The organism is Bacillus cereus group sp. BfR-BA-01408 (assembly GCF_022663305.1).
Taxonomy (GTDB): Bacteria; Bacillota; Bacilli; order Bacillales; family Bacillaceae_G; genus Bacillus_A; species Bacillus_A pacificus.
The window spans coordinates 57672-112428 of record NZ_JAKUFF010000005.1 but is presented as its reverse complement, the minus strand read 5'-3'; the positions used below and the strand labels follow the sequence as shown (position 1 = coordinate 112428).

Genomic DNA, 54757 nt, shown 5'->3' with positions numbered 1-54757 from the left:
GAAAGGACAAGAAGAACGGCTGCCATCCCTGAACTACAGGCATAACCTTGTTCGCCGCATTCTAAGTCTGCGATTGCTTGTTCTAATAGGCCGCGCGTTGGATTTCCAGTTCGTGAATAATCAAATCCAGTAGATTTACCAATTCCTTCGTGACGATAAGCAGTTGAAAAATAAACAGGTGGATTAACAGTTCCTGTTGTAGTTTCACTCCGGTTTCCGATTTGCGCTAATTTTGTTTCGATAGTTGACATGTGAAAATTCCTCCTTTTTAAATTGAACCATTAGTTGAATATAAAATAAAAAAAGCCTTCTAAGAAGAAGGCTTTCGGTTTGAATAGAGTCTTCTTCTCATCTGTCAAATCTTTCACAATTTGCTGGAATTAGCACCTTATTAACAAATGTTAATGGTTGCTGAGGCGTCATAGGGCCAGTCCCTCTACCTCTCTAGATAAGAATGTTCGTATGAAATTTTATTATGTTTTTAACTTTACAACAAAAGATAATTGAATTGCAACTTTATTTTAAATAATTTTTATTTTTCCGCAAGTGTCATTGACTTTTGTATTTGTGCGTGCTAAATTTATAAAAAAATTAACAAACATTGTTAAAAGGGGAACGCATTTCCTTTTAGCTACATAAATAAAATAATAAAGACAAACTCTTATTGAGAGCGGTGGAGGGAAAGGCCCTGTGAAACCCGGCAACCTTCAAACGAAATGTTTGAAACGGTGCTAATACCTGCAAAACGAATGTTTTGCATAATAAGAGGAGGATCGATTATGTCCCCCTCTTCAAAGTGAAGAGGGGGTTTTTATATTGATAGAAATGAGGGAGATTTGTGAAATTACTAGATTTATTATCAAAAGGAATTGTAATAGGTGATGGTGCGGTTGGGACGTTATTACATTCACATGGTTTACAAAGTAGTTTTGAAGAATTGAATATATCTGATCCAGATTTAATTATATCGATTCATAAGCAATATGTAGCGGCTGGGGCAGATGTGATTCAAACAAATACGTACGGAGCAAATGAAGCGAAATTACGTATGTATGGATTAGAAAATCAAGTTACTGAAATTAATAGAGCGGCAGTAAAACTGGCGAAAGCATCTGTTACAGACAGAAATGCAATTTTAGGCACAATTGGTGGTATGAAACATATCGGGGCGGTTACGACAACTGATATGGAGCGAGAATTTATGTTACTGGAACAGGCAAGTGCATTATTAGAAGAACAGGTAGATGGACTGCTATTAGAGACTTTTTATGATGAGTTTGAATTACTTCATGCTGTCCAGGTGTTACGAAAAGAAACAAATATTCCAATTGTAGCGCAATTGGCGTTACATGAGGCGGGTACGACTCAAAATGGAAATGATGTAAATGAAATATTAAAACAGCTTTTAGATTACGGTGCAAATGTTGTTGGATTGAACTGCCAACTAGGGCCACTTCATATGACGGAAGCTTTTAAAATGATATCGATTCCGAAAAATGGTTACTTGTCAGCATATCCAAACGCAGGTCTCCCAAATTATGTAGAGGGACGATACGTATATGAGGGAAGTCCAGCTTATTTTGAAGCGATGACACCGAAATTTATTGAGCAAGGTATTCGGTTATTGGGCGGTTGTTGTGGCACGACTCCAGAACATATTGAAAGTATGAAACGTGCTACTCTAAATGTTATGCCTGTAATAGAAAAGGATACGGTTCAAAGACCGAAAGTAGTTCATACACATGAGAAACGTTCAAAAGCTCATGTCACTTTAGCAGAGAAAGCAAAAAAACAAACGACAGTAGTAGTGGAATTAGATCCACCAAAAACGTTAGATACGCAGCGGTTTTTTGAAGGCGCAAGAGCATTGAAAAGAGCTGGAGCAGATGCTATTACTCTAGCAGATAATTCATTAGCATCGCCCCGTATCTCGAATATGGCAATGGGAGCATTATTAACGAAGCATGATATTCCGGTATTGACGCACTTAACATGTAGAGACCATAACGTCATCGGACTACAATCTCATTTACTAGGATTATCAGCGTTAGGCATGGAAGAAGTGTTAGCTTTAACTGGAGATCCAGCGCGCGTTGGTGATTTTCCAGGTGCCACTTCTGTATATGATTTGTCCTCTATCGAGCTCATTAAAATGATTAAAGAAATGAACGATGGGCGTTCCGTTTTAGGGAAATCCATTGGACCGGCAACAAGGTTTTCTGTGGGCGGTGCATTTAACCCGCATGTAAGACATTTAAAAGCAGCGGTTAAGCGAATGGAACGGAAAATAGATGCTGGAGCAGAATATTTCTTAACGCAGCCAATCTATGATATCGCGTTAATTGAAGAAGTGTATGAAGCGACAAAGCATTTAGAACAACCTATTTTTATTGGGATTATGCCATTAATAAGTAAACGGAATGCAGATTTTCTTCATTTTGAGGTGCCAGGTATTACTTTACCTGAAGCAGTAAGAGAGAGAATGGATGGACATGAAACGAAAGAGGCAGCAATTGAGGAAGGGATTCGTATTTCTCAAGAATTGATCGATGCTGCGATGAAATACTTTAACGGCATTTATCTTATTACACCATTTCTAAAATATGAAATTACAGAACATCTTGTTAAATATGTGAGAGAAAAGCAAGAAGTGAAAGAAGGTATTAATTGATGAAATGTATAGAAGAAAAATTACAAAATAACATCTTAATATTAGATGGTGCAATGGGAACGATGATCCAGCAAGAGGATTTAACTGCGGAAGATTTCGGAGGAGAGGAGTACGAAGGGTGTAATGAGTATTTAGTAGAAACAAGACCAGATGTTATTTTAAAGATTCATAAAGCTTATATTGAAGCTGGAGCGGATATTATTGAAACAAATACATTTGGGGCAACCAATATTGTACTAAGTGATTATGAGTTATCTTATTTAGACGAGGAGCTAAATGAGAAGGCAGCGCGTTTAGCGAAGCAAGCAGTCGAAGAAAGCGGGAAGGAAGTATATGTTGCGGGAGCAATGGGACCGACGACGAAAGCGATTAGTGTTACTGGTGGTGTAACGTTTGAAGAATTAATTGAAGCCTATACGCGGCAGGCAAGAGGATTGTTGAAAGGAGAAGTGGATGTATTACTCGTTGAGACGAGTCAAGATATGCGTAACGTGAAGGCTGCTTATATTGGAATTCAAGCGGCTTTTGATGAACTAAATACAATTGTACCTATCATGATTTCGGGAACGATTGAACCGATGGGAACGACTCTAGCTGGGCAAACAATTGAGGCTTTTTACTTATCGGTAGAACATATGAAGCCATTATCTGTTGGATTAAACTGTGCGACTGGTCCGGAGTTTATGAGAGACCATATTCGTTCTCTATCTGATTTATCGGAGTGTTACATTTCTTGTTATCCAAATGCAGGTCTTCCTGATGAAGATGGACATTATCATGAATCTCCATCCTCGCTTGCCGAGAAAGTGAAGCGATTTGCAGAAGAAGGATGGGTTAATATTATCGGTGGTTGTTGTGGTACAACACCAGAACATATAAAAGCAATGAAATCCGCATTAACGTCTCTTAAACCTCGTGAACAGCAAGAGAGAGAGGGACATGGGGTTAGTGGATTAGAGGCACTGCAATATGATGACTCTATGAGACCGTTATTTGTTGGTGAAAGAACAAATGTTATTGGATCACGTAAATTTAAACGATTAGTAGCAGAAGGGAAATTTGAAGAGGCTGCTGAAATCGCTAGAGCGCAAGTGAAGAAAAATGCTCATATTATTGACATTTGTATGGCAGACCCGGACCGCGATGAAATAGAAGATATGGAAAACTTCTTGGCAGAAGTTACGAAAGTGTTAAAAGTACCGATTATGATTGACTCAACAGATGAACATGTGATGGAGCGAGCTCTTACTTATATTCAAGGGAAAGCTGTTATTAATTCAATTAATTTAGAAGATGGAGAAGAGCGATTTATAAAAGTGACGCCGCTTCTTCAGAAATATGGTGCAGCTATTGTTGTAGGGACAATTGATGAAGATGGAATGGCAGTAAGTGCGGAAAGAAAACTAGAAATTGCGAAAAGAAGTTATGAGTTATTGACGACGAAATATGGTATACGCCCATCAGATATTATTTTTGATGCACTTGTATTTCCTGTAGGGACAGGTGATGAAGAGTATATTGGCTCGGCGGCTGCGACGATAGAAGGGATTCGCCTTATTAAAGAAGCATTACCAGAGTGTTTAACGATTTTAGGTGTAAGTAACATATCATTTGGTTTACCACCAGCTGGTCGCGAAGTGTTAAATTCCGTCTTTTTATATCATGCAACGAAAGCAGGGTTAGATTACGCGATTGTAAATACGGAAAAATTAGAGCGCTATGCGTCAATTCCTGATGAAGAAAAACGCCTTGCAGATGCATTGCTTTTTGAAACGACGCAAGAGACGTTAGAAAAATTTACAAACTTCTATCGCGTGGCAAAAAAGAAAGATGTTGTTGTCCAAGAAACATTAACTCTTGATGAAAGGCTCGCAAATTACATTGTAGAAGGTACGAAACAAGGTTTACACGAAGATTTAAGTCTCGCACTTACAGAAGGAAGAAAACCTTTGGATATTATTAATGGCCCACTTATGACAGGAATGGATGAGGTAGGACGATTATTTAATAATAATGAGCTTATCGTTGCTGAAGTATTGCAAAGTGCTGAAAGTATGAAAGCTGCTGTAAGTTATTTAGAGCCACATATGGAATCTAGCGATAGTGCGAAAAAAGGGAAAGTATTATTAGCAACTGTAAAAGGTGATGTGCATGATATTGGGAAAAATCTCGTTGAAATTATTTTAGCAAATAACGGATATGAGATTATTAATTTAGGAATTAATGTTCGCTCGGATCGAATTGTGCAAGAAGTACAAGAAAAGAAGCCTGATATTATAGGTCTTTCTGGTTTATTAGTAAAATCGGCTCAACAAATGGTAACGACTGCTGAAGATTTAAAAGCGGCGGATATTGATATTCCAATTGTTGTAGGCGGGGCAGCGTTAACGAGAAAGTTTACAGATAATCGCATTTCGCCATCTTATAAAGGGCTCGTATGTTATGCAAGTGATGCGATGACGGGGCTGGATATTATTAATAAGCTTCAAAAAGAAGAAGAGCGTGAGAAGATGAAGCAGGATAAAAAAGAACGTCATCTTCATATCGTAACAAAAGAAGAGAAGAAAGTAGAAATTCCAGCAGTAATTGAACCATTACCGAAGGCTGAGGTTATCGTGCCGGATTCAACAAAACGAATTGTATTAAGAGATGTTCCTGTTTCACATCTCGCGCCATTTCTAAATAGACAAATGCTGCTTGGACATCACCTTGGCCTAAAGGGAAGTGTGAAGAAACTTTTGCGAGAGGGAGATAAAAGAGCGCATGAATTAAATGATTTAATAGATGAATTATTGCAGGAAGGACAATCTTGGTTAAAACCGAAAGCAGTGTATCAATTTTTCCCAGCGCAAAGCGACGGACAGAATATTGTAATATATGATCCAGAAGATCATACGCGTGTTATAGAACGTTTCACATTCCCAAGACAAGGAAAAGCACCATATCGTACTTTAGGTGATTATTTACGCCCAGTCGGAGATGAGATGGACTATGTTGCTTTCCTATCTGTTACGGTTGGAGAAGGTGTTCGTGACATTGCTGAAGAGTGGAAGGCGAAAGGTGATTATTTACGCAGTCATGCCATTCAATCGTTAGCGCTCGAACTAGCAGAAGGACTTGCTGAAAAGGCACATATGCTTATTCGTGATCGTTGGGGTATTCCAGATTCACCAGAACTGACAATGGAAGAACGCTTCCGTACGAAATATAGAGGAATACGAGTGTCCTTCGGTTATCCAGCATGTCCAGAACTCGCAGATCAAGAAAAGCTATTTCGCTTAATTCATCCAGAGGAAATAGGTATTTCATTAACGGAAGGATTTATGATGGAGCCAGAAGCGTCTGTAACGGCTATGGTATTTTCTCACCCCGAGGCAAGATATTTTAGTGTATTATAGTCTAGAAGGGGGAGACGTATGAAAAAAATAGTCTTTACAGGTGGCGGTTCGGCAGGGCATGTAACACCTAATTTAGCCATCATTCCACATTTACAAGAACAGAATTGGGATATTTCTTATATTGGTTCTCATCAAGGAATTGAGAAAACGATTATAGAAAAGGAAGGCATTCCGTACTATAGTATTGCGAGCGGAAAGCTACGCCGTTATTTTGATTTGAAAAATATAAAAGATCCATTTCTTGTAATGAAGGGTGTTATGGATGCGTATGTAAGGATTCGAAAACTAAAACCGGATGTGATTTTTTCAAAAGGTGGTTTCGTATCTGTACCAGTCGTAATTGGAGGATGGCTAAATAGAGTCCCTGTTTTATTACATGAATCTGATATGACGCCAGGACTAGCAAACAAAATTGCGCTCCGTTTCGCTTCGAAAATATTTGTTACATTTGAAGAAGCTGCGAAACATTTACCGAAAGAAAAAGTAATTTATACAGGATCTCCTGTACGTGAAGAAGTACTAAAGGGAAATCGGGAAAAAGGTTTAGCATTTTTAGGTTTTTCACGTAAAAAGCCAGTTATTACAATCATGGGAGGAAGTTTGGGCGCAAAAAAAATTAATGAAACGGTTCGAGAAGCGTTACCAGAACTTCTGAAAAAATATCAAATTGTTCACCTTTGCGGAAAAGGTAATCTTGATGAAAGTTTACAAAATAAAGAAGGATATAGACAATTTGAATATGTACATGGAGAACTGCCAGACATATTAGCGATAACAGATTTTGTTATTTCACGTGCGGGCTCTAATGCCATTTTTGAGTTTTTAACATTGCAAAAGCCGATGGTTTTAATTCCACTATCGAAATTTGCAAGTCGTGGAGATCAAATACTAAATGCAGAGTCTTTTGAAAGACAAGGATATGCTTCCGTATTGTATGAAGAAGATGTGACTGTGAAATCTCTTATAAAGCATGTCGAAGAATTAAATCAAAATAATGAAATGTATAAAACAGCTCTAAAAAAATATAATGGAAAAGAAGCAATTCAAACAATCATTCAACATATTTCAGAGGCATGATGAAACAATCATGCCTCTTTTAATAGGGTGAAAGATTCCAAGAAACGGTGTTTTTATGTTACAATAGCAAATGGATTAGTAGGGAAATTCCAATTAATGAAGCGTGAAAATACGAATGGATTAGGAGTGACTGTGTTGGAGCTAAGTCTCTATGAAAATACTGCACTTATTATATGCTTTGTGTTGTACGTTGGTAGTGTTATTGTTTATATTTCAAGGAAGTTTTCGCAAGAAAGAGAGCTTGAAAAATCAGAAATAACAGCTGAACTAGAAATGTTAGCTGATGAAAGTTATAAAAAACAAAAAATAAAAGAAGACCATGAGGCATCCCATCATTTAAACGCAAATAAGTTTTAAAGATGGGGATTTTTTTTGAAGTTATTCTTTATTATGTTTATAGCAAATAACGCTAAAATGGAGTTTCCCCCTTATATAATGAAGGAGTGTATATAAATGAATTTTTATATCGCCTCAGGATTCCAAAATAAACACCTTGTACGTTCTATAGCAAATGAACTGAAACATGCAGGATGGCACCATACATATGATTGGACAAGAAACGAAAGAGCTGTGAATCAAGAGCAATTAAGAGAAATTGGTCAGGCAGAAAAGAATGCTATTAAAGAAGCGGATGTATTTTTACTTATATTAGATGGTGGAAACGGCAGCCACACAGAGTTTGGAATGGCGATTGCGCTAGAGAAAAATATATATGTATATCATGAAGGAAACCTGCTCCAAACAACGTTCTATCATTTGCCAGAAATAAATATTTTTGAAGGAAATGCAGCAGAATTTGCATCTTATGTTATGAATCATGTGAAATAATAGTAACTGTCTACAAGGTTATAAAAGTGATCTTTTGGGTACAGTGATGATAAGAAATGTATATAAAGGAGTACATAATATGAAATTAGAAAATGGATGGGAAACGAGTTTTTTAGAAGTCGTACAAAATAGTGAATTTAAGAAAGAGGCACTTCTTAGCCAATTACTTTTTGCAGATAGTGAAGAAGTTGAAGAGCTTGTAGATGATTATGGTTATGAAGAAATCATTGACCGCGAACATGATGATGAATTAGCTCATATTTTAGGAGAAGAACTTTTTAGTGAGATGGAACGACACGTATTTTTATCTTCACAGCCAGAAGAAAAACTTATTTCATTCGTAAATGGATTAGGTTTTCATGTGTTAGATTGGATCGTTCTTCTTGAAACAGAATTTAGCATTGATAGTGCACACTTTACGTCGGATGCTGTGAAAATGTTAGAAAAGCGTTTCAGACAGTTTCCATACATAGAAGATAAAACAATTTTTGACATGACATTTGGAGAAGCAATGGATGTATTAGAGTCTATTACAGGATTACAACTGAAGGAAAAGATGAACGTATAATGTAAAAAAAGAACGTGAGGCTATCACGTTCTTTTTTTACATTATAATAATTTTATCATCTAGTTTTGTTTGTCCGCTAAGAAGTGCGTTTAAATATTCCACTTTTCTTATACAGGCCTGTATATGTCTTTCAACCTCTTGTAACTCTGCTTGGTGATGCGTTTCAATAGGATGAATTTGTACGTTGAATTTTTCAAATTGACTACTATATGTTATTTCTGCATAGCCGCTCATAATATCGGTTTCGTTATGAAATAAAAATTGCTTCGTTTTGTCACAGAATGATACATTCTGAAAGCCATATACTTTTAATGCTTCAATTACTTTTTTTATCATTTTTGTATTCATTTTTTTAACCCTCTTTACGAAGTTCTACTTATACATTATAACATAAAAAATTACATAGAAAGCGCTTCCAAGTGTATTTTATTATAAACTTTACGTTTCAATCACAAAAATGAAACAAAGAAAAAATAATTGTAAAGAAGGAAGGACTCTTTTATTGTTTCGTCATATATATAGAGAAATAGTGCAATGAAAGGAAATTTTCCGAGGTGGAGATCGTATTTCCAATTTGAGCGCAGTAAAAGAGGTGAAGATCTTGAACTTTGATATTGTAGGACAAAAAGCATATATAAAAGATGGACCGCATCGGAACCGAATTGGAATTGTAAAGAAAAACGAGACAAAATTAGAATCGCAGTTTGCTATTGTAATTGGAGAACAAATCATTGATGTAGAGCTAAAGGATATCGTGTTAGTTGGAGTAGACGTAGGACAATTTCATAAATGGTGCGAACAAAATGGTTATTTGTGAAAAGGACGGGCTGTGAGATAATGAAATATATGTGAGGAAAGAGAATATGTTATTGTATTCTCTTTTTTTATGTGTAAGGAGACGGAGATGAAGTATACAGAACGAGATTTTACATTGGAGTTAAAAGAGCAACTAGAAGAGTTTTTAGTAGAAGTATAAAGCACGGTTTTTATAAAACCTTACAAAAGTGTAATTTTTATAAAGATTCGAAAAGATATATAATTTATTTATAATTATCTATTCTAATATACAGGTGGTGTTTTGCCATGGCTGAAGTAATTGGTAAAGCTTTATACATAGTGTTTGAAACAATATGTTATGCCTTATGTATAAAAGATAAAGAGGAAGATGAAAAGAAATAAAAAGGGACGCTAACAGTTTTGTTAGCGTCCTTTTTATTATGAAGCAATTTCACCAGTTTTTGTATCATCTTGATTGTACGTATCTTGATCTAATTCACCAAGCCATTTACTAGAAATAAGACCTGCTGTCATAGAACCACTTACGTTAAGAGCTGTACGCCCCATATCGATTAATGGTTCAACTGAGATAACAAGAGCGACAATACCGATTGGTAAGTTCATTGTAGATAGTACGATTAACGCTGCGAATGTTGCACCGCCACCAACACCGGCAACACCGAATGAGCTAATCGCAACGACAGCGATTAAAGTTAAAATAAATTGTGGTTGTAATGGATCGATTCCTACAGTTGGAGCGACCATCATTGCAAGCATCGCTGGATAAATACCTGCGCAACCGTTTTGTCCGATAGATACTCCAAATGATGCTGCGAAGTTTGCAATCCCTTCAGAAATACCAAGCTTTTCTTTTTGTGCTTCAATATTTAATGGCATTGCGCCAGCACTAGAGCGAGATGTGAATGCAAATGTTAATACAGGGAACACCTTTTTCAAATATTGAATTGGATTTAAACCAGATAGAGCAATTAATAATAAGTGGATAACGAACATTACGATAAGTGCTACGTAAGACGCTAACACGAAGTTACCAAGTTTTAAAATAGCATTTATGTCGCTACCAGCAACTGTTTTTGCCATAAGAGCTAATACGCCGTATGGAGTAAGACGTAAAATTAATGTTACCATACGCATTACAATTGCATATACAGCATCAAGCATTTTCTTAAATAGCTCTGCTTGTTCTGGATATTTTCGTTTTACACCTATAAAGGCGATGCCGATAAAGGCTGCAAATATTACAACAGAAATTGTTGATGTTGGACGAGCGCCTGTTAAATCAAGAAATGGATTTGTAGGCAATAGTTCTAATAATTTATCTGGAATTGTTGTTTTTTCAATAGAAGTAAATCTTTCTTCAACTAGCTTCAGACGAGCAGATTCTGCATCACCTTGTTGCAGACCAGTTGCAGATACATCAAATCCTGCACTTGCAGCGATACCGACAGCTGCAGCAATTCCTGTAGTAAGAATTAAAATTCCGATAATAAGACCACTAATTTTACCAAGGTTTTTCGTTAACTGTAATTTTGTAAATGCTGAAATAATAGATACTAAAATAAGTGGCATAACGATCATTTGAAGTAACTTCACATAACCGTTACCGATTAAGCCAAACCAAGTATTTGATTCAATAATTACTTTAGAAGTTGGCTCATAAATAAATTGTAATATAAGACCGAAGATAATTCCGACTCCTAAAGCGGTAAATACGCGTTTATTAAAAGATACATGCTTACGTTGCATATAATATAATACGCCAACTAAAATGAGCATGACTGCAACGTTAATTCCGACAAGCAGTGTATTCATGTTGATTCCCCCTAATTCCAATCTGTTATATAGAATATAAGTCAATAAAACCTATAAGTCAACTAGGGAATTCCGGAATTAAAAAAAAGATGGCAAAATGCCATCTTTTAATGTCCAGCGCCAGGCACAAGTAAAAACGTCGTGTAGTATGTAAATCCTATGAAGAAAACAGTTAAATATGCCCCGAATACGTATATATACATACGCTCTGTTAATTTTAAATAGCTTAAAAGTACGAAGAAGCCTGTTTGTCCTAAAAATAGTAGTGCAGTCGAATGCATATCTCCTACGTAAAACATAACCGAGAAAATTCCAGTCCAAAAGCCGAGAACGCGAAACATGCGCTCCATGCCATCTCCCTCCTTTTCTAAAAAAAGTAAACCTCACTTCATTATAGTTTATTTTTCTTACTATTGTAAATATTCGTTCATATAAAAAGAAGCCAATTATAATTGGCTTCTTTTTATATGAGAGATTAAATTGTTAGTTTATAATTACAAGATTTACATCCATCTAGTAAACTATCGTTTCGTGTTAATTCCGTGTTAGGGAATAGGATTTCAAAAATCCCTTTCATCATATCTCCGTGCATATTACAAATTTCAGTTGGGTGATGGACAGCAACTTCTTTAAATGGACAATTGTGTACATCATAGAAAATTTTCGTTCCATCTGCACTTAATTCAAATGCAGGTGATAAGCCAGCTGTCGAAAAGGCTTCTTTTGCAATTTGAATTTTTTGTTCAACTGTTAAGGCATCTTCACTCACATTTAAACGCTGCATATGTTGTTGCATTAATTCGGCCCCGAATTGTTTCCCTGTTTCGTATAGCGCTTTTTCACCAGCAGCACCAAGGCTAAGTAAAGAATTAAACGCGATTCTTGCTAACAATTGATAGTCACGGAATGGGAATTGTAATTGGATAACATCTTCAGATAATACATATAATCTGCTTGGTCGTCCGCCTTTTCCAGTTTTCTTCGTTTCAGATTTCAGCATATGAACATCTTCTAATTTAGATAAATGTAAACGCGCTACGTTTGGATGAATGTCAAACTCATCAGCAATTTCTTGTACAGTTACGTAACTATGTTTTTGAGAAATATATTTATAAATATAATAACGAGTTGGGTCAGCTAAAACACCTGTAATTTTTAAAGCTTGTTCCATGAGGATCTCCACCTTTATCACTTTATCCAAGATAATAACATTATAATACAGATAAACATGGGTATAGGTAATTTTAGACAATAATTCGGAAATTGTTCATAATTTCACAAACATATTTTTCCTTTTTCATCTAGTGAAAATGCAAAAATACCGATTTTTCAGATGGATTTCTTCATGCTATATACATAGTGGGGAGGGAAAAATGATGAATGGAATTGAAAGCTTTGCGAATACGATTTTGAAAGAGGCGTGTAGGGTACAAGCTTCGGATTTACATATTGTGCCCCGGAAGAAGGATGTAGTGATTCAACTGCGCATAGGGAAAGATTTAATGACGAAACAATACATTGAAAAGGAATTTGGAGAAAAACTTGTTTCACACTTTAAATTTTTAGCATCCATGGATATAGGAGAGAGGCGGAAACCACAAAACGGTTCACTATATATACAAATAGATGGACAAGAAGTGTATTTACGCCTTTCCACGCTTCCAACCGTATATCAAGAAAGTCTCGTTATTCGTCTTCATTTACAAGCGTCTATTCAGCCGCTATCTCATCTTTCGTTATTTCCAAGTACAGCGAAGAAACTACTTTCTTTTTTACATTATTCCCATGGATTACTCGTATTTACGGGACCGACTGGTTCAGGAAAGACAACAACAATGTATGCATTACTAGAGGTGATTAGAAAAAAGAAAACACGTCGCATCGTTACACTGGAAGATCCAGTTGAAAAAAGAAATGATGATGTATTACAAATTCAAATAAATGAAAAAGCAGGTATCACATATGAGGCTGGACTAAAGGCTATTTTGCGTCATGATCCAGATGTTATTTTAGTGGGTGAAATTCGTGATGAAGAAACAGCAAAAATCGCTATAAGAGCAAGTTTGACTGGCCATTTAGTAATGACGACACTGCATACGAATGATGCGAAAGGAGCAATACTTCGGTTCATGGATTTTGGTATAACGAGGCAAGAGATTGAACAATCTTTATTGGCTATAGCTGCACAGCGACTTGTTGAATTGAAGTGTCCGTTTTGCAAAAGAAAGTGCTCAACTGTATGTAAATCAATGAGGCAAGTAAGGCAAGCGAGTATTTATGAGTTGTTATATGGATATGAGTTAAAACAAGCGATTAAAGAAGCAAACGGGGAATGTGTCACGTACAAGCATGAGACATTAGAGTCTTCGCTGCGAAAAGGATACGCTTTAGGATTTTTAGAAGAGGATGTTTATGTTTAAGAAAATATGGAGTTTAAGTGATCAAGTAATATTACTGAAACGATTAGGAGAACTATTAGAAAAAGGATACTCTCTTTTGCAGGCATTAGAATTTTTACGGTTTCAATTACCTTTAGAAAAGAAAGTACAATTGCAGCACATGATTGATGGATTAAAAAATGGAAAAAGTCTACACGATTCTTTTCATCAATTAAAGTTTCATCAGGAGATGTTAAGCTATTTATTTTATGCCGAGCAACATGGTGATATTTCTTTTGCGTTGCAACAAGGGAGTGCACTTCTTTATAAAAAGGATAAGTATAGGAAAGATATGATGAAAATAATGCAGTATCCTATGTTTTTGGCGTTCTTTTTAATAATCATGATTTTGATTTTTAACCGCATTTTATTACCACAGGTTGACATGGTATATAGTTCATTTGGTTCTACAGCACCGTTATTCACAGAACAAATATTAAGTACAATTAAGCTACTACCCTATCTTATTTTTAGCACAATTTTTATCGTTATGATTGGCTGTAGTGTATATATATTGTACTTTCAGAAACTCCCGCATATGAAGCGAGTAAAAATTATGCTTCGTATCCCCCTCGTAAAAACATTTCTTATTTTAAAGCATTCGCATTATTTCGCTACTCAATTGAGCGGCTTATTACACGGAGGACTATCAGTACTTGAGGCTCTAACAATAATGATGGAGCAAAAGTATCAGCCGTTCTTTCAGTATGAAGCGGGCCGAGTTAAACACCAATTAATTGCGGGAGAACCGTTGCAATCTATTATTGCTAAAAGCGGATATTATGAGGAAGAACTTTCTTATATTATTACACATGGACAAGCGAACGGTAATTTGGCGATTGAATTAGGTGACTATAGTGATCTAATTATGGAAAAGATTGAGCAAAAAATTAAACGTATGTTAGTGATTATTCAACCGATTTTATTTACGTGTATTGGAGCAATAGTCGTTCTTATGTATTTAGCGATGATTATGCCAATGTTTCAAATGATGAATTCTATATAGGAGGCATTTACATGCAGAATGAGGAAGGGTTTACCCTTTTAGAAATGTTATTAGTTATGGTCGTCATCACTGTATTATTACTATTAATTATTCCGAATGTCGTTACGCAACGTTCATCCGTCGAAGGAAAAGGATGTAAAGCCTATGTGAAATCTATAGAAGCTCAAATACAAGTATATCAACTACAACATAATAAAATTCCCTCGCTAAAAGAGCTGATTGATGGGAAATATATTACAAAGGATGAGTGTCCGAATGGTGAAGCTATTCATATTTCCAATGATGGCACAGTAACAAGTGGGAAACTGTGAAGCAAAAAGGTTTTACACTTTTAGAAATGCTACTCGTTTTATTTGCAATTTCTGTACTAAGTATGGTCACGTATTTTCATGTACATTCATTATATGAAAAACAAAAAATTGAACAATTTTTAAGACAGTTTTCAAATGATATTTTGTATATGCAACAATTAGCGATAAACCGTCAAAAACACTATACATTACGATGGCATAAAGATAGACATATGTATTATATAGGGGAATCGAGTACGGATCTTTCTATCATTAAAAGAGAATATGATAACGATATACAATTGGATTTGAATACTTTTCCAAATCCGATGACATATAATCCGAGTGGAAATATTAATAGAGGTGGCACGATTTTACTTTCGTATCGAAGTTATAAATATGAGATTGTATTCCAGCTTGGAAGAGGGAGATTTACGTATCGTGAAATGTCAAAAAGGGTCAGTGATGGCTGAAATGCTTGTAGCATTAAGTATAGTAATGATGATGGTATCTTTACTACTTCCGCAAACAGTATTGATTATGCAAGAACGAAAAAACATACAAATTCGTTATAAGGCATTTGTATTATTAAAAAAAGAAGCAGCTTTATATATGTATGAGAATGAGGCAAAACAACAGAAAGAAAAAGTCATAAACGGAAATGTATATTACACATATTGGGGAGGAAATGAAGTTTGTGCGATGTGGAAAGATGTGAAAGGAAAAATGATGGAACAATGCTTTTATGCGGGAGAAAAAATGAATTAGAAGTTGGATTTACATTAATAGAAATGATCGTATGTTTTTTTCTGTTATCACTGTTCTTTTTACTCTTACCACGTTTAAACTTTATTGGAATAGAAAACAAGCAATCAAAAGGGTTAAATAATTGGGAATGGGATGTGTTTGTAGGACAAGTACAGTTAGAGTTTCGTGAAGTATCATTTGTGGAAAAAATAGTTCCTGAAAATAGAGAGAGTATGTTGCGCTTCCGTCTTCGCACTGGAGATGAAGTGACGTATGAAAAATTGAATAATCACCTTATAAGAAAAGTGAACATGCGCGGAAGAGAAGTTATATTACAAAATGTTGAAATGGTTTCGTATGAAGTAACACCTCATTTGCTCTTTATCAATGTGAAAGATAGGAGCGGGAAAATATATGAAGGTGTAGCTATAAGGTATAGCGAAATGGGAATACATGTATGATAAAACAAGATGGATTTACGATGCCAGGAACAATCATTTTTCTTATATTATTAACTTCGTTCTTTATATACGAAACGAATATGTTGCTTATAGATAAAAATTTTTATATTGAAATAGAGCAAAAGTTTGTACTGGAGGAAATACTAAATCAATCTATTACAAATATAAAAAAAGACTTACGGCAAAAAGAAAAGGAAGATACTTTTTTCTTTTCATATGAAAAGGGCGAAGCGAGTGGAAATTACGTATTTGAAAACGACGTTATTCTCGTTTCATTGCAGTGCAAAATCAAACAAGAAATTTTCTATAAAGTAAGCTTTCGGTATAGAAAAAAGGATGAGAAAATATTTGATTGGATAGAAGGATAGTATGTAAAATATATGGATAAAAAACCATGATTTCTCATTTGAAAATAGGCTGTTTTTTAAAAGGAAATGGATAAATAAAACAATTAAAAGTTTAAATTTTCTCAAAAAAGAGAAAGGTAGAAAGAATATGATATATTCATGCTATCCAATCATTATTTTTAGGGAGAATAGGGAAATGACAAACAACAATCAAATAGGTGAAAATAAGGAACAAACTATTTTTGATCATAAAGGAAATGCAATTATGACAGAAGATAGGGAAATACAAATTATTTCAAAATTCGAAGAACCTCTTATTGTCGTGTTAGGAAATGTATTAAGTGATGAAGAGTGTGATGAATTAATTGAATTGTCTAAAAATAAATTAGCGCGTTCTAAAGTTGGCTCATCACGTGATGTAAATGATATTCGAACAAGTAGTGGTGCATTTTTAGATGATAATGAACTTACTGCGAAGATTGAAAAACGAATTTCATCTATCATGAATGTTCCTGTTTCGCATGGAGAAGGATTGCACATTTTAAATTATGAAGTGGATCAACAATATAAAGCACACTATGATTATTTTGCGGAACATAGTAGATCAGCTGCTAATAATCGTATTAGTACGCTTGTCATGTACTTAAATGATGTAGAAGAAGGCGGAGAAACTTTCTTTCCGAAATTAAATCTTTCTGTGCACCCTAGAAAGGGAATGGCAGTATACTTTGAGTATTTCTATCAAGATCAATCACTAAATGAGCTTACGTTACACGGAGGGGCACCTGTAACGAAAGGTGAGAAATGGATTGCAACGCAGTGGATGAGAAGAGGTACTTATAGATAAAGCGAGTATGTTACGTTTTGTTCTTCAGTGTATAAGAAGAACAAAACGTTTTTTTATTAAATAAAGTAGCATCTTTCGTTATAATAACAAGTAATACATGACGATTGAGAGGAACGAAAATGAAATCTATATACATAACCGGCTATATGGGAGCTGGGAAAACAACAATTGGAAAAGCATTAAGTAAAGAACTTCATATGGATGTTATAGATACAGATCAAAAAATTGAAGAGAAGCAAGAGAAGGAGATTCGTGATATTTTTTCCGAAGAAGGTGAAATGGCTTTTCGGGAATATGAAAGTGAGATGTTACGTTCACTACCTGTTGAAAATGTAATCATTACAACTGGCGGCGGAATTATTGAGCGAGAGGAAAACCGAAAGTGGATGAAGGAAAATGGAACTGTCGTGTATTTATATTGTGATCCACATGTAATTGCAGAAAGACTTCGTGAAGATACGACACGTCCACTATTTCAGAAGAAAGATATAGATGCATTTGTAATGAAATTCGAATTGCGCCGAGCTTATTATGAAGAGGCCCATATCCATATTGATACGACGAATAAGTCTGTAAAGCAAATTATGGATGAATTAAAAGAAAAGATTAATGAATAAAAAAGTGGACATACTAATCAAGTAGAGGTGATGATAATATGTCTACTAATGATTATGTTCGCTTTGTGACACAGCAGTTTGTGTCGTATATGGATGCTCCAAAAGAAGATCGTAAACAAAAGAAAGAACAACGCCGTGCTGAAAAAGAGCCATTTATGAATAAGTGGTTTGGTGTTATGCCGCTAAGTGCTGCTTTGTTTTATCAAAACGTAAAAAATAAAAGAAAAAAATCAAGTTAAAGATTTCGTAATATGTGTAGCAAAATGAAAATCCCCTAGTAGCATCATACTACTAGGGGATTTTCATTTACTGCATAGACTCTTTTTCTTCTGTAACGGCATGTATTTTATTGTTCACCCAGATAAATCCAATTCCGATACAAATGGAAATGCCCCATCCAACAGCGGTCATAATTGCTCTCATTTCACCGTAGCCATCTACACCGAAAACAGAGATGAAATAAATTTTTAAGAAGCTTTTTAATATGAATTGTAGACCGAAAAAGAGCGTTAAATATTGCAATGCTGGATAGATACGACTATCACGATACAGTTCACGACTTTTATCACGGTCATGGCCTTGCAGTGCAGCAATATCTGCTGCGAAATATAACATAAGTGGTTTTTTTATAAAAATTGTACATATAACGATAATACCGAGTACGATGTGATAATACGCATCGTTCCACAACATTCGTTCAGCTGATCCAGATAATAGATCTACCGTTGTATTAGAAATGAGTGTAATTAAAATAAAGAACCCTGTTACGTTAAACTGTTTTTCTTTTTTAAAGGTATACAGTGTATAAATAATCCCCGGAACAGAGGAAAGTAACATCGCGTAATAAGGATCGATATAAGGTTTTGCAAATTTCCAAATGAGGAATGGGATTACGAGATAAAAGACAAGATCTAATATAGCTTTTTTATTTTGATTCATATACAGCCTCCTTAAGTCATACATATATTTTATAATATAATTTCTGAAAATTGTATAAGGTTTAGTGGAAAAAGAAAAAGAAAAAGTATATGATTAGTAGATTGAAAAAAATACCCCTAGCGTAGTAAGTTTTTTTAGTATATAATAAAGGAAACGCTTTCATTCTTAATTTGTTCACAAAATGGACGGAAAATCACATATTTACTATCGATATGTTGCTTTATAATGAAACTAATTAAATATACATGCATACAATATTGTGAAATAAATAACATAAATAATTTATATAAATGTAAACGTTATCAAAAGAGAGAGGTGGAGGCAATGAGTAAATTTTTCTTCAATCATAATCCAGCAACAGTAGAGGATGGAAGGCTTGTTGAATATGCTGAAATTATTTATGGAGAAGGCGGCCGTTCTGTATTAGAAAATTTAATGGTGAAGGCATCTATCAGATTACGTGATCGTTATCCGAATAAATCTGACGAGCAGATCTCGAACCTAGTAAATAAAGGCATCCATGATATGTTTCAAAAATATGTGAGTGAGTAAGAGTAGCCATTGGCTGCTCTTATTTTTTTGTATAAGGATGGTGTCTCTAGCTGAAAATAAGGGTGTATTTTGAAAGATATAAAAGGAGTGAAACAGATGAGCAACGGAATTGGCCGTTCAAAAGAAAATCTTCCAACTGATGCAAATCATGTGAGTGCAAAGGATCGTGCGTATCAAAAACGCATGGCAAAGCAAAAACAACAAGAGCGTAATGGTGATAGAGGATAATTCAAAAAAGCTCCTTCAAAAATGAAGGGGCTTTTTAAGTTAGAAAATGATTCGCCGTAACATAAAAGAGTCCACCGTTAATAATTTGTACTGTAATGCGGGGTTCATATTGTTCTTGCAGTGCTTGTTTTTCAATTTCATAGCTTTCAGGAAGTTCATCACTTTCTTCATAAAAACGATTTAAAAGGTCCAAATCGTGATTCCAGCGCACTCTTGCTTCTTTCGCCCACGTATGGTCATCTTCTGCAATAATATTTTTTAAAGCATCCTCTATACGTTGTAAACCACTTTGCGGTTTAATAATAGGCGAGAGCGTAAAACAAAAGTCAGGTATTTTCGGTGTAAGTTTAATTTTAGTTAATGTTTCATGAAAGTTTGCAATCATTGTGCCAGAAATAAGATGAATGCCAATCGAGTGAAGAATATCTTTTTTTCGATCACATTGATAGGAAACTTTTATATTTACACCGAGCCACGGATGGAGCGGTGTATGCGTTGCTCCGCTATGCCGTATTTCTTCATATAAACGTATGTAAGAACCTAATTCTTTTGTCGTTTGAAAAATTTGATGAAGGCGTGGGGAACCGTAGTGGATAAGCTCACCATCGTTTTCTTCATTTTCTGGATTTGTAATAAGAGTAAGGCGCATCGGATTCGGTACGCCTCCTGTTTTTTCAAGATAGTGCCAATAAAAAGGGCGATTCATTAATAATTTATCCATTTCAATTGTTAACTGCACATCTAATAAATGAGGAGAACGTTCTAAAATTTCACAGTTATTCGCCTCAAAAAAATTGTATAAGTAATTATGAATTTCATGTTGCTGCATAGCCTTGCACCTCAGCTTCATTTCGTTTCGCAAAGTCGATAATAGATGTTAAGTTTTCCATCTTAATGCGGATTTCTCCTTCGCTTTTTGATTGCGCAAATATTTCTTGAATGTGTGCGTCGATGTTTTTCATATTAATTCTCGTTAAAATTTCATCAAGTTCACCGATCACACGCTCAAATAAATTAATTTTTTCATATAACAGTTTCAAAATATGTTCTTCCACAGTGTGTTTTGTAGCTAAGTTATAAATATGAACATCATTCTTTTGACCAAGGCGGTGAATACGTCCGATTCTTTGTTCAAGGCGCATTGGGTTCCATGGTAAATCGTAATTGATCATATGGCTACAAAATTGTAAGTTAATTCCTTCACCACCAGCTTCCGTTGCGATTAGCACTTGCGCATGATTTTGGAAAAGTTCCTTCATCCAATCTTTCTTTCCCCGTTTAAATCCGCCGCGGAATGGGACAGAAGAAATACCGTGCTGTTGTAAAAACCATTGTAAGTACATTTGTGACGCTCGGTATTCTGTGAAAATGACGACTTTATCGTCAATTTCTTTTATAAGCTCTAGCGCTTTATTTGCTTTTGAGTTAAAAGGAATACGGTTAATTTTGTCCATTAGCACATCAATATGCGGATCTTTTACGTAATTCTCATTTTCCTTCTGTCGTTTTTCTACATGTTTTTTTAATGAATAGTAAACGGCCTCGCGACTACTACACGCTTCCCGTTTTAAAGTTAATGATGAGAAAGCAGATGTGAAGGCGTCTTGTCCTCGCCAATTTTCGATATCATTATATAGAGCTTGCTCTTCTTCATTAAACTCAACAAAAATTGTACGTACATGTCTCTTTGGCCAATCAATCCCGGTATTATGACGCCGATTTCGGACCATTACTTTGTTAATAAGAGCTTTTAAATCTTCATCAGATTCGGCTGAACGATTTTTTGAAGCATAATATTCTTCAAAATTGGATTGATTGCCTAAGTGTCCTGGTTTTAATAAAGAAACGAGGTTGAAAATTTCATCAATCTTATTTTGGACAGGAGTAGCGGTTAATAATAAACAAAATTTCTTTTTTAATCGCTGTGCAAATTCATAGTTTTTTGTTTTATTATTTTTCAGTTTATGTGCTTCATCGATAATAATAAGGTCATATTCTAAGTTCAAAACGATATCACGATGTGGTGAACGTTTTGCAGTATCAATTGATGATACAATCACATCGGCTTGTTCCCACGAGTAGCTTTTCTTTTGAGCTACAGCTGGAATGAAAAACTTTGTATTTAATTCGTATGCCCATTGTGATACGAGAGAGGCTGGAACGAGTATAAGTACTTTTTTCACAAGGCCGCGGACCATATATTCTTTTAAAATAAGTCCAGCTTCAATCGTTTTTCCAAGTCCTACTTCATCTGCTAGAATCGCTTTACCATTCATTTGTTCAATAACATTTTGAGCGACTTCTAATTGATGAGGAAGTGGTGTGAAATGGGATAAATGTTTCGGTGCTTGTAATCCATCAAAAGTAGGAACAAGTAATGATTTTTCTGTTTCATAAGCTAAATGATATAAATCCCAGTTTGTCCAAGGACCATCTTCATCAATTCTATTTAAAAAATTGTTTTGCCACGTTCGATCTATGGAAATATCGACATTCATTACGACTCTCCCACCTTTTATAAACTAAAGTAATTATGAAAAAATCTTTAATATATAAGCCTTGTAAAAAGGCGCTATTACACTTACTGAAAGGTAAACAATAAGTAAAGATAAAGGACTAAATCTTAAAAACTGTATGTAATAAGATTAAGCGTAAAAAATTCTAAATTATTTTTTATGCTAGAATATTGATGAAATATAGCGAATAATGTTAGGATAATGGTGTGAAATGTGTGGAATCTTTCGTATTTTATCCAAGAAAGTGATTTTTTATTTACGCTTTCATAAAAAAATATAATGAGATTCCGTATATCCTATCTTTTCAGAGTGAAAATGTTTAGATAAGGGAAACAACTTTTATTGATTTGTCAGAGCATAAGGGGGAGAGAGCATGATTACATTACAACGTACACCGTTATTTGATGTATACGCGAAGTATGGTGGGAAAACAATCGACTTCGGTGGTTGGGAGTTACCAGTTCAATTTTCAAGCATTAAAGAAGAACATGAAGCTGTACGTACAGCGGCAGGTTTGTTCGATGTGTCTCATATGGGAGAAGTTGAGGTAAAAGGTGTAGATAGTTTAGCATTTTTACAACGTGTTGTTACAAATGACGTATCTACCTTAAAGGTAGGGGGCGCACAATATACAGCTATGTGCTACGAAAATGGTGGTACAGTAGATGATTTATTAATCTACAAACGTGGTGAAGAAGACTATTTATTAGTTATCAACGCATCAAATATCGAGAAAGATTACGAATGGTTAGCTAGCCATGTAATTGGCGATGCGACAGTAGTCAATGTTTCTAGTGAAGTTGCACAGCTTGCAATTCAAGGACCAAAAGCAGAAGGCATTTTACAAAAAGTTGTGTCAGAAGATTTGAAAGAAATTAAGTTCTTTAAATTTAAAAACGATATTCTTGTAGATGGAATTCCAGCACTTGTATCTCGTACAGGTTATACAGGTGAAGATGGATTTGAAATTTACTGTAAGAGTGAAGATGCTGCAAAACTTTGGGAGAAACTTCTTGAAGTTGGAGCAGAAGAGGGCTTAAAACCATGTGGTTTAGGTGCTCGTGATACACTTCGTTTCGAAGCAACATTACCACTTTACGGTCAAGAATTATCAAAAGATATTACACCGGTTGAAGCTGGAATTGGCTTTGCGGTAAAACCAAATAAAGAAGCAGACTTCTTTGGAAAAGCGACTTTAAAAGAGCAAAAAGAAAACGGTGCGCCTCGTAAGTTAGTCGGCATCGAAGTAATCGAACGTGGAATTCCTCGTACGCATTACCCTGTATTTATTGGAGAAGAAAAAATCGGGGAAGTAACGAGTGGTACACAATCTCCAACGTTAAAGAAAAGCATTGGTTTAGCACTAATTGATGTAAAATACGCAGCAGTTGATACAGAAGTAGAAATTGAAATTCGTAATAAACGCGTCAAAGCAGTAGTTGTTCCAACACCATTTTATAAACGTTCAAAGTAACGGGGAGAGGGGTAGATTTCATGTTGCATCGTTATCTTCCAATGACAGAAGAAGACAAAAAAGAAATGTTACAAACGATCGGCGTTCAAACGATCGATGAGTTATTCTCTGATATTCCAGAGAGTGTTCGTTTTAAAGGGGATTTAAAAATTAAAGAAGCAAAATCAGAGTCAGAGCTTTTAAAAGAGTTATCTCAAATGGCTAGTAAAAATGCTAACTTAAAAGAGTACGCTTCTTTCTTAGGAGCAGGCGTATACGACCATTACGCTCCAGTAATCGTAGATCATGTTATCTCTCGCTCAGAATTTTATACAGCTTACACGCCATACCAACCGGAAATTTCACAAGGGGAATTACAAGCAATTTTTGAATTCCAAACAATGATTTGTGAATTAACAGGAATGGATGTAGCAAACTCTTCTATGTACGACGGAGGTACAGCTTTAGCTGAAGCGGCAATGCTAGCAGCTGGCCATACTCGTAAAAAGAAAATTCTTGTATCTAGCGCAGTTCATCCAGAATCAAGAGCTGTACTTGAAACATATGCAAAAGGTCAACACCTTGAAGTTGTTGAAATTAATCATAAAGATGGTGTAACAGATTTAGACGTATTACAAAGTGAAGTAGATGATACAGTTGCTTGTGTAATCGTTCAATATCCAAACTTCTTCGGACAAGTTGAAAAATTAGCTGATATTGAAAAAATCGTTCATCAACAAAAATCATTATTTATCGTTTCTTCAAATCCATTATCATTAGGCGCATTAACACCACCAGGAAAATTTGGTGCTGATATTGTCATCGGTGATGCACAACCATTTGGTATCCCAACGCAGTTTGGTGGACCACACTGTGGTTACTTTGCAACGACGAAAGCATTCATGCGTAAAATTCCAGGACGTCTTGTCGGACAAACTGTAGATTCAGATGGTAAACGTGGATTTGTATTAACGTTACAAGCACGTGAACAGCATATTCGCCGTGACAAAGCGACATCTAACATTTGTTCAAACCAAGCGTTAAATGCATTAGCAGCATCAGTTGCAATGACGGCACTTGGTAAACAAGGTGTGAAAGAAATGGCACGCCAAAACATTTCTAAAGCACAATATGCAAAACGTCAATTTGAAGCGAAAGGCTTCACAGTTACATTTGCTGGACCATTCTTCAATGAGTTCGTTGTAGATTGCAAGCGCCCAGTGAAAGAAGTAAACGATGCATTATTACAAAAGAATATTATCGGCGGTTACGACCTAGGCCGTGATTATAAAGAGCATGAGAACCATATGCTTGTAGCAGTAACTGAGCTTCGTACAAAAGAGGAAATTGACACACTTGTAAACGAAATGGGGGCTATCCAATGAAGAACCAAGACCAAGCACTTATCTTTGAAGTAAGTAAAGAAGGACGCATAGGATATAGCCTACCAAAATTAGATGTAGAAGAAGTGAAACTAGAAGATGTATTTGAGAGCGATTATATTCGAGTAGAAGATGCAGAGCTACCAGAAGTATCTGAACTTGATATTATGCGCCACTATACAGCACTTTCAAACCGTAACCACGGTGTTGATTCTGGTTTCTATCCACTTGGATCTTGTACGATGAAATATAATCCGAAAATTAATGAGAGTGTAGCTCGTTTCGCAGGATTTGCAAATATTCATCCGTTGCAAGATGAAAAGACAGTACAAGGTGCAATGGAATTAATGTACGATTTACAAGAGCATTTAATTGAAATTACAGGTATGGATACTGTTACATTACAACCAGCAGCTGGTGCACACGGAGAATGGACAGGCTTAATGTTAATTCGTGCATACCATGAAGCAAATGGTGACTTTAACCGTACGAAAGTAATTGTTCCTGACTCTGCTCACGGAACGAATCCAGCATCTGCAACTGTAGCTGGTTTTGAAACAATTACGGTAAAATCAAATGAACATGGTCTTGTTGACTTAGAAGACTTAAAACGTGTTGTAAATGAAGAAACAGCAGCACTTATGTTAACAAACCCTAATACATTAGGTTTATTCGAAGAAAATATTTTAGAAATGGCAGAAATCGTCCATAACGCAGGCGGTAAATTATACTATGATGGTGCAAACTTAAATGCAGTATTAAGCCAGGCGCGCCCAGGAGATATGGGATTTGACGTTGTGCATTTAAACCTTCATAAAACATTTACAGGTCCTCACGGCGGCGGTGGCCCAGGTTCTGGTCCAGTAGGTGTGAAAGCTGATTTAATTCCGTACTTACCAAAACCAATTTTAGAGAAAACGGAAGATGGCTATCGCTTTAACTATGATCGTCCAGAGGCAATTGGGCGCGTAAAACCATTCTACGGTAACTTCGGAATTAACGTTCGTGCATACACATACATTCGTTCTATGGGTCCAGATGGCTTGCGTGCAGTAACGGAGTACGCGGTATTAAATGCGAACTATATGATGAGAAGATTAGCACCATTCTATGATCTTCCATTCGATAGACATTGTAAGCATGAGTTTGTATTATCAGGTCGTCGTCAAAAGAAACTTGGTGTACGTACATTAGATATCGCAAAACGTCTGCTTGATTTCGGTTACCATCCACCAACAATTTACTTCCCATTAAATGTGGAAGAATGTATTATGATTGAGCCGACAGAAACAGAATCAAAAGAAACATTAGACGGTTTCATTGATAAGATGATTCAAATCGCTAAAGAAGTAGAAGAAAATCCAGAAGTTGTACAAGAAGCACCTCATACAACAGTCATTAAACGTTTAGACGAAACGATGGCTGCACGTAAACCAGTTTTACGTTATGAAAAGCCAGCTCCTGTACAAGTTTGATTAGAATAACAAAAGAAGAACTCGCTGCGGCGGGTTCTTTTTTGTATGGAGAATTTGTGCAGAAGTGGTGAAGAAAATGTTAAAAATTTATATTTTTTGTTTCATAATGGTGTAAAGAAGCAGTTTTATAGGTGATTTTGTTGAAAAAGTCAGTTTGATAAAAGTATTTATTTTTGTTAGAATTTTATTGAAATTAAGAAGATGTGATGAGGCAAAAATTACTCATTTTTATGTATATGTGAAAAAACGAGCAAGACGGGGGTGAAAGTGTGGGATATCGATGTTATAGAATGGTATACCATTTAGAAAATGGAGAAACAATTAAAGATGTAAAAGAATTTTGCTATCGAGACCAAGGAAAAGTGTTAGAAAGAGTAGCGCATCGTGTAATGGATAATAGAGAAGTGACGGCAATTGATAAGCAAGGAACGATCATTTCAATAGCATGTGAGGACATTGTAAAGGTGGAACTTGATTACATAACAGAAAGTTAACCTTGAGTCATATCGAATTATTCGATAAAATATACTGTTGAATGGTGAAGTGAGAAGAGAGGAGTTTATCATGGGTAGTACAAGACACTTTTATATGTTTATCTTAGCGTTTGTTCTTGTTGTGGCATTAACGATTTATTTAATTGTTGATAGCACTTGGTACAACACAGTTCATCCGGCGTTCCTTCTGTTTATGTATGTAGGAATTGCGGTAGTGAGTTTCGGAATGAGAGATGAGATGTTAGATCGCTTTGAAAAGTGATACATATACGAAAGACCAACAGGAAAATGTTGGTCTTTTTTTCTTGCCAAAAATAGGATGGTGTGTATATACTGTATATATAAGGTATATACAGTATATACACACTGGAGGAAAACATGAATATTATTATTTCGAATTCTTCCCAAGACCCTATTTATGTACAAATAAGAAAACAATTAAGCCAGCTTATTTTAAATGGTGGTTTAAAGGGTGGAGACCAATTACCGTCTATTCGTAGCTTAGCGAAGGAATTACAAATTAGTGTAATTACAACGAAGCGTGCGTACGAGGAGCTTGAGAAAGAAGGATATATAGAAACTGTTGCTGGGAAGGGGACTTATGTTTCACGTAAAAATAATGAACTATTAAAAGAACAGCGGCTTCGCCTATTGGAAAGTAAAGCGGAAGAGATTGTGAATGAAAGTAAAGCGTTACAGCTTTCACTTGAAGATTTACAGCAGATGATAGCGTGTTTATATGAGGGGGAATAAAGGGTGTTAGAGCTAAAAAATGTTTGTAAAAGTTATGAAGATTTTGCAGTGAAAAATATAAGTTTTACATTACCACGCGGATATATTATGGGATTTGTCGGACCGAATGGGGCCGGGAAAAGTACGACGATTAAAATGATTATGAATTTAATTAGAAAAAATAGCGGCGATATAAAAATTTTTGGCAAGGACAATAAGAAAGCCGAAAAGGAAATAAAACAAAATATCGGCTTTGTATATGATGAAAATCATTATTACGAAGATTTAACGTGTGAACAAATGAAGCGTATTATTGCACCGTTATATAAAAAGTGGGATGAAGAGCAGTATCAATCGTATATGCATAGATTGCAAGTTCCGAAGTATAAAAAAATTAAAGAACTATCAAAAGGGATGAAAATGAAATTTGCGATTGCCATCGCGCTCTCGCACCACGCAGAATTTATCATCATGGATGAACCAACAGCAGGATTAGATCCAGTTGTTCGAAGTGAATTACTTGATATGTTGCAAGAAATTGTAATGGAAGATGAAGTATCCGTATTATTCTCAACGCACATTACAACAGATTTAGAGCGCATTGCAGATTATATTACGTTTATCAACGATGGAAAAATTATATTTACTGGTGAAAAAGAAGACTTAATGGAGAACTACGTAATCGTAAAAGGAAGTAATGATTTATTAGATCGAGAAGGAAAAGAACTATTTGTTGGATTACGAAAAAATAAATTTGGTTTTGAAGGTTTAGCGAAGGATAAACAAGCAATTATTGACTGGTTTGGAAATGAGGTTGTACTAGAAAAGCCTACATTAGATGATATTATCGTTTACACCGCGAAAGGGAGAAGTGCTTATGCGTCAGCTCGTATATAAAGATTTGTTCTTTTTTCGGGTAACTTGGTTAGTAAATCTTGTTGTCCCCCTTGTATTATTTATGTTAGATCCAGGTGGTGAATTGTTATTTTCGATGAGTTGTCTATTTATAACTCTTTCTTCTGTTATGACACTAATCTTTATGGATGAAAGAAATAAAAGTGACATTGTGATAAATAGTTTACCGGTAAGTCGAAAGGATATCATTATTGCTAGATATATTTCCTGTGCAATATTCATTGTAGGCAGCATATTCTCTACGATGTTAGTTGTTTTTCTTATAAGAGGCATTGTAGTTATTGGTGATATCGGTGCATATCATCCTAATCTATACATTGAAATTCCATGGTATGAAGTCATAAATGGAGCTGTTTACGCTGTATTTTTTGTTGTGACATTTTTTCCAAGTTATTATGTTACAAAGTCAAAGATAGCACGAAGTATAGTATCAGGAGTATCAATGGCAGTTGGTGGGATTGCTTGGATATTTATAGGGGATGGACTGAATGAAACAACGTCATCATTCAGTAATTGGATTATGAATCTTTCGAACATTTTCTTGCTTATAGTTTGGGCGGTTATATTAGTTAGTGTGTATATCGCCTCTATGTTTCTTACAATTAAAATTTACGGAGCACGTGATTTATAGAGAGGGGAATTTAGATGCAGCAATTGATTTTGAAGGAGTTTTTCTTACAGAAGAAGATGTTTCCTTTTTATTTTTTTATACCTATTTTATCCGTTTTTAAAAATTCCGTAGAACCAATGGGGATTGCAATCGGATTATTTATAACATGTAGTACGATTATATATATTTCTTTTTATTATGACGAGAAAAGTAAAGCAGAAAAAGTATTAGTGAGTTTGCCTATAACGAGACAAGAGATAGTTATAGCTAAATATATTTCAAGCACAGTATTTATTATGGGTGGTTTGAGTGTAACTTTTATAGTCATAATATTAAAAAATATTTTGTTGGACGGGGATATAGTTATGCCTGGATATGCAGTGTTTTCAGCAATAGTAGCAACTTTGATTTATTGTGTAGTAACGATACCTGCTAATTACATTGGAGGATATAAAGCTATTACTGTCTTGAATTTAATTATGCTTTTTCCTTTAATGGGTATGATTGGTCTTATGTGCAATGTTTTTGGTGATAAAATAATTATGTTAAAAGTACTTCAATCTGAAGATGCTACGCTAGCAATGGGTGTTCTTGGAACCGGAGTGTTAGTAAGCATATTCATATCAATGATTCTCTCAATGAAGATGTTTCAGGAGGTAGAGTTATAGAAGGGGCATTTTCATATTAGGAGGTGTAATACATGATAAAGCAATTAGTTTTAAAAGATATGATGATGCAAAGAAAGTTAGGGTTTGTTTATCTTATATGTTTCTTGTTCCTACTCATTGTTGATTTTCGCAGTGATAGTTTTTTGATGACATTTAGCATGTTTGTACCTGCTCTTGGCATAATACTCTCAATGAGTTATGAGGGGAAAAATAAAAGTGAAACGATAGTAAATAGTTTACCGTTTGAGCGTAAAGATATTGTAATAGGGAAATACATATTTGTAAGTGTTTTAGTTGCTCTAGGTGGATGGTTCTCACTAGTGGTTGGTTTCATACAGTTACAAAATGAACATATGACTGGATTTATGCTGTGGGGACAAATTCTCGGTGGTATAACAGGTGGGGTTGTTTGTAGCATAATTGTACTTCCGATTGAATTCTCAGTAGGATATAGCAGTGCCAAACAAATTGCTCCGTTCGCCGGACTTGTATTGGGGTATTTAAGTGGACTGATTGTCAGTAACGTCTGGTTAGATGTAGAGAACGCTTGGAGCACGAGTCTAGTCGTAAATATTTGTTTTATAGCAGGGCTCATTCTTTTGTATGTTATGTCCATGTTTTTCTCAATTCATTTGTACAATGAACGTGATCTGTGAGAGGAGGAAAATAGCGTTGAAACAACTAATTTTAAAAGATTTTATCATTCAATGGAAGTTTTTAATTTGGTACATACTGTATCCTGTTTTCTTTTATATGGCCTTAACAGATACGGAAAATCTGTTCATAATTATGTCCGTAATTATTACAATTGGAGCAACAGTAAAAACATTTGAAGCAGATAGTAAAAATGAGAGTGAAGTCATAGTAAATAGTTTACCAATATTAAAAAAACAAATTGTGTATGCGAAATATATAGTAGCAATTATTATTCTTTTTATAAGCGTAACGGTCGGTTGTTTTACGATGGGAATGAAGAATGGGGTTAACCTATTTGAATTTATTGAAACGACAATGGTTGCTAGTATTAGCTTTATTTTAGTGTATTTAAGTTTTGTTCTACCAATATCCTTTTGGTTAGGGTATAAGAAAACTATTTTTATTACGATAGTAATATTCATGGCACCGATAGTTGTTTTAGAAGCTTTGTTTCAAATCAACTTGGAACAAATTCAACTATATAATAACGTGTTATTCATTAGTTCCATATGCATGTTCATAGTATCTATCTTCGTTTCAGTGAAATTGTATGAGAAGAAAGAATTTTAAAAGGTGCCCTATAAAAGGCACCTTCTTCAATAACGACAATAGGAAAGTAAAAGTTTATAAACAGAGAGATTACTCGGTACAACATCTTTCGGAGTATGTAATATAAAGCTGAAAACGATAACGAGAATGAGAAAGAGGAAAAATAAAAATAGGATCTGCTTATGTACGGAATTTTGCATATTATTCACTCCTTTTTTAGGTAGTATGTCCAAAAGAAAGGAGTGTATGAAACATTTTAGGAGGGGAGAATGATGAACAAAAGAAAATGGTTATATAGAATAGGGGTATTTTTCGTTTCAATCGGTCTCATATTAGCAAATGTTTATTCAGATATACCACCGTTATTTCCTAGTTTGCATAAAGGGGTTGGTATAAGTATTGTCATAGTTGGTCTATTTTGTCTTATCACATCAAACTTCTACAGAAAGTCTGAATGAATATAAAAAAGGACAGTTACTCTTTTTCAGAAGAACTGTCCTTTTTAAATAACTTATTCCATAGCTTGGCGATACTCCATATAATGACAAGTGCAATGGAGGCAATAATGGACCAAACGATTGATATTATTTCAAGTGTCATGTTAGGAAGGAATGTGAGAATGGATACTATTTTATGAAACAATGATTCTATTATGTGAAAACTGATTTGTAATAGAACGACGATACTAAGCGTGATCCATGCTAACAGTTGCTTCCCTTTTTCTTTCCACATGACATTCACCTCACGTTAGCTTAATAGTTTTAAGCCAACAGCGCCGCATAGAATGCAGCTTAAGAAAGCAAGACGACGCCAATCCGCTGATTCGCGGAAAATAAGGATGCCTAGAAGTGCACTTCCGGCAGTTCCGATTCCAGTCCAAATCGCGTAAGCAGTTCCCATCGGTAATGTGTTCATCGCTAGGGATAAGAAGAAGAAGCTTACGCCGAAGTTAGCGATTAAAATAACTTTTGGTGCCCAGCCTTTCTTTTCAGTGGCTACTTTCATAAAGAGTACACCAATAATTTCACAAATACCAGCTAGAATTAAAAATACCCAAGCCATTTTATGCGGCCTCCTTCGCTTCTTTTTCTTCTGTTACTCGTTTTAAACCAATTACGCCGAAGAAGATTAAACCAATTAATAATACTTTTACGATAGAGAATGGCTCTCCGAAAACGAAAATTTCTGTAAGAACGATTCCACCAGCTCCAATTCCAGTGAAGACTGCGTATACAGTACCAACAGGTAAATCTTTATAAGCTCTAAATAATAAGATGAAACTGATTGTAATTAATAACGCAACACCAGCCCATTCAAGTGGAGCCTCCGCGTGTTTTAATCCAATTACCCAAAAGATTTCAATAATACCAGCTAAGATTACATAAATCCATGCCATATGTCATTTCTCCTTCCTACCAGTCGTTAGGTAAAGGGCTTAAAAACGACGCATTGCAAAGGAGCAATCCGTCAGTTTGAAAGTCCACGCCAAAATACTTTCCAAGAAGCGTCTAAACGTGTCTCAAAACGATTTAAACCTGCGTATAGTAGTTCAACCATAAGACCGTCAAGTAAGCATAGAAAAGCCTCTAAGGCGTCTTTTACTTCAATGTTATGCAACTCATCTTGTTCGCTTGCTCTTTTAAATACAGGGAATAAAAGTTTTCCGACGTTTTCAATGTGTACATTTGCTTTATTAATAATTTGTTCGCGAAATGCATCAGGCGGAAAATAAGAAGTGCGTAACCAAAACATTGATTCTTCACTTTCACCAAATCGTTTTGCATAGCCCTTTAGTAGCTGTAAGAGCAATTCTTCAGTAGACGAATTGGAAAACTTTTCGATATCGCCTGTGAAGCTCTGTAAATCTTTTTGAAGAGCGGATTCTAAGCATGTAAAATACAGCTCTTCTTTTCCTTTAAAGTGTGCGTAAATTGATGGTTTTTTAATCCCGACTTCTTGAGCAATATTTGCTAATGAAGTTCCTTCGTAGCCGTAGCGTGCGAAATGAGAAAGTGCTACAGCTTTAATGCGGTTTGCTGTCATTTTCATCCCCTACCTACCGTTCGTTAGGTTCATTATATGCAAGTAAAAATATAAAGTCAATAGGTGAAGAGCTGAAAAAGAGCGCTATAGGTAACGCTCTTATTAGACAGTATCTCGTTCAATTAAATGGAATGAAAGCTCTTTTGCGTTCCCGATAATTTGCTCGCTTTGGATTTGTTTATGGAATAAAGAAAACGCATGTGAGCCCATTTCGAGACCGGGATGTTCAATTGTTGAAATTTCTAACGCCTTTGAAATTTCATGATTATCAAATCCGAGGATAGCAAGGTCTTCGGGTATTCGAAGACCTTGCTTGCGAGCCTCTGTTAATAAACCAGCTGCAACTTGATCGTTCGCTGTAAAAATAGCAGTTGGACGATTTTTCATGTTTAAAATACGATGGAGTATTTGTGCACCGTCTTGCATTGTATAGCATTGATAAAAAATCCATTCGGGATGTAACGTTTTGCCTTCGTTACGAAGTGTATCAGCAAACGCTTTTTCACGTTCCATGGAATTTACACTTGTTTTTCTTGCTAAACAAATCCCGATTTTTTCATGTCCTTTATTGAGTAAATAGGCGGTGCCGAGACGGAAACCTTCATAATGATCCACGTAGACAGATGAAATAAGGGGGTGCTTCATTTTTTCGCATGAAATAATAGGAGCAAATTTTGCGAAAGGTTCAATTTGTTCCCATGAACTCGTTCGAGAGCAAATAATCATCCCGTCGAATTGTTTCATTTTCATCATTTCAAGAACACGAATTTCTTCGATACTATCGTAATTCGTTTGACATAAATTAATGTGATATCCAGCTGCTAACGCTTCGTTGCCGATACCTTCAATAATGGTACTGAAGTATGGAAGGTTAATGAAAGGGAGCATAACACCGATTGTATATGTTTTTCCCTTTATTAAATGAATAGCATTTATATTTTTCGCATAGTTCAATTCTTCAACAGCATCTAGAACACGCTTACGTTTTTCTTCTTTTACGTAAGGGTGATTATTTAGGACGCGGGAAACAGTTGATACGGATACACCAGCGGTTTTTGCAATTTGTTTTATATTGGCCATATGTATCACCTCTCTCCTTATTATAAAGGGAAAATAATAAGAATGAAAAAATCTTGACCTGAAAAGCTTTTCACAAACTATGTTATAAATAGGACTTCTGTTATTCGCGTAACCTTTTTATTCGGGCGTGAGAATGATAGGGGTCTTTTTTGCGTTTATAAAAGAAGTTTTGTCAAAATGTGTGAGAATAACGTGGAAAGTTTTCAAATGAAAAACTAGCTGAATCATTCAGCTAGTTTTTGTATGTTATTATTTCTTTTTAATTTTTCCAGTCCACGTTTTGAATCCACCTTGTAATTGGTAGAAATCTTTGTAGCCTTGTTTCTTTAAGTATTGAGCCGCACGACCAGTACGGAATCCGCTTTGGCAGTATAAGTAAACTGGTTGATCTTTACGAAGTTCTTTATGACGAAGGCGAATTTGTGATAACGGAATGTTACGTGCGCCTAAAATATGCCCTGCAGTATATTCGTCTGCTTCGCGAATATCGATAAGCTGTGCTTTACGGTAGCCAGCGCGAAACTCTTCTTCTGAAAGTGTTGTAATTAATTTCTTCTGATAGAAATACATCCATACAGTGTAACCGATGAACGCTACGATTACGGCTAATAAAATAATCCAAGTTGTTGACACGATTCTATCGCTCCCTTTTTTCTTATCCTACTTTCAATATTATAATGCCCATATGTATTTATGCAACAGATTCATTTGTATATAAGAAGAAATTTCGTATTCTTTCACAAATTTTGTCGAATTTGGTAGACTAGAGAATGTGAAAAATAATTGGTTATATGAGGTGCAGGATGGGAAAAGAAAAATGGTGTTATATTAACTCTGGTCAATGTTCACCGGCATTTAATATGGCGTTAGATGAATGTTTATTAAATTGGCAAAGTGAAAAGAAAATGCCACCAACTATTCGCTTTTATGAATGGGAAGTACCAACATTAACAGTCGGGTATTTCCAGCGCGTTGAAAAAGATATTAATATGGATGTAGTTAACGAAAAGAAATATGGATTCGTTCGTCGTCAAACAGGCGGCAGGGGGGTACTACATGATAAAGAATTAACGTACAGTGTTATTGTGTCTGAAGATCATCCAAATATGCCAAAAACAGTTACAGAAGCGTATCGTGTTATTTCGCAAGGTTTATTAGATGGTTTTAAAGCATTAGGGTTAGAAGCGTATTATGCAGTTCCAAAAACAGAAGCAGATCGTGAAAATTTGAAAAATCCACGCTCAGGCGTATGTTTTGATGCACCGTCTTGGTATGAAATTGTAGTAGAAGGAAGAAAAATCGCAGGTAGTGCGCAAACACGTCAAAAAGGTGTTATTTTACAGCACGGGTCGATTCCATTAGAAATAGATTTAGATGAGTTGTATGATCTGTTTTTATTCCCGAATGAACGTGTGAAAGAACGCATGAAGAGTATGTTCTCTTCTAAAGCGGTAGCAATTAATGAATTAACAGACCGTACGTTTACAATCGAGCAGTTAATTAAAGCGTTTGAGGTTGGGTTTGAAAAAGGATTAGATGTAGAGCTTGTTCCGTATGAATTAACAGAAGAACAATTACATGAAGTGCAAACGTTAGCAAAAGAAAAGTATGAAAGTAAAGAATGGAATTATAAAAAATAAGAGGTGGCAATTGCCGCCTCTTATTTTTTTATAGTAAATTAAGTACTTTTTCTACTTTGATTCCTTTATCTTGTAAAGAACGAAGGCGATTGACAACGTCCATAATTTCTTTGTCAAATGTAACGCTAATACCTTGGCTTTGTAGTTCTTCTTTTAAGCCTTCAATAGAATCATCTATGTCGATGCCAAGCTCGTAATCTTGACAAACTTCAATTGTCTTTTTCACGAGTTTCACATAATTTTCTTGTAGTTTTGAATTTGTTTCAGTCAAAGCAGGTTGCTTCGGTTTTGCAGGCGCGACCGGTGCTGTCTCTTGCTTTGTAACCGGAGTTGGTACTTCTCGTTTCACAGGTGCTGGAGTAGATAATTCTACAGCTGCTTCTACACTTACTGGCTTCGGTGTCGGTGCCGGAGTAGGCTTAGGTGTTGGTGCTGTAGCAGGTGTTTCCACACGTGTAACAGTCTTTGGAGCAGGTGTAACTGCTTTTGGAGCTTCTACAATTACTTCTTTTTTCGGAGTAGCTTCTACAACTGTTTCTTCTTGTTCAGCAGCCTCTTTATTTTCTTTACTCCACATAACGCGTTCTATTTCTAGAGAAACATTATTTTTGTTCATCGCTGTTAATGTAACTTTACCAACTTCAGCGTTTCCAGTGAAATCAACAATTTTATAAATAACACTCTTGTTCCAATCCACGTTTCCGCTCAAAAATAATTCTTCGTTACATTTCGGCGTTAAGCCCTCGATTTTAATTTCTGCGTTTACACCGTTTTCACTATATACCATAATTAGCGAAGCACTTACATCTTCGTCTGCTAACATTAGTTCACGTACCATTTTGCCGGTGCGTACTTGCGTTTTCTTCTTAACTGACATCTAATTTCTCCTCTCAAAAATTCAGTAATAATAAAAAAATCGTATAACGAAAAATAATTGCTCACGAAGATTTATGATACCGATAATAAAAGCATCACGTCAACAATTAACTTTAATTATTTTGCATTTTTCTTATTTTCTTTATGAAATTTTTCAATTTGTAAAATTAGACAGAAGAAAAACAGCCTTTTGAAGGGCTGTTAAAATTTAGATGTTTTATATAAAAATTTGTATAAAATATAAAAAGAAAGTGTAACAAGGGCACCTTGCAAAATAGACAAATTATAAAATAAGTATGGGCGTGTTTTGAAAAATACGTTTGAAAAAACTGATAAGATAAAAGGTATAAATACTGATAATAAGAGGAGTACTTTTTGTTTCCAGGAAACCATTATTGTAAAAGAAAAACGTCTAAATAAAGAAAAAGTTATGAAAGCGCCAATTGCTAAAACAATAGCAGATAATATTGTTCCAGGAATACTAAATGGGATTCCTGAAGTGTTTGTATTTGAAAATAATTTTTGTATAAGAGTAGTGAATGTATCGTATCCAATTTGAACAGATAATAATAAACTAACTGCAAACCCAATAACGGCAGCTTGTTGGAAAGGATTTTGATGTTCCGAAGACTTAATTAATTCATCGCAGTACGCTTTTAAATCTTCTCCGAAAATGTCATGTGCAGTTTTACCGTCTTCTTGCGCTTCTAAAAGATGATCCAATATTTCTAAAAGTAATTCTTCCATTTGTTTTTGTGGAACGCTAGTAAGGCGTAAATAAATAAGCATATCACCATAAGCAGCTTCGTTTTCAGCTGTTAATAACTTTCTTTTTTCATTGTTTAACTGAACCATTTCTTTTTCGGTCATCGTATCGTTACTCCTTTTTAAAGTCTAAATATTCTCTTTTGAAGAAGATTTTGTATAGTGCATAGCAAGAGATAGCCAGTAAAGCGCCAATCCAAGGTGAGATTTGTAATGTAGTATAGGGCTGTTTAATAAATAAAAAGGAAATACCGATTAATAGTATCCATAGGCTATGGCGTATGAAAAATCCTCCAATATGCCTCCAAATAGTTGTTTTATTTTTAAATAAATCAGTATTTATAAAATCGAAAACAAAACGTATCATAAGATGTACGGACAATATAAATGCAAGCAGATAAATGAAATCGATGTGTACAAATTTAAAACGTGCTTCATTTGAAAATAAGGGAAATACCAATGCAATTACGGAAGAAACAGCAAAATATATTGCTAATAAATAACTAGTTATAAATAAAGGAATCGATAATTGTTCCCATAAACTTGGCTTAGGTAGGGCAGCAATTAGTTCATCGCAGTATGCCTGTAAGTCATCGCCGAACATATCATAAGCATTTTTTTCTTCTTGCTGCCCTTCAATAAGGTGATCTAGAATTTCAATTAGCAATTCTTCCGCATGGTATTCTGGCACTTTAGCTAAGCGGATGTATATTAACATGTCGCTATAGGCGTTTTCATTTTCTGTAGTTAATAATTTACGCTTTTGGTTATTTAGTTCGATTAAATCTTTCGCTTCCATCCTCATCACTCCCCCTGTAATAAATTGTTCACCGTTGTTGAAACCATTCCCCAACTTTGTTTAAATTCTTCAAGCTGTTCTAATCCTTTATCCGTTACGTGATAATATTTTCTCTTTGGGCCAAGTGAGGAGGCTTTTAATGTTCCTTCAATCAATTTCTCTTTTTGCATACGTAACAATAACGGATATATGCTTCCTTCACTTACGAATGTAAATCCGTGTTTATTTAATTTTGTACTCAGTTCATATCCGTACACTTCTTCTTGTGAAATGATGTATAGGATGCAACCTTCGAGCACACCTTTTAACATTTGGCTGTGCATGATTTCACCACCTTTTACTCAGGTAACTTGCTGTGCAAGGTAGCTGTTATCCAAATTATAACATTCAGTAACTTGCAACGCAAGTTACTGAAGTGGAAAACTTTAATGCGTGTTAATTTTTCATCGTTTCCCATACTAACGAGAGGAGGGAAGCATATGAAACCATTTATGCCAAAACTCGTTTACTTTGAACCGAAGGCACTGGAATATCCACTTGGAAAAGAGCTGTATGAGAAGTTTACGAAGATGGGACTAGAGATTCGTGAAACGACATCCCATAATCAAATTAGAAATTTGCCGGGTGAAAATGATTTGCAAAAGTATCGTAATGCAAAGGCAACGCTTGTCGTTGGGGTGAGGAAGACATTAAAGTTTGATACGTCAAAGCCGTCAGCTGAATATGCAATTCCGCTCGCAACAGGATGTATGGGACATTGTCATTATTGTTACTTGCAAACGACACTTGGGAGTAAGCCTTACGTTCGCGTGTATGTGAATCTTGATGAAATATTTGAGAAGGCACAGCAATATATGGATGAAAGAGCACCTGAAATAACAAGGTTTGAAGCTGCTTGTACATCAGATATCGTTGGGATCGATCATTTAACACATGCATTAAAGCGCGCGATCGAATTCATTGGAGAAAGTGAGCATGGGCGTTTACGTTTCGTTACGAAATATTCGCACGTTGATCATTTGTTAGATGCAAAACATAACGGGAAAACTCGTTTCAGGTTTAGTATTAATTCACGGTATGTAATTAAAAATTTTGAGCCAGGGACGTCACCGTTTGAAGAACGAATTGAAGCGGCTCGTAAAGTAGCAGGCGCGGGTTATCCACTTGGTTTTATAGTTGCGCCGCTTTATATGCATGAAGGATGGGAAGAAGGATATCGTGAACTATTTGAGCGACTGTATAATGCATTAAAAGATTTGTCGATACCGAATTTAACATTTGAATTAATTCAACATCGCTTTACAAAACCTGCAAAAAAGGTCATACAAGAGCGTTATCCGAATACAAAGCTTGAAATGGATGAAGAGAAGCGAAAATATAAATGGGGACGGTACGGCATTGGGAAATACGTATATAAAAAAGATGACGCAGCAGTATTAGAAGAAACAATAAGAGGTTATATACATGAGTTTTTTCCTGATGCAGAAATACAATACTTCACTTAAGAGGAGTCTGTATGCAAATACAGATTCTTTTTGTTTTATATATTTAGGCTTGTTTTCAACTTGTCACGTTATTCTTTCTGGTGTATCATTTTATTGATTGCTTCGTACGGAATGAGCAAAATGAAATTGGATGGAGGAAACCGATGCCTACCCCTAGTATGGAAGATTATATTGAACAAATTTATTTGTTGATTGATGAAAAGGGTTATGCCCGCGTATCTGATATTGCTGAAGCGCTTAGTGTACATCCATCCTCTGTAACAAAAATGGTGCAAAAATTAGACAAAGATGAATATCTAATTTATGAAAAATATAGAGGGCTTGTATTAACATCAAAAGGTAAAAAAATCGGAGAACGTCTCGTATATCGTCATGAATTGTTAGAGCAATTTATGCGTATTATCGGTGTGGATGAAAGTAAGATTTACAATGATGTAGAAGGAATTGAACATCATTTAAGCTGGGAAGCAATTGATCGCATTGGTGATTTAGTGCAATACTTTGAACAAGATGAGGTTCGAGTGGAAACACTTCGTGGCGTTCAAAAAGCAAATGAAGAGAAAAGTAATTAAGGGGAACGTAAGTCGTTTCCTTTTTTATTTCAATCGAAAAGGATGGGAGAATTATGAAAGCAATTATTTTTGATTTTGATGGATTAATTGTGGACACAGAAACAATATGGTTTCACTCTTTCAGAGACGCCGTTCGTGAGTACGGTGAGGAGTTACCTTTAGAAGAATTTGCAAAGTGTATTGGAACGACAGATGATGTACTGTATGCATATTTAAATGAGCAATTAAAAGAGAAGTTTAACAAGCATGCATTAAAAGAAAAAGTGAAAATTTTACATAAAGAAAAAATGAAAACACCAGAAGCTCGTGACGGGGTAAAAGAATACTTACAAGAAGCGAAAGAAATGGGATTAAAAATCGCGTTAGCATCTAGTTCATCTAGAGAATGGGTGATTCCTTTTTTAGAAGAGCTACAAATTCGAGATTATTTTGAAGTTATTAAAACGAGAGAAGATGTTGAAAAGGTAAAACCAGATCCAGCACTTTATCAAATTGCGATAGAAGATTTAGGGATTGATCCGTCTGAGGCTGTTGTATTTGAAGACTCGTTAAACGGATTGAAAGCAGTGATTGCAGCAGGGTTAACGTGCGTCGTTGTACCTAATGATGTGACACGTAATTTACCATTTGCAAATCATCATCTTCGAATTGAAAGTATGAAAGATAAAAGCTTGAAAGAAGTACTGCAAAATATAAAGAAAGACCGTATTTCCTAAAAGGAAGCACGGTCTTTCTTTTTGTTTTTTTTACCTTCAATGACAGTTAAATGAGATTGTTTTCTTTTTCGCTTTAAAGAAGAAAGATTCCCTTTTTTCCCTTTGTCATTAGAAGCGTTTGATTTAAAGAAAGAATTGCTTAGGGGTGCTACGTTTTGTTTCCCGTGTTTGCGGCTCGATTGTTTTGCAGCACGCTTATATGAGCTTTGCGAATTTGCTGAACCGCTAGAGTTTGTAAACATTTTGTAGAGTAAATAAAAGATACCAACGACAGCCAACATGATACCAATATTTCTTAACACTCCCATTGGATCTGTAATGACAGATGAAACAAGGCCGAATATTGCTAATCCGATAATAAGCACAAATATAGCGAAAGTAAACGAACGACCGTTCATAAGGAACACCTCCTAAAAACATATATTAAAATTAGTATATTAACGATGAGGAAAGGAGTTGAACACCATTTTTAAATAATTATTGTTTGTTTTCTAAACGTAATAATTCTTCAAACGATGCAATGGCTACTTCCACTTGATCATCTGTTGGTTCTTTCGTTGTTAATAGTTGTAGCCATAATCCGGGATATCCAAGTATGCGTAATACTGGAATATCGCGTAATCGATTCGTAAATTGTAACACTTCAAAAGAAATGCCGAGAACGACTGGAATTAATAAAATTCGGTTTACCACTCTGGCCCAAAGTGGATCTGTAGGGACAAGGAAATAAACAAACATTCCAATAATGACTGTAAATATAATGAAGCTACTGCCACAACGATAATGAAGGCGAGTTTGTTTTTGAACATTTTCTACAGTCAATGAAAGATTATTCTCATAGGCATTAATGACTTTATGCTCCGCACCATGGTACTGAAATACCCGCTTAATGAGTGGCGTTAAAGAAATAAAGTATATATAGCTCAATAATAGCATGAGCTTAATGACACTTTCGACAATGATTTGCCCTGTATGAGATGGGAAAATCGGTCTCGTTAATTCAGCTAGTAATGCAGGAACTGCTGTGAAAATGACTTTACCGAATATGAAAGATAAAACGCCAACTGCTGCAACTCCTAATACCATCGTTAACTTCGATTGTTCTTCTTTTTTATTTGCAATTTGTTCATCTTCTTCTGGGTGAACATCAAATCGTTCTGAAGCAAAGTTTAAATGTTTTGCCCCGTTCGCGCTTGCATCCACAATAGCGGCAATCCCTCGTAAAAATGGAATTTTTTTCAGGATAGATAATGCTTTATTACGAACGCGTGGTAATCGATAAAATTCAATCGATTTATCTTTACGACGAACCGCTGTAACAGTATATTCTCTACCGCCAAACATAACTCCTTCTATGACTGCTTGCCCGCCATATATTTGTTTTGACTCTTCTGCCATGTTAACACCAACCTGTATTTGTTTCTCTCTTATGTAGAAAAAGAGGCAATTGTCATACTGGGTTCTGTCGTTTTGAAATAAGACAATCACCGAGTTTCCTTTATTTTATCGACAAATACAAGTAGATGACAAGGAAAAATGTTACGAGAGTCGGACATTTCTTATTCTTTTTATAGACAAATTTCGCAGTATTTAAACATGGTTCAAAATAGTTTCGGGCATACTATTGAGCGGAGGTGTCGATGTGAGTCAAGAACAATTAGGAACAAGGAATTTTGTACAAATTGGTTTATTTGGTGGACTGTTTTGGGGAGGGATATGGTATTTCCTTCATATATTTTCATTTACAGAAGCGGGACCGAACTATTTATTATTACCATTTGCCTTTGGAAGTTGGAAAGAAGGGGTATGGGGAAATGTGTCAGGAATTGTTTGTATGGGACTACTTTCGATTTTAATTGCCTTTTTGTATAAAGCGTTTTTGGCAAAGTTTGAAGGAGTTCTTCCAGGGATGATTTATGGTCTATTTTGGTGGGCGTTACTATTTTTCGGAGTGGGGTTAATAGCGCCTGCTATTAAAAGTGCACTCCATTTACCGAAAGAAACAATTGTGACGACGATATGCATTTTTATATTGTATGGTGTGTTTATAGCATACTCTGTTTCCTATGCAGTAAATACAAATAAAGCTGGGCGAGAAGGAGGAGAGAAGACAAACTATTCAAATAAGTAACTCCTATGTTAAAATGTTATATAGATATTTAATATTAAGGAGTTTTAAACATATGAAAAAGGTACTCCTCGTAAACGGTCCTAACCTAAATCGCCTCGGTGTCAGGGAGGTAAATGTATATGGAAAGGGCACGCTAGCGACACTTGAAGCAGATATGAAGCAAGAAGCAGAAACAATGGGAGTGGAGTTAGAATGTTTCCAATCGAATCATGAAGGTGCGATTATCGATCGTATTCATGAGGCGGAAGATATATATGAAGGGATCATTTTAAATCCTGGAGCATTTACGCATTATAGCTATGCGATTCGAGATGCAATTGCAAGCATTTCGATTCCTGTTATTGAAGTACATATTTCTAACATTCATCAGCGTGAGTCGTTCCGTCACGAATCTGTGACGGCAGCTGTTTGTGCGGGACAAATTGTTGGATTTGGTTTTTATGGCTATAAGTTAGCGTTATTTGCATTAATGGAGAAATTGAGGGAGGCATAAAGTAATGGAGAAAATCGAAAGATTAAGAAGTGCATTTGATGAGGCTGGTATTGACGGTATTTTGTTAACAAATGAACATAGTCGTAGATATATGGCTAACTTCACAGGAACAGCTGGTGTTGTACTCATTTCGAAAAACCGCGCTCAATTTATTACAGATTTCCGTTACGTAGAGCAAGCTACTAAACAAGCGGTTGGATACGAAATTGTACAGCATGCAGGATTAATTATTGATGAAGTTGCAAAGCAAGTGAAAAAATTAGGAATTCAAAAGCTTGGCTTTGAGCAAGATACTCTTACATATAGTTCTTATTCAGCTCATAAAGAAGCGATTGATGCTGAATTTATCCCAACTTCTGGGCTTGTAGAAAAGTTACGCTTGATAAAGACTGATTCAGAGATTAAGATATTAAAGGAAGCTGCACAGATTGCAGATGCTGCCTTTGAACATATTCTATCATTCATTCGCCCGGGAGTATCTGAAATTGAAGTGTCAAATGAACTTGAATTTTTCATGAGAAAACAAGGAGCAACATCTTCTTCGTTTGATATTATCGTTGCTTCAGGTCTTCGTTCGGCATTACCGCACGGCGTGGCATCTGAAAAAGTGATAGAAACAGGAGATTTCGTTACATTAGACTTCGGCGCTTATTACAAAGGATATTGCTCTGATATTACTCGTACGATTGCAGTTGGTGAACCATCTGATAAATTGAAAGAAATTTATAATATCGTTTTAGAAGCACAATTACGTGGTGTGAACGGTATTAAAGCTGGTTTAACTGGCCGTGAAGCGGATGCGTTAACGCGTGATTACATAACGGAAAAAGGATACGGTGAATACTTCGGACATTCTACTGGTCATGGAATCGGTCTTGAAATCCATGAAGCACCAGGTTTAGCATTCCGTTCTGATACAGTGCTTGAACCAGGTATGGCTGTAACAGTAGAGCCAGGTATTTATATTCCAGGTATTGGCGGCGTACGTATTGAAGATGATATCATTGTGACAAGTGAAGGTAATGAAGTAATTACGAAATCACCAAAAGAACTTATTATTTTGTAATACACAGGAGGATTTTTTTACATGATTTCAGTAAACGATTTTCGTACAGGTTTAACAATTGCAGTGGATAATGGCCTTTGGCAAGTACTTGATTTCCAACACGTAAAGCCAGGTAAAGGTGCTGCATTCGTTCGTTCTAAACTACGTAACCTTCGCACAGGTTCTGTTCAAGAGAAAACGTTCCGTGCTGGTGAGAAAGTGGAAAAAGCACACATCGAAAACCGTCGTATGCAATACTTATACGCAAGCGGTGAGTCTCACGTATTTATGGATAACGGAACTTATGAGCAAATCGAACTTGGTGAAAAACAAATCGAGCGCGAGCTTAAATTCCTAAAAGAAAACATGGAAGTATCTATTATGACTTACCAAGGCGAAGTACTTGGTGTTGAACTTCCAAACACAGTTGAATTACAAGTTACAGAAACAGAGCCAGGTATTAAAGGTGATACTGCTTCTAACGTAACAAAACCAGCTACATTAGAAACTGGCCTTGTTGTACAAGTACCAATCTTCATTAACGAAGGCGAAACACTTATCATCAACACTGGTGAAGGTAAATACGTTTCTCGCGCATAGTAGAAAAGCACTCGTGATTATCACGAGTGCTTTTTTTATAGAAAATAGGGCAAATAATAAATCGCTGGTATAACAAAACTAACTAAGACAAGTGAAAGGGTGCCCATAATATATGGAGTCAAAACAATTTGAAATGGTTTTATCTCGCCAGTCTCAACGCCAGTTAATGTTTTACTTATTGCGTGATCCGTAATGTTGTTTCTATGATTACTCATAATAATGAACCACGTAATTGCAAATATCGCTAAACTACCAAGAAAAAAGGCCTCCATAAATGACCAACCGACCAATAATGAAAAAAGATAAATAAGAGCTACTTCTACTACAACGGTTAAACTAATTTTCAATATCTTCATATTTTTCCTCCTCCTTTTGTAGGTCTAGCCAATTGAGAAAGTCCTCACGTGACACAGCATGTAGTACACAAGAAGATTTTACTTCATTCTCTAAGGCAGAATGTTCATCAGGGAACGTATCTTCCACATGCAATGAAATATAAGGGAGTTTTTCTTGTGCTTTTAACGAGCGAATATTATTCGTTTTAGCACCAGCAAATACGTAGGAAAGTTGTAAGTCTAAAAAAGCAATCTTAAAAATTTCTTTTTTAGCAGCCTCATTATATCCTTTTCCCCAGTACGGATAGCCGAGCCAACTACCAATGTGAGATTGTTTCTTCTCGTAATTAATATGTTTAAGTGTGGTGAGACCAATTATTTCATTCTCTTCATTTACAATCACTCTCGATAAAGACTTCTTTTGGCGTTCTTCTTCTATGGCGAAAAGAAGGAATGCTTTCGTGTCTTCGATTGTTTCTACTTTTATTCCTAATGCGTTTTTTACATGTGGATCACTTGATAGCTTGAAAATCGCATTTGCATAACGGAAATCGAGTGGTAATAAAGTAACTCGTTGCATCATTTTCCCTCCTTTTCAATAAATATACCATAAAATACCATAATTATTAAGAATATTCAAATTATTATAGACGGTAGAGAAAAATTATGTTTTTAATTCTGAAATAGACAACCTCTGCATATGGTTGTACAAATATATTCTTTTTTAGCATACGCACTAGTAACCGTTATGGGAGAGGGTGGGAGAATGAAACAGTGGCTAGCGGCAATGGAAACATCCGTGCTTGTTATGGGAGCGCTTCGATTATTTTCAGGTAGTGCGGAAATATTTGCTGCTTTGCTTATGCTCTATGTGAATGATGCAAAGAAAGCATTGTTTATAAATAGTATGTTGGCGTTTGTTGGACCGACCGTATTAATTTTAACAATGACAATAGGTATAGCGAGTGTGGCAAGCGAGATTTCTTTCTTGAAACTCTTTTTTTTAACGCTTGGAATTGGCTGCATTTTTATCGCGTTGTTGAAATAAGTAAGTCGAGTATAGTGGGGCGAAGCTGATGAAAGAAGTATTAGAAGTTTTACCGAAAACGATGAAGCAGTTAGTGGAAAGTTGTAAGCAGTACGATGCTCTAGAGGAAATCCGTGTTCGAATTGGAAGACCGCTAGAGTGTATTGCTCATGGTGAAGTGTTTTTTTATGACTATGTCGTTACAGCAGATGATGCTATTTACTTATTGAATAAGTTAAGTCACTTCTCAATTTATACGATGGAAGAAGAATTAAAGCGTGGGTATGTAACACTTCGAGGTGGGCATAGAATTGGCTTAGCAGGAAAAGTCATTACAGAAAAAAGCACAGTGAAAATGATTCGAGATGTCTCTTCTTTTAATATTCGTATTGCTCGTCAAAAAATAGGAATTGCTGAACCGCTTTTACCGTATTTGTATGAATCACGATGGTTAAACACGATGGTAATTGGCCCGCCACAAACGGGGAAAACAACACTTTTAAGAGATGTAGCGCGTTGCATGAGTCAAGGTGTAAGTACCTCGAAAATTCCTTCTTGTAAAGTCGGGATTGTTGATGAACGGTCAGAAATTGCTGGCTGTGTGAAAGGCATCCCGCAATATGACTTTGGCACACGAGTAGATGTGTTAGATGCATGTCCAAAAGCTGAAGGAATGATGATGATGATCCGTTCTATGAGCCCAGATATATTAATTGTGGATGAAATTGGGCGTAAAGAAGATAGTGAAGCAATTATGGAGGCTGTACATGCAGGGGTTCAGCTTTTTATAAGTGCACATGGATTTTCCTATGATGATGTTGTGAAACGCCCATCATTAAAGGCAGTGCTAGAGCTCGGCATTTTTGATAGGTTTGTGGAATTGTCAAAAGCAAGAGGGCCAGGAACAGTTATGCAAGTGAAAGATAAATATGGAAAACCGGTATTACCTCATAGAAAGGCTGAGAGCGTATGGTGAAAATATTTGGTGCAGTGTTAATCGTTGCGGTCAGCACCTTTTTCGGGTTTTCATACGCCAAAAGATACAGTGAGAGACCGAGGCAACTTAGATTATTAAAAGCGGCACTGCAATCATTAGAGGCAGAAATTATGTATGGGCATACACCGTTGTCTGAAGCCGCTGAGCGATTAGTGAAACAAATGCCGAAGCCGTTAAATTGGATATTTCAAAGTTTCGCTAGCAGGCTAGAAAGTGGAGAACAAACAGTTAGAGAAGCTTGGATAGATAGTTTGAAAGAAAATTGGAAGCTAACAGCATTTCAACAAACGGAGTATGAGATTTTGCAGCAATTTGGTGAAACGCTCGGACAACATGATCGTGAATCACAACAAAAACATATTCGCTTATGTATTACACATTTAGAGAGAGAAGAAGAAGAAGCGAAAGCATTACAACTGCAATATGAAAAGATGATTAAGAGCTTAGGAGTACTAGCGGGGCTACTTATCGTAATTTTACTGCTATAGGGGGGAGAAAGGCGATGTCCATTGATGTTGGATTAATATTTCAAATCGCCGGAATCGGCATTGTTTTAGCTTTCATTCATACTGTACTAAAAGAATTAAAGCGTGAGGATATTGCAAATTGGGTTATCCTCGTCGGTTTTGTCGTTATTTTATTTCATGTCGCATTTTTAATTAATACACTATTCGACAAGATTAAAAGTGTCTTTCTCTTCCAGTAAAGGGGGCGGTTCGAATCGAAATTATACAAATTGTCGGATTAGGCCTCGTTGCTACGTTTTTAGCAGCTGTATTGAATCAGCATAAATCTAGCATTACGTCATTATTTATTGTGTTCGTAGGTAGCGTAATGTTCCTTCTTTTAATTGATCAAATTCACGCTATTTTACAAATGATTGAGAGAGTAGCGAGTGAAGCGAAAGTTAGCAACGTATATGTAGAAACGTTGCTAAAAATTATTGGGATTGCTTATATCGCTGAGTTTGGAGCGCAAATTACAAAGGATGCAGGGCAGGGGGCAATCGCTTCGAAAATTGAATTAGCTGGAAAGATTTTAATTCTCGTTATGGCGATCCCTATTTTGACGGTTGTAATTGAAACTATTCTCGGATTTTTACCGACGGGATAAGGGGGAGTGAATGTTGAGGGGGTTTGGAGCTAAGCTGCTATTTGCTTGCTTCCTTTTCTTTTCTTTACCGGTTGTTGTACAAGCTTCTCCTGTAGAGACAAACGTCGTTGATCAACAATTGGATAAGCTCGGAATTGAAGATGTGAAGCAATTTTGGGACGGGCTTGTTACAAAATATGGAGGTTACTTACCAGAGAGTCAAAAAGGTAGCTTTATGGAGTTTGTAAAGGGAGAAAAAGAAATTTCTATAAAAGAGTGGATGCTAGGTTTATTAAAGTACTTATTTCACGAGCTTGTTGCAAATGGGAAACTACTTGGAACGCTCATTATGCTCACAATTTTTAGTGCATTATTGCAATCACTGCAATCGGCATTTTCAAAGAGTAGTGTAAGTAAAATAGCCGATGCGGTTGTATATATGGTACTGATTATTTTCGCTTTAAATAGCTTTTATGTCGTCATGACATATGCAAGAGAAACGATACAAACAATGGTAGATTTCATATTAGCGTTATTGCCAATCTTGCTTGCACTTATAGCAACAGGGGGCGGTGTTGTATCCGTATCGTTTTTTCATCCGATTATCATCTTCTTAATGAATACGAGTGGGCTTTTGATGAATTATATCGTTCTACCACTTTTATTACTTGCAACGATATTAAGTATTGTAAGTACGATGAGTGATCAATATAAAGTTACGAAATTGTCCAAGCTTCTCCAAAACGTTAGCGTCGGGATTATCGGTATCTTTTTAACGATTTTTTTAGGCGTATTATCTGTACAAGGAACAGCGACAGCTGTTGCTGATGGAATCGCTGTGAAAACAGCTAAATTTGTAACAGGAAACTTTATTCCCGTAGTAGGAAGAATGTTTACAGAGGCGGCGGATACAGTTATTAGTGCGTCGGGATTATTAAAAAACACAGTCGGAATTATCGGACTCGTCATTCTATGTTTAATTGTCGCTTTTCCAGCGATTCAAATTTTTTGCATAGCATTTATTTATAAGTTCGCAGCAGCAGTATTGCAACCAGTTGGCGGCGGAGCAATTATTCAATGTTTAGATATCATTGGACGGAGCATTATTTATGTATTTGCTTGCTTAGCTATCGTATCGTTTATGTTCTTTTTAAGTATCACAATTATTATTGCTGCGGGGAATATTACACTTATGATGCGGTAGGAGGTGAAGAGTATGCAATTTGTTACAGAGTGGATTAGAAATATTATCGTTTTTTTACTCTTAGCGACAATGCTTCATCTTATTCTTCCAAATTCTAATTTGCAAAAGTACGTTAAATTCGTTGTAAGTCTATTATTAGTTGTTTTAATTTTAACGCCTCTATTTAAACTATTGCAAACAGATGTAAATGAAGTAATCGCAAATTTTAATGAAGAGAAGTACGTAGCAGAAGGATCTGTAAAAAATTCAATAGATTCGAAGAAAAAAGAAATACAAGCTCTAACACGTGCATATAGTTTAGAAGAGATGGCTACCAAAATGAAAAAAGAAGTAGGAAAAGAGTTTGAGAAACAGTATGGTATGTCAGTCTCTGAAATACAAATAGTCGCAGCGGAAAGCACAGCGGAAGTAAAGTCAGCGAAAGATATTCAATCTGTTGTTGTAACGTTGAAAGAAAAAGAGCGTAGTAAAAATGATGCAATCGAAACAGTAAAACCAGTTGAAATTAACACGAAAGAACCACCGAAAAAAGTAGAGGAAACGAATGGAGAAATGAAAGACTTCTTTTCAAGCAGGTGGCAACTAGAGAATAAACAAATCCAAGTTCAAATGGAAGGGAGGACAGGTAGAGTAAATGGACAATAAAGATAAAAATTCGAAGTTCTCATTTTTTCGAAACTTATTGAATGGAGATGAAAAAGAAAGTAATGAGAAGGGAAAAAAGGTAACACCTAAGTTCTTACTTGTCCTACTCATACTTGGAATGTTGCTTATGTTTTCTAGTAGTTTTTTTTCAAGTAAAAAAGAAGAAGTACCTGTATTTAAAGAACAAAAAACTCAAAACCAAGAAAAAGACGTACCAACTTTTGGACAAAAAAATAATGATAATATGTCAAATGTAGAAAAATATGAAAAAGCGTATGAGCAAGAATTAAAAGCAGCCTTAGAAGAAATAGCAGGAGTAAAAGATGTAACGATTAATGTGAATTTGGACTCATCAGAGGAAAAAATATTAGAAAAAAATACAGTGAAACGTTCACAAACAACAGGTGAAACAGATAAAACAGGTGGCAAGAGGGAAGTAGAAGATGAGTCTCTTGATGAAAAGACAGTCATTATACGTGAAGGGGATAAAGAAACTCCCGTTGTTTTACGAACAGAGAAACCGAAAGTGCGAGGTGTTCTTGTCGTAGCAAAGGGAGTGGATAATATACAAGTTAAAGCGATGGTAAAAGAAGCTGTCATACGGCTGCTAGATGTACCAGCCCATCGCGTTTCAGTATCACCGAAAAATTGATAGGGAGGAAATAAAGTGTTAAAAAAACAAACGGTTTGGCTATTAACGATGTTGAGTTTAGTTGTTGTACTATCTGTGTATTACGTAACAACTCCAGAAAAAATGAATACAGCATCGCCGACAACAGGTGAAAAGATTGGACAAGAAAAACAAGGTACTGATAAAGCAGTAACAAATGAAGCACCTAAAGAAACGCCAAAAAAAGAGAATACAAGCAAGGAAACATCAAATAAAGAAACAAACAAAGAAACAGATAAAAAAGAGAGTGCTACAAAAGAAACAAGTAAAAAAGAAGCTAACGTAACAGTTCAATCAAGTGATGAGAATTTTACAGCGTTACGTATGCAAATGGAAGATCAGCGAAGTGAACAAAAAGCAAAATTACAAGAAGTGATGAGTTCAACAAAAGCTTCAGCAACAGAAAAAAATAAAGCGAAAGAAAATTTTGATGCCATTACGACAATGGAAACGAAGCAAGAATTACTTGAGACAGTAATTAAATCTCAAGGTGGATATAAAGATGCCCTTGTAAGAGCTGATGGAACTGACATTAAAGTGACTGTAAAAGCAGCAAAACATTCACAAAAAGAAGCGAATAAAATTATACAACTTGTAAGAAGTGAAGGCGGATCAAAAGATGTAGGTGTAAAATTTGATCCACCAACAAAATAAAACGAATAATCCGCGGGGAAATCCTCCGCGGATTATTCGTTTTTAAGACTCGGATTGTTTGAAAATAGTTAGATAAAGTGAAATTTTAATCAGTGGGGTAAAAATAATAATAGAAAAAAAGCTATCATTTTCGATAGCTTTTTTCTGTTTCGTCTTTGTAATTGTTTTTACTATGTTCAACTCGGAACGGAGAAATACGTTGTGAGTAAAAGATTAGTGGTTCATGGTAGCGGTGATTACTTTTTCCGGATTTGACGTGGATGAAGAGAACGAATGCCCAGACCATTACGGCAGGTAAGAAGAGAATGAGCCATATCATATGTCCACACCTCGATACAATATATTTTCTACACTTTGAACATACTATTCTTATATGAAGGAATGATGAACGACGTGTAAACAAAAAAATAATATTTGGTAAAAATACGTTATTGACTATAGATGTGGCGAAGAGTAGAGAGGGAGTGGGGGGTTACTGTGTACAGTTTTGAATAAGTAGTGGATGTTTTTTAGGAAGTGGTCTTGCCAATTTCATGTGAAACTTGGTATTATTACTAGGTATTAAGTTTTTAATGGGATAACATTTTTACAGGAATTTCGATTTATTATAAAGAAATATAAATTGGAATGTTTAAAAAATTTATCGTAAGATGGAAATAGTAACTATTTCTATTAGTAAATGAAATGCAGGATCTAATAGAGTACATCGTATTTTTACAGTCAATCTAGTTTTTAGTGACGAGAAATCTGTAAAAACGGGACAAACAAGAGTATGGGAGTGGATTTTACATGTTTAAAATTCAAGAAGTTCGTGAATTAATTAAATTAATTGATAGCTCTAATATTGATGAATTTGAATACAAAAAAGATGGTACGACAATCAAAATGAAAAAGCGTGGTAATGAAGTTGTTGCGGTGCAAGCACCTGTAGCAAAACAAGCCGTGCAACCAGTAGCACCTGTTGAAGTTGAAACAACAGTAGCGGCAGCACAAGTGGAAGTGCCAAAACAAGAAGAGAAAAAAGCTGTTCAGAATGAAAACCTACATAAAATTACATCACCAATGGTAGGTACATTCTATTCTTCTTCTTCTCCTGATACGCCTCCATATGTAAGTGTAGGGGATAGAGTATCGAAAGATTCTATCGTATGTATTGTCGAGGCTATGAAGTTATTTAACGAAATCGATGCAGATGTAGATGGAGAAATTGTTGAGATTCTTGTTAATAACGGACAGCTTGTTGAGTATGGACAACCGCTATTTCTTGTAAAAGCGTAATAAGGGAGTCTTTGTGATGATAAAAAAAGTATTAATAGCCAATCGTGGGGAAATTGCTGTACGAATTATTCGTGCTTGTAAAGAAATGGATATTGAAACAGTCGCAATTTATTCAGAAGCAGATAAAGAGTCACTTCACGTACAAATTGCTGATGAGGCGTATTGTGTAGGACCAACGATTTCGAAAGAAAGCTATTTAAATTTGACGAACATTATTAGTGTTGCGAAGTTAACAGGCTGCGATGCAATTCATCCGGGATACGGATTTTTAGCAGAGAATGCAGATTTTGCAGAGTTATGCCGTGAGTGTAACTTAATTTTTATCGGTCCAAGTCCAGAAGCTATTTCAAAGATGGGCACAAAAGACGTTGCTCGTGATACAATGAAAGAAGCAGGGGTTCCGATTGTACCAGGTTCACAAGGAATTATTAAAAATACCGAAGAAGCGATCGAACTTGCGAATCAAATTGGGTATCCTGTTATTATTAAAGCGACTGCAGGTGGCGGCGGAAAAGGTATTCGTGTTGCGCGCCATGAAGAAGAGCTTGTAAAAGGAATTCAAATTACACAGCAAGAAGCTAGTACCGCTTTTGGGAACCCTGGTGTATACTTAGAAAAGTACGTTGAAGATTTCCGCCATGTTGAGATTCAAATAATGGCAGATACACACGGAAATGCCATTCATTTAGGAGAGCGTGATTGTACAATTCAGCGCCGCTTGCAAAAACTACTAGAAGAAAGTCCATCACCAGCACTTGATGAAAATGTGCGTAAGCAGATGGGTGAGGCGGCAGTTAAAGCGGCGGTAGCGGTTGATTATACAGGTGCTGGTACGGTTGAGTTTATTTATGAATATAAAACGAAAAGCTTTTATTTCATGGAGATGAATACGAGAATCCAAGTTGAGCATCCAGTTACTGAAATGGTAACAGGGGTAGACTTAATTAAAGAACAAATTCTTGTTGCTTCTGGAGAAAAGTTATCGTTACAGCAAGAAGAAGTACAATTTAATGGTTGGGCAATTGAATGCCGAATTAATGCGGAAAACCCTGCCAAAAAATTTATGCCATCTCCAGGTAAAGTAGAAATGTACTTACCACCAGGCGGATTTGGTATTCGCGTCGATTCAGCTGTATATCCGGGATATTCAATCCCACCTTTCTATGATTCGATGGTTGCTAAATTAATTGTTCACGGAAAAACACGTGAAGAGGCAATTGCAAAAATGAAGCGTGCACTCAGTGAGTTTGTCGTTGAAGGCGTACATACAACAATCCCGTTCCATTTGCAATTGTTAGATCATCCTGATTTTGTAAAAGGTGAGTTTAATACGAAATTTTTGGAAGAGCATGAACTTGTGACGCAGTGATACATTAAAGGAGGTTTTTTTCATGGCTGAACATATGTTAGATATGGGTCAAGATACAACTCTTGGTAAAGTAGAAATTGCACCAGAAGTAATTGAAGTAATCGCAG

Annotated in this window: 75 protein-coding genes and 2 riboswitches (2 of these 77 only partly in view); of the genes, 51 read left to right on the top strand and 24 right to left on the bottom strand. The window is 35.7% G+C overall.

Annotated elements, in window-relative coordinates; genetic code table 11:
- On the bottom strand, positions 1–251 hold the beginning of the coding sequence (gene metI / locus MR083_RS04960; protein ID WP_000103876.1) for a cystathionine gamma-synthase/O-acetylhomoserine thiolyase. It extends 862 nt beyond the left edge of the window; 251 of the gene's 1113 nt are visible here — the first part of the coding sequence; the start codon lies at positions 249–251; its stop codon lies beyond the left edge, outside the window.
- 94 nt (positions 252–345) lie between these two features.
- Positions 346–455: riboswitch (SAM riboswitch) on the bottom strand.
- Positions 456–658: 203 nt separating this feature from the next.
- Positions 659–768, top strand: a riboswitch (SAM riboswitch).
- Positions 769–838: 70 nt separating this feature from the next.
- Between metI and MR083_RS04955 the strand changes: the two genes are divergently transcribed.
- The 6 genes from MR083_RS04955 to MR083_RS04930 all read left to right on the top strand — a co-directional run bounded on the left by MR083_RS04955 (position 839) and on the right by MR083_RS04930 (position 8542).
- The gene (locus MR083_RS04955) at positions 839–2671 is read left to right on the top strand and encodes a bifunctional homocysteine S-methyltransferase/methylenetetrahydrofolate reductase (protein WP_000770327.1); all 1833 of its coding nucleotides are present in this window, start codon (positions 839–841) and stop codon (positions 2669–2671) included.
- Positions 2671–6069 (top strand): methionine synthase, encoded by a 3399-nt coding sequence (gene metH, locus MR083_RS04950; protein ID WP_242268658.1) that lies wholly within the window; start codon positions 2671–2673, stop codon positions 6067–6069. Before MR083_RS04955 ends, metH begins: the two co-directional genes overlap by 1 nt.
- Before the next feature lie 18 nt (positions 6070–6087).
- Positions 6088–7146 (top strand): undecaprenyldiphospho-muramoylpentapeptide beta-N-acetylglucosaminyltransferase, encoded by a 1059-nt coding sequence (gene murG / locus MR083_RS04945; protein WP_000724750.1) that lies wholly within the window; start codon positions 6088–6090, stop codon positions 7144–7146.
- A 96-nt stretch (positions 7147–7242) separates the two neighbouring features.
- Positions 7243–7503, top strand: coding sequence for a DUF3966 domain-containing protein (locus MR083_RS04940; RefSeq protein WP_000817964.1), 261 nt, complete (start codon positions 7243–7245; stop codon positions 7501–7503).
- A 96-nt stretch (positions 7504–7599) separates the two neighbouring features.
- Positions 7600–7974, top strand: a complete 375-nt coding sequence (locus tag MR083_RS04935; protein ID WP_242268656.1) for a nucleoside 2-deoxyribosyltransferase — start codon at positions 7600–7602, stop codon at positions 7972–7974.
- A gap of 79 nt (positions 7975–8053) precedes the next feature.
- Positions 8054–8542: a hypothetical protein gene (locus MR083_RS04930; protein WP_139866666.1), complete on the top strand. Its 489-nt coding sequence runs from the start codon at positions 8054–8056 to the stop codon at positions 8540–8542.
- A 36-nt stretch (positions 8543–8578) separates the two neighbouring features.
- On the opposite strand, the gene MR083_RS04925 is transcribed toward MR083_RS04930, so the two are convergent.
- Positions 8579–8890: a hypothetical protein gene (locus tag MR083_RS04925; protein WP_001093243.1), complete on the bottom strand. Its 312-nt coding sequence runs from the start codon at positions 8888–8890 to the stop codon at positions 8579–8581.
- A gap of 253 nt (positions 8891–9143) precedes the next feature.
- On the opposite strand from MR083_RS04925, the gene MR083_RS04920 reads away from it, so the two are divergent.
- Positions 9144–9359, top strand: coding sequence for a DUF3912 family protein (locus MR083_RS04920; protein WP_001008330.1), 216 nt, complete (start codon positions 9144–9146; stop codon positions 9357–9359).
- Between the two features lie 398 nt (positions 9360–9757).
- Here the strand turns inward: MR083_RS04920 and MR083_RS04915 are convergent, their stop codons facing one another.
- The 3 genes from MR083_RS04915 to MR083_RS04905 all read right to left on the bottom strand — a co-directional run bounded on the left by MR083_RS04915 (position 9758) and on the right by MR083_RS04905 (position 12323).
- Positions 9758–11152, bottom strand: a complete 1395-nt coding sequence (locus MR083_RS04915) for an L-cystine transporter (protein WP_001094339.1) — start codon at positions 11150–11152, stop codon at positions 9758–9760.
- 107 nt (positions 11153–11259) lie between these two features.
- Positions 11260–11502, bottom strand: a complete 243-nt coding sequence (locus MR083_RS04910) for a DUF2626 domain-containing protein (protein WP_000440713.1) — start codon at positions 11500–11502, stop codon at positions 11260–11262.
- 125 nt (positions 11503–11627) lie between these two features.
- A complete protein-coding gene (locus MR083_RS04905; protein WP_000434105.1) occupies positions 11628–12323 on the bottom strand; it encodes a helix-turn-helix transcriptional regulator in 696 nt (231 codons plus the stop codon).
- A gap of 205 nt (positions 12324–12528) precedes the next feature.
- On the opposite strand from MR083_RS04905, the gene comGA reads away from it, so the two are divergent.
- The 10 genes from comGA (at position 12529) to MR083_RS04855 (ending at position 18144) form a co-directional block, all read left to right on the top strand.
- Complete coding sequence (gene comGA, locus MR083_RS04900) at positions 12529–13572, top strand: competence protein ComGA (protein WP_073530042.1); 1044 nt, start codon at positions 12529–12531, stop codon at positions 13570–13572.
- Positions 13565–14596, top strand: coding sequence for a competence type IV pilus assembly protein ComGB (gene comGB / locus MR083_RS04895; protein WP_139866670.1), 1032 nt, complete (start codon positions 13565–13567; stop codon positions 14594–14596). The genes comGA and comGB overlap by 8 nt, the downstream gene beginning before the upstream one ends.
- A gap of 11 nt (positions 14597–14607) precedes the next feature.
- A complete protein-coding gene (gene comGC / locus MR083_RS04890; protein WP_001178694.1) occupies positions 14608–14907 on the top strand; it encodes a competence type IV pilus major pilin ComGC in 300 nt (99 codons plus the stop codon).
- The gene (gene comGD, locus MR083_RS04885; RefSeq protein WP_016718475.1) at positions 14904–15359 is read left to right on the top strand and encodes a comG operon protein ComGD; all 456 of its coding nucleotides are present in this window, start codon (positions 14904–14906) and stop codon (positions 15357–15359) included. Before comGC ends, comGD begins: the two co-directional genes overlap by 4 nt.
- Positions 15352–15654 carry a competence type IV pilus minor pilin ComGE gene (gene comGE, locus MR083_RS04880; protein WP_000829518.1) on the top strand — a complete coding sequence of 101 codons (303 nt, stop codon included), beginning with the start codon at positions 15352–15354 and terminating at the stop codon, positions 15652–15654. Before comGD ends, comGE begins: the two co-directional genes overlap by 8 nt.
- Positions 15624–16094: a competence type IV pilus minor pilin ComGF gene (comGF, locus tag MR083_RS04875; RefSeq protein ID WP_113712357.1), complete on the top strand. Its 471-nt coding sequence runs from the start codon at positions 15624–15626 to the stop codon at positions 16092–16094. The genes comGE and comGF overlap by 31 nt, the downstream gene beginning before the upstream one ends.
- Positions 16091–16462 (top strand): competence type IV pilus minor pilin ComGG, encoded by a 372-nt coding sequence (gene comGG, locus MR083_RS04870; RefSeq protein ID WP_242268653.1) that lies wholly within the window; start codon positions 16091–16093, stop codon positions 16460–16462. The genes comGF and comGG overlap by 4 nt, the downstream gene beginning before the upstream one ends.
- Before the next feature lie 175 nt (positions 16463–16637).
- Positions 16638–17288, top strand: coding sequence for a 2OG-Fe(II) oxygenase (locus MR083_RS04865; protein ID WP_000183846.1), 651 nt, complete (start codon positions 16638–16640; stop codon positions 17286–17288).
- Between the two features lie 119 nt (positions 17289–17407).
- Entirely contained in the window at positions 17408–17905 is a 498-nt protein-coding gene (locus MR083_RS04860; RefSeq protein ID WP_242268652.1) for a shikimate kinase, read from the top strand.
- Between the two features lie 38 nt (positions 17906–17943).
- Positions 17944–18144, top strand: a complete 201-nt coding sequence (locus MR083_RS04855; RefSeq protein ID WP_000106079.1) for a YqzE family protein — start codon at positions 17944–17946, stop codon at positions 18142–18144.
- A 67-nt stretch (positions 18145–18211) separates the two neighbouring features.
- Here the strand turns inward: MR083_RS04855 and MR083_RS04850 are convergent, their stop codons facing one another.
- Together MR083_RS04850 and MR083_RS04845 are read right to left on the bottom strand one after the other, a co-directional pair.
- Entirely contained in the window at positions 18212–18844 is a 633-nt protein-coding gene (locus MR083_RS04850) for a VC0807 family protein (RefSeq protein WP_242268650.1), read from the bottom strand.
- A 134-nt stretch (positions 18845–18978) separates the two neighbouring features.
- On the bottom strand, positions 18979–19095 hold the full coding sequence (locus tag MR083_RS04845) for a hypothetical protein (protein WP_001987222.1): 117 nt from the start codon (positions 19093–19095) through the stop codon (positions 18979–18981).
- Between the two features lie 73 nt (positions 19096–19168).
- Here MR083_RS04845 and MR083_RS04840 point away from each other — a divergent pair, with 73 nt between their 5' ends.
- Positions 19169–19396, top strand: coding sequence for a hypothetical protein (locus tag MR083_RS04840; RefSeq protein WP_000032699.1), 228 nt, complete (start codon positions 19169–19171; stop codon positions 19394–19396).
- Positions 19397–19492: 96 nt separating this feature from the next.
- Positions 19493–19624: a hypothetical protein gene (locus MR083_RS27820; RefSeq protein ID WP_000064669.1), complete on the top strand. Its 132-nt coding sequence runs from the start codon at positions 19493–19495 to the stop codon at positions 19622–19624.
- Positions 19625–19658: 34 nt separating this feature from the next.
- Here MR083_RS27820 and MR083_RS04835 read toward each other — a convergent pair whose 3' ends face one another.
- Both MR083_RS04835 and MR083_RS04830 read right to left on the bottom strand, forming a co-directional pair.
- Positions 19659–20453, bottom strand: coding sequence for a YqhG family protein (locus MR083_RS04835; RefSeq protein WP_001183968.1), 795 nt, complete (start codon positions 20451–20453; stop codon positions 19659–19661).
- Complete coding sequence (locus tag MR083_RS04830; RefSeq protein WP_001100019.1) at positions 20440–22122, bottom strand: DEAD/DEAH box helicase; 1683 nt, start codon at positions 22120–22122, stop codon at positions 20440–20442. Before MR083_RS04830 ends, MR083_RS04835 begins: the two co-directional genes overlap by 14 nt.
- 391 nt (positions 22123–22513) lie before the next feature.
- On the opposite strand from MR083_RS04830, the gene gcvT reads away from it, so the two are divergent.
- From gcvT to MR083_RS04770, 12 genes are all read left to right on the top strand, one after another.
- Positions 22514–23614: a glycine cleavage system aminomethyltransferase GcvT gene (gcvT, locus tag MR083_RS04825; RefSeq protein WP_000631772.1), complete on the top strand. Its 1101-nt coding sequence runs from the start codon at positions 22514–22516 to the stop codon at positions 23612–23614.
- 20 nt (positions 23615–23634) lie between these two features.
- The gene (gene gcvPA, locus MR083_RS04820) at positions 23635–24978 is read left to right on the top strand and encodes an aminomethyl-transferring glycine dehydrogenase subunit 1 (RefSeq protein ID WP_000903247.1); all 1344 of its coding nucleotides are present in this window, start codon (positions 23635–23637) and stop codon (positions 24976–24978) included.
- Entirely contained in the window at positions 24975–26450 is a 1476-nt protein-coding gene (gcvPB, locus tag MR083_RS04815; protein WP_000795696.1) for an aminomethyl-transferring glycine dehydrogenase subunit 2, read from the top strand. The genes gcvPA and gcvPB overlap by 4 nt, the downstream gene beginning before the upstream one ends.
- A gap of 290 nt (positions 26451–26740) precedes the next feature.
- Positions 26741–26944, top strand: a complete 204-nt coding sequence (locus MR083_RS04810) for a DUF3929 family protein (RefSeq protein WP_000262495.1) — start codon at positions 26741–26743, stop codon at positions 26942–26944.
- A gap of 70 nt (positions 26945–27014) precedes the next feature.
- A complete protein-coding gene (locus MR083_RS04805) occupies positions 27015–27206 on the top strand; it encodes a hypothetical protein (RefSeq protein WP_000535935.1) in 192 nt (63 codons plus the stop codon).
- Between the two features lie 116 nt (positions 27207–27322).
- Positions 27323–27697, top strand: a complete 375-nt coding sequence (locus MR083_RS04800; RefSeq protein WP_001021351.1) for a GntR family transcriptional regulator — start codon at positions 27323–27325, stop codon at positions 27695–27697.
- A 3-nt stretch (positions 27698–27700) separates the two neighbouring features.
- On the top strand, positions 27701–28573 hold the full coding sequence (locus tag MR083_RS04795; RefSeq protein WP_242268648.1) for an ABC transporter ATP-binding protein: 873 nt from the start codon (positions 27701–27703) through the stop codon (positions 28571–28573).
- Positions 28554–29222: an ABC-2 transporter permease gene (locus tag MR083_RS04790; protein WP_139866688.1), complete on the top strand. Its 669-nt coding sequence runs from the start codon at positions 28554–28556 to the stop codon at positions 29220–29222. The genes MR083_RS04795 and MR083_RS04790 overlap by 20 nt, the downstream gene beginning before the upstream one ends.
- Positions 29223–29236: 14 nt before the next feature.
- Positions 29237–29869, top strand: a complete 633-nt coding sequence (locus MR083_RS04785) for an ABC-2 transporter permease (RefSeq protein ID WP_242268645.1) — start codon at positions 29237–29239, stop codon at positions 29867–29869.
- 32 nt (positions 29870–29901) lie between these two features.
- A complete protein-coding gene (locus MR083_RS04780; protein WP_242268643.1) occupies positions 29902–30525 on the top strand; it encodes an ABC-2 transporter permease in 624 nt (207 codons plus the stop codon).
- Positions 30509–31135 (top strand): ABC-2 transporter permease, encoded by a 627-nt coding sequence (locus MR083_RS04775; protein WP_041184494.1) that lies wholly within the window; start codon positions 30509–30511, stop codon positions 31133–31135. The genes MR083_RS04780 and MR083_RS04775 overlap by 17 nt, the downstream gene beginning before the upstream one ends.
- Positions 31136–31383: 248 nt before the next feature.
- The gene (locus tag MR083_RS04770; RefSeq protein ID WP_041184700.1) at positions 31384–31572 is read left to right on the top strand and encodes a hypothetical protein; all 189 of its coding nucleotides are present in this window, start codon (positions 31384–31386) and stop codon (positions 31570–31572) included.
- 16 nt (positions 31573–31588) lie between these two features.
- Here MR083_RS04770 and MR083_RS04765 read toward each other — a convergent pair whose 3' ends face one another.
- The 6 genes from MR083_RS04765 to MR083_RS04740 all read right to left on the bottom strand — a co-directional run bounded on the left by MR083_RS04765 (position 31589) and on the right by MR083_RS04740 (position 34870).
- Positions 31589–31846: a DUF3975 family protein gene (locus tag MR083_RS04765; protein ID WP_073530053.1), complete on the bottom strand. Its 258-nt coding sequence runs from the start codon at positions 31844–31846 to the stop codon at positions 31589–31591.
- A 15-nt stretch (positions 31847–31861) separates the two neighbouring features.
- Entirely contained in the window at positions 31862–32176 is a 315-nt protein-coding gene (locus tag MR083_RS04760) for a DMT family transporter (protein WP_000312623.1), read from the bottom strand.
- Position 32177: 1 nt separating this feature from the next.
- Entirely contained in the window at positions 32178–32510 is a 333-nt protein-coding gene (locus MR083_RS04755; RefSeq protein ID WP_042875534.1) for a DMT family transporter, read from the bottom strand.
- A 71-nt stretch (positions 32511–32581) separates the two neighbouring features.
- A complete protein-coding gene (locus MR083_RS04750; RefSeq protein ID WP_002022358.1) occupies positions 32582–33163 on the bottom strand; it encodes a TetR/AcrR family transcriptional regulator in 582 nt (193 codons plus the stop codon).
- Between the two features lie 96 nt (positions 33164–33259).
- Positions 33260–34237: a LacI family DNA-binding transcriptional regulator gene (locus MR083_RS04745; protein ID WP_242268641.1), complete on the bottom strand. Its 978-nt coding sequence runs from the start codon at positions 34235–34237 to the stop codon at positions 33260–33262.
- Between the two features lie 249 nt (positions 34238–34486).
- Entirely contained in the window at positions 34487–34870 is a 384-nt protein-coding gene (locus MR083_RS04740) for a rhodanese-like domain-containing protein (RefSeq protein WP_000108655.1), read from the bottom strand.
- Between the two features lie 170 nt (positions 34871–35040).
- Between MR083_RS04740 and MR083_RS04735 the strand changes: the two genes are divergently transcribed.
- The gene (locus MR083_RS04735; protein ID WP_000514079.1) at positions 35041–35877 is read left to right on the top strand and encodes a lipoate--protein ligase family protein; all 837 of its coding nucleotides are present in this window, start codon (positions 35041–35043) and stop codon (positions 35875–35877) included.
- Positions 35878–35905: 28 nt separating this feature from the next.
- Here the strand turns inward: MR083_RS04735 and MR083_RS04730 are convergent, their stop codons facing one another.
- The 4 genes from MR083_RS04730 to MR083_RS04715 form a co-directional block, all read right to left on the bottom strand.
- Positions 35906–36754 (bottom strand): hypothetical protein, encoded by an 849-nt coding sequence (locus MR083_RS04730; protein WP_000111937.1) that lies wholly within the window; start codon positions 36752–36754, stop codon positions 35906–35908.
- Positions 36755–36954: 200 nt separating this feature from the next.
- Complete coding sequence (locus MR083_RS04725) at positions 36955–37623, bottom strand: DUF1048 domain-containing protein (RefSeq protein ID WP_242268639.1); 669 nt, start codon at positions 37621–37623, stop codon at positions 36955–36957.
- Between the two features lie 7 nt (positions 37624–37630).
- Positions 37631–38317: a DUF1129 family protein gene (locus tag MR083_RS04720; protein WP_242268637.1), complete on the bottom strand. Its 687-nt coding sequence runs from the start codon at positions 38315–38317 to the stop codon at positions 37631–37633.
- Positions 38318–38322: 5 nt separating this feature from the next.
- On the bottom strand, positions 38323–38640 hold the full coding sequence (locus MR083_RS04715; RefSeq protein ID WP_000556083.1) for a PadR family transcriptional regulator: 318 nt from the start codon (positions 38638–38640) through the stop codon (positions 38323–38325).
- 156 nt (positions 38641–38796) lie between these two features.
- Here MR083_RS04715 and splB point away from each other — a divergent pair, with 156 nt between their 5' ends.
- The 3 genes from splB (at position 38797) to MR083_RS04700 (ending at position 41110) form a co-directional block, all read left to right on the top strand.
- Positions 38797–39822: a spore photoproduct lyase gene (splB, locus tag MR083_RS04710; protein ID WP_000802119.1), complete on the top strand. Its 1026-nt coding sequence runs from the start codon at positions 38797–38799 to the stop codon at positions 39820–39822.
- Between the two features lie 143 nt (positions 39823–39965).
- Positions 39966–40394 carry a transcriptional regulator MntR gene (mntR, locus tag MR083_RS04705; RefSeq protein ID WP_001143076.1) on the top strand — a complete coding sequence of 143 codons (429 nt, stop codon included), beginning with the start codon at positions 39966–39968 and terminating at the stop codon, positions 40392–40394.
- Between the two features lie 53 nt (positions 40395–40447).
- Complete coding sequence (locus MR083_RS04700) at positions 40448–41110, top strand: HAD family hydrolase (RefSeq protein ID WP_242268635.1); 663 nt, start codon at positions 40448–40450, stop codon at positions 41108–41110.
- On the opposite strand, the gene MR083_RS04695 is transcribed toward MR083_RS04700, so the two are convergent.
- Both MR083_RS04695 and MR083_RS04690 read right to left on the bottom strand, forming a co-directional pair.
- The gene (locus MR083_RS04695; protein ID WP_001014446.1) at positions 41107–41508 is read right to left on the bottom strand and encodes an SA1362 family protein; all 402 of its coding nucleotides are present in this window, start codon (positions 41506–41508) and stop codon (positions 41107–41109) included. The genes MR083_RS04700 and MR083_RS04695 overlap by 4 nt on opposite strands.
- 79 nt (positions 41509–41587) lie before the next feature.
- Positions 41588–42508: a DUF1385 domain-containing protein gene (locus MR083_RS04690; protein WP_000807112.1), complete on the bottom strand. Its 921-nt coding sequence runs from the start codon at positions 42506–42508 to the stop codon at positions 41588–41590.
- A 244-nt stretch (positions 42509–42752) separates the two neighbouring features.
- Here MR083_RS04690 and MR083_RS04685 point away from each other — a divergent pair, with 244 nt between their 5' ends.
- Genes MR083_RS04685 through efp form a run of 4 tightly spaced genes read left to right on the top strand, consistent with a single transcriptional unit; the run spans position 42753 to position 45379 of the window.
- Entirely contained in the window at positions 42753–43241 is a 489-nt protein-coding gene (locus MR083_RS04685; RefSeq protein ID WP_242268633.1) for a YqhR family membrane protein, read from the top strand.
- Positions 43242–43293: 52 nt separating this feature from the next.
- On the top strand, positions 43294–43734 hold the full coding sequence (aroQ, locus tag MR083_RS04680; RefSeq protein ID WP_000757087.1) for a type II 3-dehydroquinate dehydratase: 441 nt from the start codon (positions 43294–43296) through the stop codon (positions 43732–43734).
- A gap of 4 nt (positions 43735–43738) precedes the next feature.
- Positions 43739–44800: a Xaa-Pro dipeptidase gene (pepQ, locus tag MR083_RS04675; RefSeq protein WP_242268631.1), complete on the top strand. Its 1062-nt coding sequence runs from the start codon at positions 43739–43741 to the stop codon at positions 44798–44800.
- Between the two features lie 21 nt (positions 44801–44821).
- A complete protein-coding gene (gene efp / locus MR083_RS04670) occupies positions 44822–45379 on the top strand; it encodes an elongation factor P (protein WP_000626512.1) in 558 nt (185 codons plus the stop codon).
- A 35-nt stretch (positions 45380–45414) separates the two neighbouring features.
- Here the strand turns inward: efp and MR083_RS04665 are convergent, their stop codons facing one another.
- On the bottom strand, positions 45415–45735 hold the full coding sequence (locus MR083_RS04665; RefSeq protein ID WP_242268629.1) for a hypothetical protein: 321 nt from the start codon (positions 45733–45735) through the stop codon (positions 45415–45417).
- Complete coding sequence (locus MR083_RS04660) at positions 45716–46294, bottom strand: GNAT family N-acetyltransferase (RefSeq protein WP_242268628.1); 579 nt, start codon at positions 46292–46294, stop codon at positions 45716–45718. The genes MR083_RS04665 and MR083_RS04660 overlap by 20 nt, the downstream gene beginning before the upstream one ends.
- 186 nt (positions 46295–46480) lie before the next feature.
- Between MR083_RS04660 and MR083_RS04655 the strand changes: the two genes are divergently transcribed.
- Genes MR083_RS04655 through MR083_RS04615 form a run of 9 tightly spaced genes read left to right on the top strand, consistent with a single transcriptional unit; the run spans position 46481 to position 52003 of the window.
- Positions 46481–46762: a YqhV family protein gene (locus MR083_RS04655; protein WP_000816052.1), complete on the top strand. Its 282-nt coding sequence runs from the start codon at positions 46481–46483 to the stop codon at positions 46760–46762.
- 28 nt (positions 46763–46790) lie between these two features.
- Positions 46791–47717 carry a stage III sporulation protein AA gene (gene spoIIIAA, locus MR083_RS04650; RefSeq protein WP_139866712.1) on the top strand — a complete coding sequence of 309 codons (927 nt, stop codon included), beginning with the start codon at positions 46791–46793 and terminating at the stop codon, positions 47715–47717.
- Positions 47711–48226 (top strand): stage III sporulation protein SpoIIIAB, encoded by a 516-nt coding sequence (spoIIIAB, locus tag MR083_RS04645; protein ID WP_000238697.1) that lies wholly within the window; start codon positions 47711–47713, stop codon positions 48224–48226. The genes spoIIIAA and spoIIIAB overlap by 7 nt, the downstream gene beginning before the upstream one ends.
- A 14-nt stretch (positions 48227–48240) precedes the next feature.
- Positions 48241–48444, top strand: a complete 204-nt coding sequence (gene spoIIIAC, locus MR083_RS04640; protein ID WP_000020914.1) for a stage III sporulation protein AC — start codon at positions 48241–48243, stop codon at positions 48442–48444.
- Positions 48445–48467: 23 nt separating this feature from the next.
- Positions 48468–48851: a stage III sporulation protein AD gene (spoIIIAD, locus tag MR083_RS04635; protein WP_077317075.1), complete on the top strand. Its 384-nt coding sequence runs from the start codon at positions 48468–48470 to the stop codon at positions 48849–48851.
- A 10-nt stretch (positions 48852–48861) separates the two neighbouring features.
- Positions 48862–50034 (top strand): stage III sporulation protein AE, encoded by a 1173-nt coding sequence (spoIIIAE, locus tag MR083_RS04630; RefSeq protein WP_000943695.1) that lies wholly within the window; start codon positions 48862–48864, stop codon positions 50032–50034.
- 12 nt (positions 50035–50046) lie between these two features.
- Positions 50047–50679 carry a stage III sporulation protein AF gene (gene spoIIIAF, locus MR083_RS04625; RefSeq protein WP_001161050.1) on the top strand — a complete coding sequence of 211 codons (633 nt, stop codon included), beginning with the start codon at positions 50047–50049 and terminating at the stop codon, positions 50677–50679.
- Positions 50669–51331: a stage III sporulation protein AG gene (spoIIIAG, locus tag MR083_RS04620; RefSeq protein WP_000368876.1), complete on the top strand. Its 663-nt coding sequence runs from the start codon at positions 50669–50671 to the stop codon at positions 51329–51331. Before spoIIIAF ends, spoIIIAG begins: the two co-directional genes overlap by 11 nt.
- 15 nt (positions 51332–51346) lie before the next feature.
- Positions 51347–52003 carry a SpoIIIAH-like family protein gene (locus MR083_RS04615; RefSeq protein WP_000914730.1) on the top strand — a complete coding sequence of 219 codons (657 nt, stop codon included), beginning with the start codon at positions 51347–51349 and terminating at the stop codon, positions 52001–52003.
- 124 nt (positions 52004–52127) lie between these two features.
- On the opposite strand, the gene MR083_RS04610 is transcribed toward MR083_RS04615, so the two are convergent.
- Positions 52128–52322 carry a hypothetical protein gene (locus tag MR083_RS04610; protein ID WP_033678013.1) on the bottom strand — a complete coding sequence of 65 codons (195 nt, stop codon included), beginning with the start codon at positions 52320–52322 and terminating at the stop codon, positions 52128–52130.
- A gap of 470 nt (positions 52323–52792) precedes the next feature.
- Between MR083_RS04610 and accB the strand changes: the two genes are divergently transcribed.
- The 3 genes in view from accB to MR083_RS04595 are tightly spaced (at most 22 nt apart) and all read left to right on the top strand, a layout consistent with a single transcriptional unit that may run on beyond the window.
- Entirely contained in the window at positions 52793–53281 is a 489-nt protein-coding gene (gene accB, locus MR083_RS04605) for an acetyl-CoA carboxylase biotin carboxyl carrier protein (RefSeq protein ID WP_000472870.1), read from the top strand.
- Positions 53282–53297: 16 nt separating this feature from the next.
- On the top strand, positions 53298–54650 hold the full coding sequence (accC, locus tag MR083_RS04600; protein ID WP_000592876.1) for an acetyl-CoA carboxylase biotin carboxylase subunit: 1353 nt from the start codon (positions 53298–53300) through the stop codon (positions 54648–54650).
- Between the two features lie 22 nt (positions 54651–54672).
- Positions 54673–54757 carry the 5' end (the start) of an Asp23/Gls24 family envelope stress response protein gene (locus tag MR083_RS04595; RefSeq protein ID WP_000807630.1) on the top strand. It continues 308 nt past the right edge of the window, so the window shows 85 of its 393 coding nt (coding positions 1–85); it begins with the start codon at positions 54673–54675; its stop codon lies beyond the right edge, outside the window.

Bases quoted from the DNA above. Each gene is read 5' to 3' on its own strand.
- metH (WP_242268658.1), top strand. From the start codon at position 2,671: ATGAAATGTATAGAAGAAAAATTACAAAATAACATCTTAATATTAGAT.
- murG (WP_000724750.1), top strand. From the start codon at position 6,088: ATGAAAAAAATAGTCTTTACAGGTGGCGGTTCGGCAGGGCATGTAACA.
- MR083_RS04940 (WP_000817964.1), top strand. From the start codon at position 7,243: ATGAAGCGTGAAAATACGAATGGATTAGGAGTGACTGTGTTGGAGCTA.
- MR083_RS04935 (WP_242268656.1), top strand. From the start codon at position 7,600: ATGAATTTTTATATCGCCTCAGGATTCCAAAATAAACACCTTGTACGT.
- MR083_RS04930 (WP_139866666.1), top strand. From the start codon at position 8,054: ATGAAATTAGAAAATGGATGGGAAACGAGTTTTTTAGAAGTCGTACAA.
- MR083_RS04925 (WP_001093243.1), bottom strand. From the start codon at position 8,890: ATGAATACAAAAATGATAAAAAAAGTAATTGAAGCATTAAAAGTATAT.
- MR083_RS04915 (WP_001094339.1), bottom strand. From the start codon at position 11,152: ATGAATACACTGCTTGTCGGAATTAACGTTGCAGTCATGCTCATTTTA.
- MR083_RS04910 (WP_000440713.1), bottom strand. From the start codon at position 11,502: ATGGAGCGCATGTTTCGCGTTCTCGGCTTTTGGACTGGAATTTTCTCG.
- MR083_RS04905 (WP_000434105.1), bottom strand. From the start codon at position 12,323: ATGGAACAAGCTTTAAAAATTACAGGTGTTTTAGCTGACCCAACTCGT.
- comGA (WP_073530042.1), top strand. From the start codon at position 12,529: ATGAATGGAATTGAAAGCTTTGCGAATACGATTTTGAAAGAGGCGTGT.
- comGB (WP_139866670.1), top strand. From the start codon at position 13,565: ATGTTTAAGAAAATATGGAGTTTAAGTGATCAAGTAATATTACTGAAA.
- comGC (WP_001178694.1), top strand. From the start codon at position 14,608: ATGCAGAATGAGGAAGGGTTTACCCTTTTAGAAATGTTATTAGTTATG.
- comGE (WP_000829518.1), top strand. From the start codon at position 15,352: ATGGCTGAAATGCTTGTAGCATTAAGTATAGTAATGATGATGGTATCT.
- comGF (WP_113712357.1), top strand. From the start codon at position 15,624: ATGCTTTTATGCGGGAGAAAAAATGAATTAGAAGTTGGATTTACATTA.
- comGG (WP_242268653.1), top strand. From the start codon at position 16,091: ATGATAAAACAAGATGGATTTACGATGCCAGGAACAATCATTTTTCTT.
- MR083_RS04865 (WP_000183846.1), top strand. From the start codon at position 16,638: ATGACAAACAACAATCAAATAGGTGAAAATAAGGAACAAACTATTTTT.
- MR083_RS04860 (WP_242268652.1), top strand. From the start codon at position 17,408: ATGAAATCTATATACATAACCGGCTATATGGGAGCTGGGAAAACAACA.
- MR083_RS04855 (WP_000106079.1), top strand. From the start codon at position 17,944: ATGTCTACTAATGATTATGTTCGCTTTGTGACACAGCAGTTTGTGTCG.
- MR083_RS04850 (WP_242268650.1), bottom strand. From the start codon at position 18,844: ATGAATCAAAATAAAAAAGCTATATTAGATCTTGTCTTTTATCTCGTA.
- MR083_RS04845 (WP_001987222.1), bottom strand. From the start codon at position 19,095: ATGCATGTATATTTAATTAGTTTCATTATAAAGCAACATATCGATAGT.
- MR083_RS04840 (WP_000032699.1), top strand. From the start codon at position 19,169: ATGAGTAAATTTTTCTTCAATCATAATCCAGCAACAGTAGAGGATGGA.
- MR083_RS27820 (WP_000064669.1), top strand. From the start codon at position 19,493: ATGAGCAACGGAATTGGCCGTTCAAAAGAAAATCTTCCAACTGATGCA.
- MR083_RS04835 (WP_001183968.1), bottom strand. From the start codon at position 20,453: ATGCAGCAACATGAAATTCATAATTACTTATACAATTTTTTTGAGGCG.
- MR083_RS04830 (WP_001100019.1), bottom strand. From the start codon at position 22,122: ATGAATGTCGATATTTCCATAGATCGAACGTGGCAAAACAATTTTTTA.
- gcvT (WP_000631772.1), top strand. From the start codon at position 22,514: ATGATTACATTACAACGTACACCGTTATTTGATGTATACGCGAAGTAT.
- gcvPA (WP_000903247.1), top strand. From the start codon at position 23,635: ATGTTGCATCGTTATCTTCCAATGACAGAAGAAGACAAAAAAGAAATG.
- gcvPB (WP_000795696.1), top strand. From the start codon at position 24,975: ATGAAGAACCAAGACCAAGCACTTATCTTTGAAGTAAGTAAAGAAGGA.
- MR083_RS04810 (WP_000262495.1), top strand. From the start codon at position 26,741: ATGGTATACCATTTAGAAAATGGAGAAACAATTAAAGATGTAAAAGAA.
- MR083_RS04805 (WP_000535935.1), top strand. From the start codon at position 27,015: ATGGGTAGTACAAGACACTTTTATATGTTTATCTTAGCGTTTGTTCTT.
- MR083_RS04800 (WP_001021351.1), top strand. From the start codon at position 27,323: ATGAATATTATTATTTCGAATTCTTCCCAAGACCCTATTTATGTACAA.
- MR083_RS04790 (WP_139866688.1), top strand. From the start codon at position 28,554: ATGCGTCAGCTCGTATATAAAGATTTGTTCTTTTTTCGGGTAACTTGG.
- MR083_RS04785 (WP_242268645.1), top strand. From the start codon at position 29,237: ATGCAGCAATTGATTTTGAAGGAGTTTTTCTTACAGAAGAAGATGTTT.
- MR083_RS04780 (WP_242268643.1), top strand. From the start codon at position 29,902: ATGATAAAGCAATTAGTTTTAAAAGATATGATGATGCAAAGAAAGTTA.
- MR083_RS04775 (WP_041184494.1), top strand. From the start codon at position 30,509: ATGAACGTGATCTGTGAGAGGAGGAAAATAGCGTTGAAACAACTAATT.
- MR083_RS04770 (WP_041184700.1), top strand. From the start codon at position 31,384: ATGATGAACAAAAGAAAATGGTTATATAGAATAGGGGTATTTTTCGTT.
- MR083_RS04765 (WP_073530053.1), bottom strand. From the start codon at position 31,846: ATGTGGAAAGAAAAAGGGAAGCAACTGTTAGCATGGATCACGCTTAGT.
- MR083_RS04760 (WP_000312623.1), bottom strand. From the start codon at position 32,176: ATGGCTTGGGTATTTTTAATTCTAGCTGGTATTTGTGAAATTATTGGT.
- MR083_RS04755 (WP_042875534.1), bottom strand. From the start codon at position 32,510: ATGGCATGGATTTATGTAATCTTAGCTGGTATTATTGAAATCTTTTGG.
- MR083_RS04750 (WP_002022358.1), bottom strand. From the start codon at position 33,163: ATGAAAATGACAGCAAACCGCATTAAAGCTGTAGCACTTTCTCATTTC.
- MR083_RS04745 (WP_242268641.1), bottom strand. From the start codon at position 34,237: ATGGCCAATATAAAACAAATTGCAAAAACCGCTGGTGTATCCGTATCA.
- MR083_RS04735 (WP_000514079.1), top strand. From the start codon at position 35,041: ATGGGAAAAGAAAAATGGTGTTATATTAACTCTGGTCAATGTTCACCG.
- MR083_RS04730 (WP_000111937.1), bottom strand. From the start codon at position 36,754: ATGTCAGTTAAGAAGAAAACGCAAGTACGCACCGGCAAAATGGTACGT.
- MR083_RS04725 (WP_242268639.1), bottom strand. From the start codon at position 37,623: ATGACCGAAAAAGAAATGGTTCAGTTAAACAATGAAAAAAGAAAGTTA.
- MR083_RS04720 (WP_242268637.1), bottom strand. From the start codon at position 38,317: ATGGAAGCGAAAGATTTAATCGAACTAAATAACCAAAAGCGTAAATTA.
- MR083_RS04715 (WP_000556083.1), bottom strand. From the start codon at position 38,640: ATGCACAGCCAAATGTTAAAAGGTGTGCTCGAAGGTTGCATCCTATAC.
- splB (WP_000802119.1), top strand. From the start codon at position 38,797: ATGAAACCATTTATGCCAAAACTCGTTTACTTTGAACCGAAGGCACTG.
- mntR (WP_001143076.1), top strand. From the start codon at position 39,966: ATGCCTACCCCTAGTATGGAAGATTATATTGAACAAATTTATTTGTTG.
- MR083_RS04700 (WP_242268635.1), top strand. From the start codon at position 40,448: ATGAAAGCAATTATTTTTGATTTTGATGGATTAATTGTGGACACAGAA.
- MR083_RS04695 (WP_001014446.1), bottom strand. From the start codon at position 41,508: ATGAACGGTCGTTCGTTTACTTTCGCTATATTTGTGCTTATTATCGGA.
- MR083_RS04690 (WP_000807112.1), bottom strand. From the start codon at position 42,508: ATGGCAGAAGAGTCAAAACAAATATATGGCGGGCAAGCAGTCATAGAA.
- aroQ (WP_000757087.1), top strand. From the start codon at position 43,294: ATGAAAAAGGTACTCCTCGTAAACGGTCCTAACCTAAATCGCCTCGGT.
- pepQ (WP_242268631.1), top strand. From the start codon at position 43,739: ATGGAGAAAATCGAAAGATTAAGAAGTGCATTTGATGAGGCTGGTATT.
- efp (WP_000626512.1), top strand. From the start codon at position 44,822: ATGATTTCAGTAAACGATTTTCGTACAGGTTTAACAATTGCAGTGGAT.
- MR083_RS04665 (WP_242268629.1), bottom strand. From the start codon at position 45,735: ATGAAGATATTGAAAATTAGTTTAACCGTTGTAGTAGAAGTAGCTCTT.
- MR083_RS04660 (WP_242268628.1), bottom strand. From the start codon at position 46,294: ATGCAACGAGTTACTTTATTACCACTCGATTTCCGTTATGCAAATGCG.
- MR083_RS04655 (WP_000816052.1), top strand. From the start codon at position 46,481: ATGAAACAGTGGCTAGCGGCAATGGAAACATCCGTGCTTGTTATGGGA.
- spoIIIAA (WP_139866712.1), top strand. From the start codon at position 46,791: ATGAAAGAAGTATTAGAAGTTTTACCGAAAACGATGAAGCAGTTAGTG.
- spoIIIAB (WP_000238697.1), top strand. From the start codon at position 47,711: ATGGTGAAAATATTTGGTGCAGTGTTAATCGTTGCGGTCAGCACCTTT.
- spoIIIAC (WP_000020914.1), top strand. From the start codon at position 48,241: ATGTCCATTGATGTTGGATTAATATTTCAAATCGCCGGAATCGGCATT.
- spoIIIAE (WP_000943695.1), top strand. From the start codon at position 48,862: ATGTTGAGGGGGTTTGGAGCTAAGCTGCTATTTGCTTGCTTCCTTTTC.
- spoIIIAF (WP_001161050.1), top strand. From the start codon at position 50,047: ATGCAATTTGTTACAGAGTGGATTAGAAATATTATCGTTTTTTTACTC.
- spoIIIAG (WP_000368876.1), top strand. From the start codon at position 50,669: ATGGACAATAAAGATAAAAATTCGAAGTTCTCATTTTTTCGAAACTTA.
- MR083_RS04610 (WP_033678013.1), bottom strand. From the start codon at position 52,322: ATGATATGGCTCATTCTCTTCTTACCTGCCGTAATGGTCTGGGCATTC.
- accB (WP_000472870.1), top strand. From the start codon at position 52,793: ATGTTTAAAATTCAAGAAGTTCGTGAATTAATTAAATTAATTGATAGC.
- accC (WP_000592876.1), top strand. From the start codon at position 53,298: ATGATAAAAAAAGTATTAATAGCCAATCGTGGGGAAATTGCTGTACGA.